A 57,671-nucleotide genomic window follows, 5' to 3' on the forward strand; every position below is an offset into this window, starting at 1 on the left:
ACTGCTGGCTCCTACGGCAATTGTATCCATGGTCCTTAAGGAGATTGGCAAGTTCACGCTCACCACGTTTCCCTTTCTCACGTTGCGGTTTTCCCATCTACATCACCCCTGCCCCAAACATGCTTATTTGTCCCGGAACATCCTTACTTTTCTTTTTGTTTAAAAACCGCCTTACCCCTCTTGTGGCATCCTTCATGCTCTGTATCCTTCTATCCTGCCTGGATAGCCACAGAGCGGCTTCCTGGCGGCCTTGAGGGGTCATATCCGGTATGTAATATCCGTCACCATCATCAAGATTCAGAATAGGCCTGATATGACGCAGTGCCTCTATTGCTTCCCGGATACGCCTATCTGTATAGCCTGTTGCCAATATAAGTTCATCCCTACTCATTGCATTTTCCTTTCCAATTTTCAGGGCGTTATATACGGCACATTGTATGATCGTGAAATTCTTCGTGCGTTTTCTCAAATCAATCCCTCCTTTCGGGCCGGGTAAAGGAGGTTTGATAGGTCCCGGCCCAGGGTCAGAAAGTATATCGTGACATATCGCAATCTGACCAAGTGTTGTTCTATGTATCATCCCTAAGGGGATTTGATACCTTGCTATAAGTAACTCTTTCCAAATTCCTGCCTAAAATCTTCGCGGCTGCCGTAATGCTCCTCATAGTATTCCTGGGCCATCCGCTTAAGCTTATTGTCTATCTGCTTATTCTCAGCCGTTGCCTGGAATTTGGCACCGTTTGGATGCAGGTCATACCGGAGCGGGATTATGAAACCTCTATTTTCCGATTTCGGCCCATACCCCTGCCTTCCCTCAAATATGTGATGGCGCTCCACATATGGACTACCCGTAAAATAGCAATGGTCCATGTCATCGGTAAAAACGCTCCACAACTTTTTAGCCATCCTGCCCCCTCTTCCTAGAGTTCTGATCATATATCTGCATCATCCTCTCTATCTCACGAGGAGGAAGCGTCTCAATATCCATGTCCTTGCATTCAGATACCAATCCGTTTATGAGATGACTCATTTCGGTAGTATCATAAGTACTTGATCCGCGCAGCATGATGTACGTCCGAAATGGGGTCCCGTCACCAGCTACTTTAACCTCAGTCGTAGGCTTGATATGGTATGTCTCTGCCTCCAAGGCCTTGCATTCTCCCTCATCATCATCTGGCACAACAACATATATCAGATGATCATCTACCTCTTCCAGCTGACCATACCGGCGGAGCATCAAATTATGCGCTCTACTCTTAGATATCCCAGATGCCACGGCCAATTTGGTTAATAGTTGCCAATAATACGAATTGGCATCCAAGCTGCGCTTCCTCCGATACACCTTAGCAGTAATCGCTAAAAGCTTATCAGACAACGGGGTGATTTCACTGCTTACATCATTATCAACTTCAAATGTGAGCAAGAACTTTCCTGTGATCCAATCTTTTGTAACATTCTTCAAAATCCCTTTACAGTCCATAGGCTATTCCTTTTAATTCCACGGAAGCCCAGCCTCTAGTTCATCTGGAGGGATTGTTTCCGGGTCTGGTTCGATAGGCTTATTCGGTTTCTTCTTCAATACATTCATTGCGTCTCGGAATTGATCTATCTTCATATCACGGATATCACTCAGTTTATAATTCTGTAGGATCCTGGGTTTCCCTACTCCCGTCCGCTGTAATTCCAACAGCAATGTATTGATGTGGGCCTCACTCACTAGATCTGGTCCATTTTGCTCCTGCTGGCTCTCGGACTGGCCCAGTTTGTACACAACCTTTTTGCTCTTACAGCGCTTGATTTCAAGAGAATTTATGTTCCGGTTGTCATCGTATCCGATGCGTGACACATAAAAACGGTCGTAACAGCTATATTTCACCTTCCCGTTTCGGTCCATACCATTCTCACAGATTTCACAGTCCCTACTACTAATCCAGATGAATGGCGCCGTGTAAAGTTCCCGTCCAATACCCCAGTTAAAACAGGCCCTCTTAAAGCTGTCAGAAGCAAGCCCTTTCTCCTTCTCTGTATTGCTTTCTGTCCCTGTGTCCTCTTTCTCGATCCACTGATTCTTATCATCATCCCAGATGGATACAATACAGTTGGCATTGTCCCGGCAGTGTCTCCGTTGCCATCCCATGGGTCCTACGGTCTCATCAAGGATGTTCTGATCCACTCTGGCATCCTTATACAGCAGCAGGGATAATCCATTCTGGGATACCATTGCAATCCGGCAGTCTATTTCATCCTTCTTAAGTAGCCTAAATTCAATCTTCGCTTTCCCCATCTGTCCCACACTCCTTTTCAGTCACCCGGCTGGCCCACATATCAGCCATATGTAACAGCAAGTACAAGGGTGTCTCCTTTCCCTGTATCTGGTATTTAAAGTTGCCGTACATACCATTGTGCATCAGGATTGCCCAATTCTCATCCTCCGTAAGTTCAATGTGGCGGCCTGCAATCTGAACAGAACGTACTTCGTGATCAATATATAAAAGATCAGGATTTCCAATATACGGCTTCGTAGTGGACTGGTATGGCTCTGCATTCTTGCCACGGCCCTTAAGCATGTTGATAATATAGTTCGGCTTCCCAAACTGTCCAGCCTTACCAAGGTCATGAAGCAATGCACATATGATGACACTGCTCTTATCTACTTCTGGATACAGGATGCCGGAAAGCTTGTCCATCAGTTCATATACATTCAGGCTGTGTTCAGCCAATCCCCCAGGATAGGCCAGATGATACTGTGTGCTGCATGGCGCTGTATAAAATCCCATCCCATCCATTTCCACCAGAAGGTCAGCAATTCCCTGCCTATCAGTTGATAATAATAATTCCTCTATTCTATTCTTAATGTTCTCCATATAAGTATCCTCCATCTAAAGTTAGCTCATATTGCCACCCCTCTGTCAATTGGATGGTATCCTGCACAGATTGATTCAGTTTCCTATAATCTGATTCCTTTTTCTGACATTCGTCACATGTATGACCCTCTCCCGGATCCATATAACAGCCACAGGAATCACAATGGTATGGATGCATCATTACCGGCCTCCTGCTGTGCTTTCTTTTTTATCCCCAGGATGCTGAATACAACATCATTATCTGCATACTTAACCGAATTGACGTATTCCTGCACAGCATTGATCCTTTCAACTGCCATCTGTCCTTGGAGAAACAGATCCACAGGCACGTTATTCATTCTGATTTCAGTTACATTTGCCATCTTTACAACCCCCTTCTATCTGTGCTATATTATCTGTAGAGTTAATTTTCATCTGGCCGACCGGAGTTCGCAGCTCCCTCGGCCTTTTTCTTGCCTTTCCGTTACCCCAGCCGAAGGGATTAATCCCCAGGGCTGCCGCCGCACGGTTTGTTCCGTTCTTTCGTCTGCTCACCATAATCACCTCCTTTCATATTGTTATGTATCCCGTCCACGTCAGTATCAGCAGTACTGTGCTTACCGTTGAGGTGATTGAAAGGGCTATCTTCCATGCCTGTGCATCCAGGTAGTTTCTGTGGGATTCCCTCAAACGTCCTTTAAGCCAGGCACATTTTTGCTGCAGTTCTTCGTAAGTTTGTTCATTTGGCGGTGGTATCACCTGTATCATTGGCTTGTTCCTCCTTTCAGGGGTCTTCCGGCCAACTGTTCAATCAGCCAGATATGGTGCATCCTAAAATCTCCCGGATGGCATTTCAGCTTCCCCAGAGTACTAAAGGGTATCCCGATTTTTCTTGCCAGGCCTTCGTCCGTCAGGTTATTTCTTATCTTAGCCTCACAGATGAGGAGTTTTACTTCATCCTCTTGTCGTTGGTAATCGCTCTTTTTCATGCCGGGCATCCTCCTTTCTTGTGTTTTCTCCCCCTCCTTGGTATAACTATACCTGTTATGTTCCAAGCAATTTGCTACATACTAAAATACATAACGTAATTGAATTTAGTAGCACTGATACCGATAGCATTAGATAGCTGGTCTTTGGACTCATCCCTCTCTCACCTCCTTTTCCCACTGATACACGCATGCGATAGTGGTATAGTTTCTCTTTCTTATTTTCCGGTATTTGTTATTTCTTTTAGGTCAAGACTCAACTGTCCCTCAACCTCCATACGCCGCTTTGATGCCTTAGCACTTGACGCTTTCAAGCCTTCAAATTTTGTCCGGAGCTGGGCATCAACGCCACGCAAGTTGTCAAGATCCTTACTCTTATCAATGTTGACATACTTCGACACACCGTCCACATTGCATGCAAACACAGTCCTTATCCCCTTGTCGTCCCGCATGCTTGACATCATCTGCTGTGCGGTTCGCCGTAGTTCCCTTTCCTTTGCTGTTATTGCATTAAATAGAAAATGTGGTCTAATCATCTCCATCACTACTTCCGTTTCTACCTCTCCCATCTCATACAGCTTCTGTTTAATGACTTCCCTTGCTTTAGATTCCAGCTTTCTTGTTCTGGTCATGTTCTATCACTCCTTTCAAAAAATTTCTTACTCTTGACAACTTAGCAATTGAATCCTCGACCTCACGCAGATGCCCTGAGGCGGTATCCGCATGGATTATCTCGCTTAGCATGCTCAGTTCCTTTTCATCTGCCTGAATCCACATAAAGGCATTGATCGCTTTGTGGTACTTCTTGGTCATCTTCCAGCACTCGTCTATATAGGCACTGTATTCGTCCGCTGTCTGAGCCTTAGCTGTCTGTGCTCTCCTCTGGGCGAAATCGATAATCTTTCCCTGATCCTCTGGTGAAGCCTTGCGGAGCTCCTTAGCGGTCTCCATGGCCTGGTACTTCGGCAGGTCAGCAAGCGGAGGAAATTCTTCTACAGCCTTAACGTGCTGCTTGGCATCTTTTAATGTTTGTACTGGAACTCCAATTTCTTTTGAGATGTTTTGCATAGAAACCGGATTTACAGGTCTGTGTGCATCCCTCCTGTACTTATCAACGGAATCCGTTGATAACTGTTTCTTTAACTCCTGCTCCTTAATCTCTGCCAGTTCCACAAGATTTTTAGACTTCTCCAGCTCCGTCAGGTCTTTGCGCCGGATGTTCTCTTCCAGTTCCAGAACCCGCAGTTCCTTTTCGGAGATGTCCTCTAATACTTTTGCTTCAATTTCAGTCAGCCCAATCCGTTCACATGCCAACAACCTCCGGCAGCCAGCAATTAGGTTATAATCTGAATCAACCACGATGGGGTGAAGTAAGCCGTGTTCTTTAATACTATCTGCCAGGGCTTCCATGTCACCGTATTCGTCCCGAACACGCTGGCCGATTTTTACGTCACTGATCTTCAGAATCATACTTCCCCCTTATCAAATTCAAAACTTTGAACTTTTGTTTTAAAAAAAAATGATGGAATATCTTTGTCAGATAATTTAAGAAGATCGACTGCCTTGCAAATATCTGGCTGTTTCCATGCTCTAAGGCCATTCATTTTCAGAGAAAGTGTTCTTTCTGACCAACCCATTGCAACCGCAAAACAGGCTTGAGTTCCAAAAATTTCCACAATTCTGCCCCGCAGTCTACTATAATCAAATGCCACGTGGATTACCTCCTTTCAAGTTAAATATTTTGAACTACCCATATGATAGCACCTCGCTTTTAAGTTGTCAATACATAAGTTCGATATTTTTAACTTTCTAGGTTTTTTGTCTTGAACTTTTGTTCAATATATGTTATAGTGGAAAACAGAAAGGCGGTATTATATATGGAAAAGGAAAACACTGCAATTCGATTAAAAAAAATAATGGACGCAAGGGGTATCCGTCAAGTTGACATCCTGAAATTAGCTGCTCCTTATTGTGAAAAGTATAATGTTAAAATGAATAAGTCAGATATAAGCCAATATTGTTCTGGAAAAACAGAACCCAATCAGGATAAATTATTTGTTTTAGGAGCTGCCCTTAATGTTAATGAGGCATGGCTTATGGGCTATGATGTTCCAATGGAACGCCGCTCTTTAAAGTTTCCCACTACGCCCGATGACTGTCCCTTCAACTCTGCATTGGAAAAATTATTGAACAAAGATTACGATCTAACCAAAGAAGAGCATGAGGCTATCAAAAAAGAATTACCCACAGTGACGGAAAGAGCCGCCAAAGCTTTTAATATCCCTCATCGTGAAATATCTGATTTATATGAAGGTGAAAGAGCAAGACAGCTGCTTGTAAGTTTCAGCTTATTAAACAATGCTGGCCAGGACAAGGCTCTTGAGCAGATAGTCCTATTAACTAAGATACCAGAGTATCAAGATCCATATGCCAATGATATTAGCAGCACAACCATCATAGATTTTCAGCCTCGCCGCAACAATAACTTGTTTGTCATTCCTTACTACCGTGGCGGCGTATCAGCCGGAACCGGTATCTTTATATTAGGAAATGAGGCTGAAGATGATATAGAACTGCCCGACATTCCAAAATATCACAATGCTGACTTTGCACTGGATGTAAATGGAGACAGTATGGAGCCCAGCTTTAATGACGGTGATATAGCTTTGGTTAGTCAGAATATGGAAATGCAAACAGGGGATATTGGAGTGTTCGTTATAAATGGAAATGCGTTTATCAAAGAGCTTGGAAAGAATGAGCTTATCTCCCACAATAAGGAATATCCCAGCATACCTATTCATGAGGAAGATAATGTTGTATGTATGGGAAAAGTAATAGGAAAATTCGATGATTAATCAGCCTATGGCTCTTTAATAAAATGGTGCAGACAAAACTAAGGAGGATTTGTTTATGAGAAAAACAAAATTGCTACTCACAACGCTTGCGATGTCCATAGTACTGAGCAGCACTGCCCTGGCTGGAACCTGGACACATACCCATGAAACCGAATGGAGTATCAATACTTACGAGAACCTGTGGTTTTACGTCAAAGACAATGGGGAGTATGCAGAAAACGAGTGGATTCAGGACGAGGACGGCACATGGTATTGGATTGACGATAGTGGCACATTGCCTTCGTGGGCTGGTGTGGCGACCGATGGATGTCTTTATGATTCATCCGGAAAATATATTGATATGACTATAGACGGCAGGAAATATGCATCTGAAGAATTATATAACCAACTTCAAGAAGGCATGACTTATGACCAGGTTATCTCCATACTTGGCAAAGAACATGAGGTTACTAATACTGAACGCCGCCAGATTGGAAGTCAAACCTACGACTATTTGCAGGTCAGATGGTACTCTCAGGATGCAGAATCAAAAATTAGGATAACCTTTAAAAACGGCCTCCTTCATGCGCGGCACGGGGATTGGCAATATTAATAGCATAGTAAGCAAAAAGCCCCAGGAGCTGCGAACTCCCAAGGCTTTTCACATAGATTCTCTTACCGGGTACGCCCAGAAGATATTCTTTTATCCAAAGAAATTATATCATTCCTGGAGCGTCCTGGCAAGGGGCGTATTTCTTTTACCTATTTTTAAGGAGGAATGATATATGGCACAGGATAAGAAAAAGAAAAACAAATTGCCATCCGGCAATGTCCGCATCCAGGTATATGATTATACTGATGTGGATGGAAAAAAGCATTATAAATCCTTCACAGCCCCATCAAAAAAAGAAGCTAAGTTTATGGCAATGCAATGGATTACCGGGAAAGCAAATGCCGCATCCGAAAACCTTACCGTATATGACGCTGTAACGCGGTATATAGACGCCAAAAGAGGCGTGCTGTCTCCTAGTACCATAAGAGGTTACGAAGCCGTACAGCGCAATTATATCAAGCCCTATGAACTGGGACGTATCAAACTTAACGATCTCAGTAACACGTCCCTTCAGGTATGGGTAAGCAATATATCTTCCAAGGTAAGTGCTAAAAGTGTCAGAAATGCCCATGGCCTTGTATCCGGGGCCCTGGAAATGTTCCATCCAGATTTCCGGATCAAAACCACACTCCCTGCCAAGGAGCGCCCTGATCTATACACACCTTCCGATCAGGATATAAAAACCCTGCTCCAGCATGTGGAAGGCAAAGAACTGGAGATAGCAATTCTCCTGGCTGCTTTCGGCCCCCTGCGCCGTGGTGAGATCTGCGCTTTGGACAGCAGTGACATACATGGAAATATGGTAGACGTAAACAAGAGCATGGTCATGGGGCCGGACAAGATGTGGCATATAAAGCCTCCGAAGACCTTCGGGAGTTACCGGCGAGTGGAATTTCCCGACTTCGTGATAGAGAAAATGAGAGGCATAGACGGGCGGATCATTAAAGCCACCCCGGATCAAGTCACCCACAGGTTTGAACGGGCCATCAGATCAACAGGGCTTCCTAAATTCCGATTTCATGATTTACGGCATTATGCAGCCAGCATCATGCATGCCATCGGTGTACCTGATCAATATATCCTCCAGCGCGGCGGATGGGCTACTGACAACGTGATGAAGACTGTGTATAGGGATGTCATTGATCTGGAGACCGTCCGCCAAACGAAAAAGATAAACAAACACTTTATCAAGGTATCTGGGCTGTCCAAATAAAGTATCACACGAAGTATCACACGGAGCCCTGAAAGCCTTGTAAAATAAGGGTTTTACCGTGGGTTCGAGCCCCATTACTTCCACTAAAAACCGCCCGAGTGCACGGATGTACTCAGGCGGTTTTTTCTTCATACTTTCTTTCGCAAAAGCCCAACTTTTTTGTAAGAAATATTACGCTTCATTACGATTATCTGACTACTATTGAGTTTCATCCCAAACTGTGATATATTGATTTCAGTCAGAGATGACGCGGCCCGGTACTGGCGCCTGAAAGGGCGTACCAGACCGGGCCATCCCCCTTTATAAGGGGTTCTTAACTTCTATCCCATTCAGGCAGTGGTAAGTTTGTGGAACAGATCTCCCAGTATGCAGTCGCGAAAGACGAAGCTGCAGTTATATAGCAATTATTTTCCATAAGTACGGTATGATTGTTATCCTGAAAATGCTATCGACATTTCTCACCACTCGGATTATAATGAATTTAGCTAAAGTATGTGGTTATGGTCCATCGGACAAAGTGAATCCCCCAGAGCGGCAACTCTGGGGGATTCTTTTGTGCTGCGCCGTTTATTCGTCTCTATCCAGCCATCTTTTGGCGGCTGGCCGCGTTAACATTAATCTGCGTACGCCAAAGTGCGCCTCCATCCGTTGCCTTGCAGGACACCCAAATACGGTGATAGGGGGCCAAAGGAGTTTTGTGTCTCAGATATGTGATTCTGCAAGGCACTCTCGCCATCTAGGACCGGCCGTTATTTTCTCGTATATTTGAATTAAGAAATTCTTAATAATCTATTCAAGGAACATTCAAACATTTTGGAGGATTGCATGCTATACTAAGTACATAAGAAATGCACGAATATTTAACAACTATCCTTCAACCCTTTTTGAAAATCCGAAATCCTAAAGAAAATGGCTCCGTACCAATTGGTACGGAGCTTTTTCTATGTATTTCCATCATAAGAATTGCCATACTTACCACAAACATCCGTCACTTACCATTGATTGCCATACTTCCCACTACTTCTCATTAAAATGCGGCTGCTGGCGGTTTAAGGAACCCAGGACTTCCTTCAGTTTCCCTACATCCCCGTCCTCAAAACAGTATCCGTCCATCCCACACCTGCGTGCCCCCTCTATGTTCAGACTCAGGTCATCGATAAAAAAACACTCCTCCGGTTTCAGGCGGAAACGGTCAAACAGATGCTGGTACATCTCCTTCTGCGGCTTTAAGCACTGGACATCCGCGGAAAACAAAACCCCGTCAAAACAGTCAATGGCAGGTATCACCTCTTTATAGCAAGTCAGGAGGCGCACCGATGCATTGGAGCAGAGATAGATCCCATACCCCATGGATTTAAGCCATCTTACCACTTGCTCCATTCCTTCCTTAGGTCTCATGTTGTATTCGTGCCAATGCCAAAAGCACCAGGCAGCCATATCCCGCTTGTGCTCCGTGTCCAGGCGGTCCTGCATTTTCTTAAGGGCCTCCTCCTCCGGCATGACACCCATGTCCAGAAGGATCCACTCCGGGGACACAAATACGGATGTGCTCACTTCCTTCCTCTCCTGTTCATCCTCTATGCACTTCTGGCAGACCAGATCTCCCACGTAACTTACCAGAACCTGTCCCATATCAAAGACTATATGTTTAATCATCCAATTTACCTCCTGGAAGACTGCTAAATTTTATAGACTGCAAAACTTTATAGACTGTAAGATCTTATAGACTGTGTAATCTTATATACAGAAAACCCGGGACAATGCCCCGGGTTTCATGTCATGTTAGGCTTCCGCTTTCTCAACTTGAGCAATGGCAGCCTTCTGCATAGGAATACGGCAGTTCTTGTTGTTGCCGAATTCAACGATTACAGTATCATCTGTCATATCGATGATTACACCGTAAAATCCGCTGCTGGTCAGTATGGTATCTCCTACTGCAACGCTGTTTAACAGCTCCTGCTGTCTCTGCTTCTCCTTCTTCTGAGGACGGATTGCCATAAAATATAACATACCACCCAGAAGAACAATATAGAGAATCCAGAATATCGGACTACTTGTATTCATTCTCACTTCCTCCTTCACATCTACTGCCGCCTCGCCACAGTAGTTAATTATTCATTAGCCTTTAGAGAGCTCTCCATGCCTGCAAGCTTGGCCGCTTTGTACTCACTGTAGCGGTGCTCCTCGATGGCGTCGCGAATCTCTTTCATCATTGTATTATAAAAATACAAATTATGCAAGGTGCATAATCTCATTCCCAGCATTTCTTTCGCCTTCAGCAGATGGCGGATATAAGCCCTGCTGTAGGATCTGCACGCCGGGCACCCGCAGCCTTCTTCAATGGGCCTGCTGTCCAGCTCATATTTCTGGTTAAACAGGTTCAGTTTACCATGGTTGGTGTACACGTGGCCATGGCGTCCGTTTCTGGACGGATACACGCAGTCGAAAAAATCCACTCCGCGGTCCACTGCTTCCAGGATATTGGCCGGGGTTCCAACTCCCATAAGGTAAACGGGCTTGTCCTCGGGCAGATGGGGAACGGTCACATCCAGGATGTGGTACATTTCCTCATGGCTTTCCCCCACAGCAAGTCCACCCACCGCATAGCCGTCCAGGTCCATCTCCCGTATGGTCTTGGCATGCTGGATCCGGATCTCATCCACCACACCGCCCTGGTTGATTCCAAACAGCAGCTGTTCCCTGTTCACGGTGTCCGGCAGTCCGTTTAAACGGGCCATCTCTTCCTTACAGCGGGCCAGCCATCTGGTGGTGCGGTCAACGGACCGGCGGATATACTCATCACTGGCATGACTGGGAGGACATTCATCAAATGCCATGGCAATGGTGGAACCCAGATTTGACTGGATCTGCATGCTCTCCTCCGGTCCCATGAATATCTTATGCCCGTCTATATGCGAGTTAAAATAAACGCCTTCTTCTTTAATCTTGCGCAGCTTGGTCAGGGAAAACACCTGAAATCCGCCGGAATCCGTGAGAATAGGTCTGTCCCAGCTCATGAATTTGTGAAGTCCGCCAAATTCTTTGATCAGCTTATCCCCTGTGCGCACATGGAGATGGTAGGTGTTGGACAGTTCCACCTGAGTGCCGATCTCCCTAAGGTCATCGGTTGAAACCGCGCCCTTAATGGCGCCCACGGTTCCCACATTCATGAATACCGGAGTTTCTATAACGCCGTGTACGGTCTCCATTCTGGCCCGCTTTGCTTTTTGGTCCTTTGTTATAACCTGATATTTCATATTATTAAGCCTCTTCATCTGCAAGAGCAGCTTTGATCATGATGGCGCACTCAATACGCTTTTTCTGCATCTCGCAGCCGATCTCGTAAGCGCCGTTAATGGATCCGCTGGAATTGTATGCATTGGCTGAACATCCGCCGCTGCAGTAGAATCTTGCAAAACAGTCCTTGCAGCCTTCCTTGGCATACACGTTGCAGGTCTTAAATTCATCCCTTATATCCGTGTTCACAATACCAGTGTCCACATTTCCCATGAGAAATTCTTCATTGCCCACAAACTGATGGCAGGGATAGAAGTCCCCCCATGGGGTAACCGCCAGGTACTCGGTGCCTGAACCGCAGCCCGCCATACGTTTTGCTACACAGGGGCCTGCTTTCAGATCCAGCATAAAATGGAAGAAGTTAAATCCCCTTCCCTCTTTTTTGCGCTTGATATATTCCAGGGCCAGCTTGTCATACTCCTTAAGGATGGCCGGAAGATCCTCTCTGCGGATGGAATAATCCTCAGCCGGATCAGATACCACGGGTTCCATGGACATCTGCTCAAATCCCAGATCCGCATAGTGGAGCACATCCTCTGCAAAATCCAGATTGTTCCTTGTAAATGTCCCCCGCACATAATAGTCCTTCTGGCCGCGGCTTTTGGCGAATTTCTGGAATTTGGGAACAGTCAGGTCATAGCTGCCGCTGCCATTGCGGAAGGGGCGCATCTTATCATTGATATCCTTGCGTCCGTCCAGGCTCATGACCACGTTGCTCATCTCCCTGTTGCAGAAATCCATGATCTCGTCATTTAAAAGCACGCCGTTGGTGGTGATGGTAAAACGGAATTTCTTATGGTGCTCCGCCTCCTGGGAACGGCCGTATTCCACCAGGCGCTTCACCACGTCCCAGTTCATCAGCGGCTCACCGCCAAAAAAGTCCACTTCCAGATGCTCCCTGTTCCCCGAATTGGCAATGAGGAAATCCAGGGCCTTTTTGCCAACCTCATAGCTCATCAGGGCACGGCGGCCGTGGTATTCCCCTTCCTCTGCAAAACAATATCTGCAGGCCAGGTTGCAGTCATGGGCAATGTGAAGGCAAAGGGCCTTGACCACTGTCTTGCGCTGCTTAAAATCCACAACAAAATCACGGTAAATATCCTTTGTAAGAAGCTGCTCCATGGCGATCAGCTCCTCGATGTCCTCAAGGGCCTCTCCCAGCTCCTCGGGTGTGTATTTGCCCCACAGGCGGTCAAATACATCAGACTTGACCTTGGAAGACAAGGGTTCAGGCTTTTCCATCTCCGGAACCAGCTCTGACACCACCGCCACTGCGTCATATACGACAGGGTCTACCACATGGACGGAACCGCTGTTCACATCCAGTATAATATGGTAACCATTATTAATAAATTGATGAATCACGAATCTACTCTCTCTTTCTAAGGGGCCTTTTGCGGTGCGGCAGGGGGTATTGATCGATCACACTCCCCATTGTCATAGTACCGGCCCATCCCTTTGCGTGGCAAAGCCCCTATAATCCCAGCGACCATAGGGGCTTTATACCAAATTTCCTTACGTATCTTTGATCTGTCTGAGCAATGCTAACGTGTGTTTATAAAATACACTCTAGCGGTTAGCGTTCTCGCAGCTCTGGTTTCCAACGGTGCAGGATGTCTTACATGCTGACTGGCAGGAAGTCTGGCACTCGCCGCATCCGCCCTTTTTCATGGTATCCTTCAAGGTATTCGTATTCAATGTCTTAACGTGCTTCATATTACGGCACCTCCTCTTATCCAAAATATAATTCCTTGAAATTATAACACAGGTTAAAGCCCCTTGCAACGGTAAATTACAAAGGTTTGTCATATTCACGGCGCCTCCGGGAATATACTGCAACATAGATTCTTATGAAGGAGAATAATCCTATGGAAAATGGTATCGTTAAGCCCATGGTCCGCTCCCTGCTCATTTCCTACGTGCTGTCCGGAATCCTCCTGGCCGCCCTGGCATTTGCCCTGTATAAACTGCATTTGAAAGAGGGACAGGTAAACCTCATGGTGTATGCAGTTTACTTTATCACCTGTCTGGCAGGCGGTTTTGTTGCCGGAAAAGGGATCAGGCAGCGCCGGTTCTTCTGGGGGCTTCTGGCCGGTCTGTTCTATTTTGTGGTCCTGTTCGCTGTATCCTGGGCCATGAACATGGGTTCACCAATTGATATGGAACGTTCCGTGACAGTCATGGGCGTATGCGCCCTGGGCGGAACCATTGGGGGAATGATCAGTTAAGGGGGGACTTGGGGGGTAGGTGGGGGGAGAGATAGGTGCATCCATTCCTCTCACCCACTGCTGTACCGCTCCCCCTTCACCACTTAAATCGCCGGTTAGAAAAAGGCCGCGGTCTTGGGGAGACTGCGGTCTTCTTTCGTTTGTGTTTCTTTACTTATTTTTCCTTGTACTTTTTATCTATTTTTCTTACCTATTTCTTTTTCCTGACCTCGGCCAGGCTTTTTGCTGTCTGCTCCAGCATAATGATCGTGCTTCCCAGAAATACGAACATGTCTCCCAGATTGAATACCACTTTCTTGATCGGCTCCCATTCGATGGAAAAATAATCCACCACATAGCCCCGGACCACTCTGTCGTAGAGATTGCTGAGAGCTCCGCCTATGATAATGGCAATCCCCGCTTTCTGGGCTGTCTTTCCTTTGTCCTGGAGCAGGGCGCACAGGGCGCCGGCCATGGCTGAGATGACCATGAGCGGAATCCCTTTGACCAGTTCCGGCCGCTCCTTCATAAATCCAAAGGGAAAACCTGCGTTGTGATTCTTGTGAACCTTGATCAGGCCCTTGGCTGAGGGCAGATCTCTTGGAAATGTATCATCCTCCTCGCTTTCGATCACACTTTTTATGCCAAGATCCAGCGCCGCCAGACCGCCTATTATCCAACCATAAATCATATGTCCGCCTTCCTTTCCACGCTTTTCTTTCATTCTACTATGGTTTCACACTGCCGTCCAGTGAAAGGTTTCTAAAATTCAGCATATAATAATAGCAAATACCCTGTACGAGGTATGTCATGGCAGACTGCCCTTTTAACTCAGCCTCAGAAACCATTGCTGACTTTATCTACCGTTACGGAAGCCAGCAGCAAATTATCGGTAACCCGGAAGACATTCCCTGTATGGACTTTGTAAGCACTGACTTCAGTATTATATATACTCCCTTGGACACTGTGGAACCCATATCATTAAGGCGGACTTCCTACTACAGTATCCCCGGACTGTACACGCTTTTAGACAGTTCCAGCATGGAAGCTTCCGGTATCCTTTCCACCCATTCATCCCCTGCCCTGGGCAACCGGGGGCGCGGTGTACTCATTGGCATCATTGACACGGGAATCGACTATACCAATCCCCTGTTCCGGAATCCGGACGGAACCACCAGGATCAACAGCATCTGGGATCAGAGCCTGCCGGAGGATAAAACCCTGATTCCGCCGGGCGTACCCAACCGGTATAATGCCAGCGGAGCGACCTATGGCACAGAGTATACCAGGGAACAGATCAACCAGGCCCTGGAATCCGATGATCCACTTGCCCTGGTCCCATCTACGGACACCAATGGACACGGAACCTTTCTGGCCGGTATTGCAGCCGGCGGCTTCCTGCCTGAGGAAGATTTTACCGGAGCCGCCCCGGAATGCGAACTGCTGATCGTCAAGCTAAAACCTGCCAAACAGTATCTGCGCGATTTCTACCTTGTCAGCAGCGATGCTGACGCTTACCAGGAAAATGATATCATGATGGGAATCAAGTATCTGCGCGTGGAGGCATTCAGCCGCGGAAAACCGTTGGTCATCCTTCTCGGCATTGGCTCCAATCTGGGCAGCCACGAGGGAACATCCCCTCTCAGCGTAATGCTCCAGGACATCAGCCGATATCTGGGCACGGCAACTGTTATTGCAGCCGGCAATGAGACAGGGCGGGGTCATCACTACATGGGCACCATACCCACAGGAGAGTCTTCTGTTGATGTGGAGATCCGCGTGGGGCAGCCGGAATCCCAGCGGGGATTCGTGGTTGAGCTGTGGGCCTCCACCATTGACACATATTCCGTTGGATTTCTTTCCCCCAGCGGGGAAACCATAAGCCGTATTCCTATTATAGCCGGAAATGAAACCTCTATCCCTTTCCTTTTGGAACCCACGGTCATTACCGTGAATTACCAGCTGATTGAAGCGGGGTCGGGAAGGCAGCTTATTTTTATGCGTTTTGAAGCCCCCACGACCGGAATCTGGAAAATACGCGTATACAATACCCAGTTTCTTACAGGCCAATTTAACATGTGGCTTCCCACCCACAACCTGATCTCGGAGGAAACCGTGTTCCTGACTCCCAGTCCTTACACCACCATCACGCTTCCGGGAAATGCCCCTTCTCCCATCACAGTGGGCGCCTACAACCATCTGAACAACAGCATCTACATTCACTCCAGCCGCGGATACACGGTGGGAGGACTGATCAAGCCGGATCTGGCAGCCCCGGGCGTTGATGTAAGCGGACCTGCCATCGGGCGCAGGATTGGAACCTCCGTTCCCATGACCACCAGGACCGGAACCTCGGTTGCCGCCGCACACGTTGCCGGCGCTGCTGCCAATCTTTTAGGATGGGGAATTGTGGAAGGAAATAATATTACCATGAGTGAGGCCTCCATCAAAGCTTACCTGATCCGGGGGGCAAGAAGAAATCCAGCGCTGTCGTATCCCAACAGGGAGTGGGGATACGGAGCCCTGGATCTATATGAAACATTTTTACGGTTACGGGAGTAAATTCCCCTTAGACTGCCGGTTTGCCGCACCGGGCCGTCCTGGGGACCGTCCTCCCATCCTCAACTTCATTCTCATCCTCTCATCTGGATCAGCGGTCCGCCGTTCTTCTCCAGGTAAGGACGTGTCACCACAACAGAACCAATGTTGGGGTCCTTGGGTATCTCATACATGATATCCAGCATAAACTCTTCCAGAATTGCCCGAAGAGCCCTTGCGCCGGTTCCCCTTTTCAGTGCTTCTTCGGCAATCCACATAAGGGCGTCATCCTCAAACACAAGCCTGACCTCGTCCATGGACAGCAGCTTTTCATATTGCTTGGTAATGGCATTCCTGGGTTCCTTTAAAATACGGACCATCATATCCTCTGTAAGCCCCTGAAGGGTCACTGTCACCGGCAGCCTTCCCAGGAACTCGGGAATCATACCGAAGGTGCGCAGGTCTTCATTGGTTACATGGCTCAGTATATTGGGATCACTGTCATATGTATCCTTGAGGACAGAGCCAAATCCCATGGAGGACTTTTTCTTAAGCCTTTCCTTAATGATCTCCTCCAGATCCGGAAATGCTCCTCCGCAGATAAACAGGATATTATCCGTGTTCACGGTTGCCATGGGAGTCATGGCATTCTTCTGGTTGGAGCCCACAGGCACTTCCACCGTGCTTCCCTCCAGAAGCTTAAGAAGCTCCTGCTGCACGGACTCACCGCTGACGTCCCTGGTGTTTGTCTGCTTTTTCTTGGCAATCTTGTCGATCTCATCAATGAAGATGATCCCCCTCTGGGCTCTCTCCACATCGTTATCAGCAGCGGCCAAAAGCTTGGAGACCACGCTTTCAATGTCATCACCGATATATCCGGCCTCGGTTAGGGAGGTGGCGTCTGCAATGGCAAGAGGCACGTCCAAAAGGCGGGCCAATGTCTTTACCAGATAGGTCTTCCCGCTTCCCGTGGGTCCTATCATCAGGATATTGGATTTCTCAATCACCACATCATCCGGCTCGGCATTTTCCGCATTTCCCTCTCCCTGCCCTGCCTTACCGTCCAAAAAAGCACGCTTGTAGTGGTTGTAAACGGCCACTGAAACCACCTTTTTTGCCTTTTCCTGTCCGACCACATACTCATCCAGTTTTCCCTTGATCACATGGGGCGTGGGTATGTCCTTCATGGTAAGGACCGGCTGTTCCTGGGACTTTTTCTTGATCTTTTGTTTCTTTGGGATCTCCACCGCGGGAGGGGTTACGTTCAGGTCATTAAGGTTCATATTCATATACGGCATGTTGGAAAACTTGGAAAAATCCATGCCTCCCTTTGTCACCGAATCAAAAGCTTTCTGCATGCAATCATGACACAGGTTCATTCCCCCGGGCATGGATATCATGGAACCGGCCTTGCTCTCAGGCCTGCGGCACATATAGCAGACCTTCTCATATTTGTCATCTTCCTTATTATCTTCTTTATCTTGACCGGATGGTTTCACATCTTCGGTATAGTCTTTGTCGTCCAAGTCAGTTCTCCTCTCTGTAACAAGCATCCCTGCGTGGTTCCAGGGCCTCTCTGGCCGTCTTCTGCCATTGGGATAAGTATATAACAAAATGCTTCCCCAAACAAGAGGAAGCATTTTCATTTCATATTGTTTTTAAAAATTTAACTTACTGTGCAGGATTGCTTTGTTCTTCCTGAGGCATGGACTTCAGGGTCACCTGCACAATACGCTCCTGGTATTGTCCGTTTTCCTGGGTCTGGACCGTAAGCTCCAGCTCTTCCCCCAGTTCATAACAGGCTAACAGCTCCTGAAGTTCTGTCATGGTCTTGACAGACTGTCCATCCACCTTTGTTATGATGTCCTTATCCCTTAAATCCGATTCAGCCGCCGCCCCGTCTCCCAGGACCTTGTATACATAGACTCCCCTGGGCATGCCGAACAGGCTGGCCGTCTCCTCATCTACCGTAGTACCCTGGATTCCCAGATATCCCCGCTTTGCCTCCTCCACGGGATTCATGGTCTTCCTGTTCATGAGCTGGCTCATGATATCCTGGGCCTTGGAAATGGGGATCGCATATCCAATCCCCTCCACCTCTGTGGACGAATACTTGGCTGCATTGATTCCCACCACTTCCCCCTTCATATTCAAAAGGGCGCCTCCGCTGTTGCCCGGGTTAATGGCAGCATCAGTCTGCAGCAGGGTTCTGGTGGCATTGTTGGATACCCGCACCTCACGGTCCAGGGCGCTCACATATCCCACGGTCACGGACTGGCCGTATCCCAGCGCGTTGCCGATGGCGATCACGCCCTGCCCCACCTTTAGGTCATCTGAACTTCCCAGTTTGGCTACGGATATCTTACTCTTTGTATCTGCTTTGATCTGGTCCAGAGGAACAGAGATCACTGCAAGATCCGTCTCCGCATCCGTTCCCTTGATCACTGCATCCACTACCTCGTTATCTATAAATGCCACTTTCATGGAGGAGGCACTCTCCACCACATGGTTATTAGTCACAATGAGCAGTTCCTGGTCATTTTCCCCTATGATGATCCCCGATCCTGAGCTGGGAACTTCATAGGTCTGGGGACCGCCGAAAAACCATCCATAGCCGTAATTATTGCTCTGGTAAACAGTGGTGCTGGTAATGGCTACCACCGTAGGCATGGCCGCTTCCACAATATCAGACACATCCGCCACTCCTCCCCCTCCTGAGTTGGGAACTTTCTCGTGGGACCCTGATCCGCCCTGGCCGCTTTGCCCATTCTGCCCTTTTCCGTCCATCTGGCCGTTATCCGGGCCTGGAACCGGCTGATCTCCGTTTTCTTTGCCGGAAGGATCTGCTGAAGCATAAATGTTCAGGTATCTTGAAGCAGCCACATGGACGCCCACCATGACGCCTCCTGAAACACCTCCGAACAGGACCGCTCCTGCTGTGATCAAAGCTGCTTTTTTTAACAGTCCGCCCCTTTTCTTTGGAGGACGCCGGTCTCCGGACGGTCCCTGGTCTCCCAATGGTCCCCGGCCTCCCAATGGTCCTTGGCCTCCCAATGGTCCTTGGCCTCCCAATGGTCCTTGGCCTCCCAATGGTCCCTGGCCCCCTGACGGCCCCTGATTAAAATTGGGTCCCTGGTCAAACTGCGGTTCATTATATGGACGGCCTTCATATCCCTGATTATCGTATGATTTCCAACCGTATTCCTGATCATTATCGTACATTCATATATCCCCTTTCCTGATTTGCACGCATATCTTCCGATTCTGAATAGAGTGTATCAATGATTTGTGATAAATATGTGACCATTTTCTTATATAATACTAAAAAGGGACCAGCCGGCACTGTCATAAATTACAGTGAACCTGCTGGCCCCCTTATTTTACATTGGATAAAGGTATCCGGTAAAGGTTAATTTCCCGGTCCGATGATCACAGAGCCCGGTCCTTCGGGAACATATCCCTCTGTAGTAGTGGTGCTGCCCGGATACGCGGCTGAGGTTCCGGTGGTGCTGCCCGGATAGGATGCCGAGGTCCCGGTGGTACTGCCCGGATACGCGGCCGTGGTAGAACCTGGCCCGGTCACTTCACCGCCGGGTGACGTGGTGGAGCCTGGATACACACCGGATGAACTGCTCTCATCAGCCGGAGAGGTGGTATAACCCGGATAGGGAATAGTGGCTGAGCTGCTTCCGCTTGGACGGGTCGTACCTGACGGCCGCGTTGTCCCCGGATGGGAACCAGGACTTTCATCCTCCGGCGGGTCAATGATATCCCCGAACTCATCGGTCTCAAGATCCCACTCGTTCTCACCGTCAATGATTCCCTCATCGATCTCGGAGGTACTAACATCCGTACCTTCCTCTTCGCTCTTAGTGGTAGTCTCCGCGGCCTGGGTCGTACTCTGTGTGGGCTTTGGTATATATCCGCCGTCAGTACCTACCTTGTCTATATATTTTCCTTCATTGTACATACCTGAATCAGCCGATATCTTGGAACTGATCTTCTTTACCATGTCACTGGGCTGGTAATCATCATCATCAAACAGGAACTGATGCAGTGCGATCACATTGCTCTCCAGGGTCTGGGGAATGACGCAGTCGCCCTTTTTGCCCATATTGGCATCACTTCTCTGCATTGGAAATCCTACCGTATCCGCAATGGTATATTTTGTCAGGCTCTTGGCTGCCGGGATGATATCATCCAGGGTAACACTGGTAAGGATCTGTTTGAATACAACCTCCATAACGTTGTTGATCACTGCGAAATCCGCTGTCTTCAGCTTGTCAAAACACTTCTGTATGATCTCCCGCTGGCGCTCCGTACGGGCAAAGTCCGTATCCATCTTGCGCAGACGCGCGTAGGCAACTGCCTGGACCCCGTCCAAATGGTTTACTCCCGCAGACTTCAGGTGCTGGGATGCAACCCCCGTGGCCTCCACGGTTTCCGTAATGTAAGCGTTAATGTAATAAAATTCCGCCTTGCTCAATTCCACATCCACGCCGCCCAGAATATTGATGGCATCCGCCACCGCCTTCCAGTTAAAGGTGGCGTAATCGTCAATCTGTATATCCAGGTTCTTGTTCAGGGCCTTGATCGCCTGCTCCGGCCCTCCCCTGAAATAAGCCTGGTTGATCTTGTTATAGGAACCTTCATCATCCAGATTCAGATAGCTGTCCCTGAAAATACTGACCAGCTTGATTTCGCTGGTTTCCTGGTTAACATTTGCAATGATGATAACATCCGCGTTATTGCCTTTTCCAACGGAATTGTTCCGGCTGTCCACGCCAAAAAGCGCAACCGTCCAGTATCCCTTCATATTGGCAACCTTATCCACATTCAGGTTAGGGTTGGTTTCCTGCTCAATATTAAACTTGGGATCTCTCTGGAGCATATTATATTTTTTAAGAAACTGTCTGGTCACGAAAATCCCGGGCAGGATGATCAGAAACTCCAGAACGATCATGGTGATCAGCATGATCCTGTAAAACTTCTTCGTCTCGCCTGCTGCCTTATCTGTTGCAGCAGTCTCCTTGGCGGCGCTGCGGTCCGATATATCCTTGCCGTTCCTGCGAAGGGATGCCCCTCTGGCGCCGGATGCCCTGTCATCTGCCAGGTTGACCTCCGGTGTATAAATGCGGCTTTCCCGTCTGGTCCCCGCCGGTCTGGCCCCGGTTTCCGCCCCGGCTCTGGCTCCCGCCGGCCTGGTTCCGGTTTCCGCCCCGGCTCTGCTTCCCGCCGGTCTGCCCCCGCTGCCTGGCGCTGTTGCGCCTGATAGCCTGGCCCCGCTGCCTGGCGCTGTTGCGCCTGACGACCTGGTTCCGCTTCCCGGCATTCCTGCGCCTTCCGGTCTCCTGGACCGGGCTGTCCCGGGCCGGCTTTCCAAACCGTTTCCGGATACCGGACGGGCCCCTGCCGCCCTGCTTCTGACATTCCCCTCCGGGCGTGCCCCCGCTATCCTTCTCCCCTCTGTCTCCGCCTGTTCCGGCCGTACCCGTGATGTCCCGGACACAGGTCTGCGCGGTTTCGCGGCAGGCCGGTCCATACCGGCATCATCCGGGCCGGATCTGGGGCGTCTGGCAGAAGCTGTATCTGAATCAGCCCCAGAACCAGCACCTGAATCCCGGCGCCGGCTGCGGCTTCTCAATCTCTCATCTTCCTGTCCAAATTCATTCTCAAAATCACGATTCATTCGTCTATCCTCATTCTATCATGTAGCCCAGTCCAAGCCCGGCTGTCGCTGCCAGAAAAAAATTTCCAGACACGCTCCAGATCTTGCCCGGTTCATGCTCAGCCAAGATGCTGGGAGTATTTTAAATGTATACGGAATGCATATCAATATGCATTTTTATTAATAAACCCTTTAAAAACAGTTAAAAACATAATCTTAAAATCAAAACCCAGGCTCCAGTTCTCAATATAATACAGATCATGTTCGATTCGTTTGGTAATGGAAGTGTCTCCCCGGTATCCATTGACCTGGGCCCAGCCGGTCAGTCCGGGGCGTACCTGGTGCTTGATCATGTAACGCGGAATCTCTTCCTTGAATTTTTCAACAAAAAGGGGCCTCTCCGGCCTTGGTCCCACCAGGCTCATGTCCCCAACCAGGACATTAAAAAACTGCGGCGTCTCGTCAATGCTTGTCTTACGTATGAAACGGCCCACGGAAGTCACCCTGGGGTCGTGGGGCGTAGTCCACTGTCCCCGCTCCTTTCCCGGGTCCTGGACCTCCATGGAACGGAACTTGTACATCCTAAAGGGATGATTGTGAAGACCAATGCGCTCCTGGCTGAAGATCACAGGACCGGGGGATGTGATCTTAATAAGCACAGCTGTCAGCACCATGACAGGCGAAAATACAATCAGACCAAACAGGGCGCCGATAATATCCACGATCCGCTTCATCGTTGCATTAAACACGCCCGTAAGAGGCACATGGCGGATATGGATAACCGGAAGTCCCTGAAGGTCCTCCATATAAGGTATGGTTGGTATTATATTATTATAATCGGGAATAAACTTTGTATGCACGCCTGATTTCTCACAGGCAGCCACGATGGGCTCCAAATTAGCGTATTCCTTGATGCTCAGAGTGATGGCGATCTCATCCAGGGTATTGGAGGCAAGAAATGTCTCCAGATGATCCATGGGACCCAGGATCTGAACATTCCTGTATCTGTAACCCGGCTTTTGATTGTCATCCAGGATCCCCTGTACATGGTATCCCCACTCCGGGTTCATACTGACCCTGTCAATAAACCCCTCGGCCGCGCGGCTGTATCCAATGAGCAGAACATGCTTCTGGTTATATCCGTTGGTCCGAAGGGAATGAAGAAACAGACGTATGCAGATCCGCTCTGTCTCCATCAGGATGATGTTGATCACAAAGAATGCCAGCAGCATCTTGGTAGAGAAAAATTCGTTGTGCTGGATGAATTTCCTCGCGCCGAAAAGCACGAAGGTGAAAATCATCAAACCGATAATGTTGGCTTTACAGATATTTGCAAACTCTGAACGCCGTCCCTGTATCCGCTTGGGCACATACAGGTGAAAGCTGGCGTACAATATGAGATAAATGGGCACAATGAAAATAAGTGCCATAAAATATACCTGAGGCTTTAACACGCCAACATTTACATCCAGCGGTATCACCTTACCGCTGATAACAATAAACCATGCCAAAGCGTAGGCCGCAGCCGTGACCACTATGTCCAGCAGGACATGGAGGCGGTTCAGCCTTTTCTGGTTATCTTTTATCATTGTATATCACCTTGGTTTCTCAGGAAATCCCTATATACCGTAAATATCGTTGTTATTATACATGATAAACCGGCATTATTCTATAACATTTCTCTTAATTTCTAAAAACTTCATAATTTCGCAATCTGTCTCGCAGTGAACTCATAGAGGTAGATCAGAGTACCTGTTAACAATTCCCATTCAATGGCAAAGTAATTGCGCAGGTGCCTGGGGTCATAGGGGACCTTCCTGCACGTTCCCGCAGTGGCAATACCCTCCTTTAGTCCCTCCACATAATCCTTTGCAAAACCGATCTTTCTGAAAAACATGTATTTGACCGCGATCCCCGCCATGATAGGGAGCAGATTTACAGCCAGCTGCAAAGCGGGCATGTTCTTGTAGTTCAGATATACATTGTTGCGTGCAGCCAGCTTTACCTTAAAGGAATTATACTTGGAGCCGCTGGTGCCGCTGCCCACATGATACACCACTGCCGATGGGCAGTAGATGTTGTCATAGCCTGCGATCCTGGCCCTGTAGCCCACATCCGTGTCCTCCAGGTAGGCAAAATGCATCTCATCAAAATATCCGATCTCATCAAATATCTTCCTGCGGTAAATAGCAGCCCCCGCACAGGCCGAGAAAACGCGGCAGGCCTTGTTATAGCCCGCGGAAGAGCGGCCCACCCCGCGCTGGAAAGCCCAGCCCAGGAGACTGTACATATCTCCCGCATCATCCATCAGCTCCTTGTGGTACATCTGGATCATCTTACTGCTGACGGAAAAAATCCTGGGTGAACGCTCAATGGCCTTGATCATCTCACCCACATAGTGGCAGTCCGGCTCCGTGTCATTGTTAAGCAGGATGACATAGGGCGTGGAAGCAGCCCTGATCCCCCTGTTCACCGCCCCTGAAAAACCGGTGTTGCTGTCCAGGAAAATGGAGGTCACTCCCTGGTCCTTCAGCCACTCCACGCTTCCGTCCGTGGAGCCGTTGTCCACCACCAGCACCTCGAAATCCCTGCATATCTGAAGCTCCAGGGCCTTAAAACACGGTTCCATAAAGGAGAGGCCATTATAATTGGGTATGACAACAGTGGCCTTCTTCCCCTCCCTGCCGCAGCGTCTGTGTGGATGATTGTGCTGACGGCTGTTTTGATGACTGCCTTGATGGTTGATTTGATGGTTGTTTTGATCACTGTTTTGACGGTTGTTTTGATCACTCATGGGAATTCTGTTTATCCTCCGGCGCATACTGCTGGTAAACCCTTAAATCATATGGTTCCCCGATTTTTTCTTTTAACAGGTCCCGAAGCGCAAAATTGGATTTGCGCAGGGTCAGGTTGGGATTATAATAAGGGTCGCCATTTTTTATGATATCCGGCCATTTTTTAATGAAAATGGCCACCTCTCGGTTGAACCGTTCCACCTTTTCCGGGGTATCCTCCAGCCCTCTGGACTTGGATTCATAATGGTAGAAGCATGCATAGGGAGCATATACTACCAGTTTCCCCAAGGCCCTTACTTTCATGCAATAATCAATATCATTAAAAGCAACTGCCAGTTCGGTGCTCAGACCGCCCACTGCATCGAATACGTCTTTTTTGGTCATAAGGCAGGCGGCTGTGACCGCGCTGTAGTCCTGGGCGCACATGGCCCTGTGGAAATAACTGTTCTCCGCCTTGTGAAGTCCGATAAAGGTATGCCCTGCAATGCCGCCAAATCCTATGACAACCCCTGCATGCTGGATGGTATCATCCCCATACAGCAGTCTGGCTCCGGCAATGCCCACATCCTCCCGCTGGCAGAAACCAAGCATTTCCCTTATGGAATCCGGATCGATCAGCTCCGTGTCATTATTTAAAAGAAGCAGATACTGACCCTTAGCAAAACCGGCCCCATAATTGTTGATGGCTGAATAATTAAATTCCTTTTCCCAGGTGACCACATGGAAATTACTGTGCAATGCCTGCATTTTCTCATAATAGGCAAATGTCTCTTTTTCCCTGCTGTTATTTTCCACCACAATAAACTCCAGGTTCCGGTAAGTGGATTTTTCAATAAGGGATTTCACGCACACATCCAGATCTTCGCTGTGATCCTTATTGGGAATAATCACTGATATAAGCGGCTCGCCCTGAATCTTAAACCGGGTATGGTAGATGCCGTGATCCACCCCCTTTTCCACACGCTCGGCCTCTATGCCCAGGCGCTCATAATGGGCCATGATGGCTCTGGATCCAGCCTCAAAGGCGTACATCTTACTCTCCGGATTGCTGGCCGTGGAATCCTGGTGGCAGCGCCAGTGATAGAGCACCTTTGGAATATGATGCACATGTTCCGCGGCCTCAGTGCAGCGGAACATAAAATCATAGTCCTGGGCTCCGTCAAACTCCTGGCGGAAACCGCCCACCTGCTTCAGCAGATCCTGCCTTACCACAAAGAGGTGGCAGATATAGTTTACGCTGGTCAAAAGATCCGGGTTAAAATCAGGCTTGAAATGCGGGTCAAACAGGGCCTTTCCATCCATGTCCAGCTTGTCCTCATCCGAGTAGAGCACATCGCATCCCGGATGTTCACTGATGGCCTTCACCACCTCATAAAACGCATGGGGAGGCAGGGTATCGTCATGATCAGCCAGGATCACAAAATCTCCCCTGGCCATATCCAGGGCAGCATTGGTATTGCCCGCAATTCCCCGGTTGCTGCCCAGCATCTCATATCGGATGCGCCCGTCCCTGTCCGCATACTTCTTAAGGACCCGCTCCAGCCCCTGTCCTCTGGGGCTTCCGTCCGCAATGCACACCTCCCAGTTGGTATAGGTCTGTTCCAGAATGGAATCCAGCATTTCCCTGAGATAGCGCTCCGGCGTCTTATAGGCAGGGATCACAACGGATAAAAGCGGCTCAAAATCAAAGTTCTCCTGCCGCTGGGCAGCCAGTTCCTCATCTGTTGGTTTTGTGAGCTCATACCATTCGCCGTAATCATAGTCATTATCAATGCCCTGAAGCTTATGTCTGGATTTGACCACCAGGGCCTTTAACCCATGCTCCTTCCAGAAATCCAAAGCCACATGGACGGTCTCCATGTTCATGAGATCCTTTATCTTTTCCATCCGTTTGTGGGCAACGCTGGCCCGGCGCGTGATCAGGTCCTCATTGTACTTGATCTTGGCCTGACGTCCCTCACAGCGGATGAGCAGGTAATAGCTTTTTCCGCGCTCATAGGGAAACTGGATGTCAAATCCAAATTCCTTGTTATGCACTTTCTTAAAATAAATCTGGCTCACGTCATCCCTGCGCGTGGATACATGCTTGAATTTCACCGGATTATGCTTTTCATCCTCGATCCGGAAGGTGGCCCGGCTCTCAGGGGATTTTCCAATCGCCCATCCATTTAACGTGATGGAATTCTCCCGGATGCGCACAACATCTATTTTATATTTCATGCCTCTGCACCGCCCTTTTCATCCTTGTCCGCTTCCTCGTCAAAGTTAAGCCGCTCTTCCTCGATCACCAGCGGGCGCTTCATCACCCTCTGGTTAATGCTCATGATATATTCACCCAGGAATCCGATAAAGAACATCTGTACCGACCCCAGAAACAGCATTCCGATCAGCAGGGGGGCCATACCTGCCGGAAAACGGTCCCACCAGATCAGTTTCATCACCAGGTACACCAGGGCCACCAGTATGCTGATCACAGCGCACACGCTTCCGAATATGGTGGCCAGCCTGAGTCCAGCCTTTGTGTAGGAGGTGACGCTGAGCATGGCCGCATCATAAAGGCGGTAAAAATTGTTGTGGGTCTTGCCAGCCCGCCGCTTGGGCTGCTCATAGGGGATTTCCTTGCGCTTGTACCCCAGCTCGGCTACAATTCCCCTCAGAAACGGCGTGGGATCGTCCAGTTTTCTGAGAACCTCAATAAATTCCCTGTCATAAAGCCCTGAACCAGTAAAATGTTCAATCTGCTCCACATCGGACAGCTTTTTGATGGTCTTATAATAACAGCTTCTCAGCCAGTACATCACCTTATTTTCCTTGCTGCTGGTCTTGATGCCGATTACGATCTTGTAGCCCTTTTCCCACTCACGGACATATTTTGGTATCATCTCCACAGGATCCTGGAAATCCGCCACCATCTCAATGACACAGTCTCCCGTCACCTGAAGCATACCGTAATAGGGGGAATTAAACTGACCGAAATTGCGTGCATTTAGAATCGCCTTAATCCTGGGATTGGACGCGCAAAGCCCGCGCAGGATATCCCTTGTGCCGTCAGTGGAGTCATTGTCAATAAACACAAGCTCATAGTCATACTGGGGCAGTTCCCTTTCCAGTATGTCCGTCACCGCCTTGCTGATGGGACCTGCATTTTCCGCTTCATTATAACAGGGAATCAATACGCTGATCTTCTTCATGTCTTTTATTCGCTTCTTCTTTCTCTATAGTTTCTTCAATGCCGCGGCAAAAAGTATATTCCTCTTTCCAGTCACCGCCTGTGAGTCCAAGCAGCCTGCCGATATCCGGCCGTATGGAAAGGGCGCCCTCTTTTGCCTGGACAAATGTGCCGTATTCAAGTTCACCCCGAAAGCCTGCGATCTTATGGATCTCCTCCACAAAGGAACGGAGGGGCCTTGTATCAGAACTGGCAATATTCACAATGCAGCTTCTCAGACCCACAGGCGGAACACCGTGCCTGTATAATTCATATACTGCCTGTACCGCATCCTCAATATACATAAAATTCCACTGATGTCTGCATGCACTTAGGGATACCCGCTTATTCTGCCTTAGATCCCTTACCAGGGTGGAAATAATAGACCACGGGTGATCCCCGTATCCATAAACGCTGAAAAACCTCAGATGATAATAATTCATGTTAAGCTCCCCGCAAAGGGGGGCTGCTTTTTGATAAAATTCCAGCTTGGCCTTTCCATACTGGTTCACGGGATGACATTCCACATCCTCCTGCATCATGCCCTCCACGGCGCCATATTCCACACGGGAGCCTGCATCCATAAACACGGTGCAGCCTAAGCGGGCCGCTGTCCTGACACAATCCAGGGAACCGGACACATTGCGCGCCTGCACCTTGGGTGAGTCGATCTCCTCACGGTTCACTCCGCCCCAAGCCAGATGCAGGAATGCATCCGCCCGTCCGATGGCCGGTATGCAGTCAGGCACATGGTCCAGATCACATTCCACGGTTGTAAGATTGTCGTGGACCGGCAGCGCATCCCTGTGCCTGGACCCCGGTCTCACCAGTGCAAATACATGATCCCCGTGTTCCAGGAATACCCTGGCAAGATTGCTTCCAATAAAGCCGGTGGCTCCGGTTATCACAATACGCGCTCCCAAGCCGCCTTGGGTCACATCCTTCATTTTCCTTCCAGTTCCTTTCCCATCATCCGTGTACACGGACGGTATTATCCCACCAGTTCCAGATGATTAAAGCGCATGGCTCTCACTTCCACATCCTTGCCGAACCGTTCCCTGATACTGGCCGCGATCTCCTCCGTGTAACCGGGCGCGGTGATGATAATGGCATCCACCGGGTGGTCCAGGAAATACTCCGGAGGCACAATGGGAAGATGGGAGGAGGGAGCAAACTTCCCGTGCTTAAACGGTGCGGAGTCTATGATATACTGCGCCTTATCCCCCAGCTTTGTGGTGGCTGCCAGGGTAAACCCCTGATGGCTGGCCCCCCACATGGCGATCTTCTTGTCCCATGCGTCCAGGTACTTCATGTAACTTTCCATCTCCTTCCGGAGATTCACATAGCAGTCCAACAGATTCTCCGTGTCCATCTGCGGGCGTTTTTTCACTATCACGGACAAGGTATCCCTGTTAATGACCTCGCATTCCTCCACCTGGAATCCGTTGCGCTCCAGAAGAGGCGTAAGGGTCTCAAATGTATAATAGGCAATGTGGTCCCGGATCAGCTCAAAATAACTGTTGTGGTCCATGATATATTCAAAGCTGGGAACCGTGATCAGTCCCACCGCATCATCCTCAAGATTGCGGTAAATGGCCTGGAGCATGGTGCCCGGATCAGGCTGGTGCTCAAGGAAGTTAAAGGAGAGGAAAACATCATAAAGACCTCCAGGGAACCTGGTGTCCTCCGTTTCAGTAAACCCTTCCATCACATCCAGTCCCTGCGCCCTGGCCAGCTCCACCAGATGGGGATCGTGCTCGATTCCATGGGCCTCCACGGGAAATTCAGTCAGCACCTTAAGAAACTCGCCCTGGCCGCAGCCCACCTCAATGAACCTCTTTCCCTCCAGATGATAATTTTGGATCAGATTCTTATACTGATACCGGCGCAGTTCCATCATGGTTTTGGAAAAACCTCCTGCCCGTATCACATCCCTGTAATAGTCCACCGGATCGCAGTCAAACTGGACCAGGCCGCAGCCCATGCACTGACACAGATCCAGGGTCAGCCCCTGGTCCTTTAAAAGCCCTGCGGCATCCGGCATATGCTGGGCGGAAGCCGGCATGTTATCCAATGTAAGTAAAGGCGTCTCCCATAACGGAGCACCGCAGGCGATGCATCGTTTCATGTATCTGTCTCCTTTCAAACGTTTACACAATTTATTTTAATCCCAGACTTTTCTGATATGGAATATTTCCCTTATGAAGCATTTCCTTTATCCCCTGCTCAAAGGAGATCTCCTGCCTAAAGCCGACCGCTTCATGCAGCTTTCCCGTGTCCGGGATCAGGGAGACCACTCCCTCCGCATTAGGAGGACGCTTTCCGTATTCATAGGTTCCACCGCCTCCGCAGAGTCTGTGCAGTTCTTCCAGATAATGTTTCAGGGGGCGGGTATCTTCCCCTGCCACATTATACACGCCGGCAGGTGCTTTGGCAAGCAAAAGGCCTGTAAGAGCCCTTGCGGCATCCGTTATATACAGGAAATTCCACATCTGGGTACAGGCTCCAAGCTCCATATGCCCGCCTTTCAGGAATGTGTCCATACAGGTGGCTATCAGGGACCAGGGATGATCCCCGGGGCCGTACACGCTGAAAATCCGGGCGTGGATATAGGTGATCCCCAGACGGCGCGCCTCCTCCGAAGCCATGGAGCACACTTTCAGCTTATCCTTGCCGTACTCCGACACGGGATGGCATTCCCCGTCTTCCCTCATTACCGTATGACAGATACCGTATTCCGCCTGGGATCCGCTGAACAGAAAGCGGCTGCATCCCAGGGCGTAAGCGGTTCTCAGGGCTTCCAGGGCATAGGCAATGTTGCGGGCCTGTATCTCAGGATCGCGGCGGTTATCGCTTCCCGCCCCCTCCCATCCCAGATGAAGCCATGCATCCGCTCCCCCTGCCAGTTCCCTCCGTCCCACCAGGGTGTGGATCTCCCGCAGAGTGCAGGACATAATGAAACAGCCCTCTTTTCCTTCCAGCCGCCTTCTGCCGGGGGAATCCGGCCGCACCACGGCAAACACCTCATGCCCCTTATCCAGCAGTTCCTTTGTAACAGCCAGTCCGATAAAGCTGGTAGCTCCTGTTACCACTATCCGCATAACACGTACTCCTTATTCCTTTATTCTCGCAATGATCATATTCTCATCCATCTCCTGCTCAGGCAGGAAGGGTGACAGGTCTTCCAGAGGCGGCGATACCATGGTGCCGTCCGAAAGCCTCTTGGCAGATGATTTGGGCTCAAAATTTTGATCCGTGGACACAAATACCTCACAGATAACAGGCCCTTCCATTCCAAGGGTATCCTCCACTGCCCGGGCCAGCTCACTGTTGTGTGCTGCGGACCGGTAGGGATAGCCGTAAGCAGCGGCCAGCTTTTCAAGGGATGGAAAACTCAGATCCCCGCTGTCCACACCCACGCCCACCAAAGGCTCACCGAAGAAATTCTTCTGGGTCTGGCGGATGGAATGATAACCTCCGTTGTTGATCACAAATATCTTTATATTCATCCTGTGATGGATAATGGTCTGCAGCTCCTGCAGGTTCATCTGAAGGCTTCCGTCTCCGGTGACCAGAATCAGGTCATCCCCGCTGGGATCTCCGCCATTGCTGTAGAACTGGTTTGTCCTGGAAGCAGCCCAGGCGCCGATGGCCGCGGGCAGATCATATCCCATGGCCGCGATGGCTGAATTGGTGATAAAGCGCTGCCCCTTCTTAATTACATAAGCATGGCCCCCCACCACACAGGCGGAGCCGTTGCCCACCACTGTAACCTGGTCCTCCCTGAGACGGCTGCTCACTTCCCAAATAAACGCATATACATTGGCCGGTTCCTGGTCCCCATGTTCAAAATGCTTTGGCAGGACCACCGGATAGCGCTCCTTCCACATGGCGCAGGTTTGGCTCCAGTTCATGGATCGAAGCCCTTCCCCGCCGTCAAACACCTGCTTTTTGCCCGGACGGCTCAGGCTATGGGGCAGTGCACTGCCCTCCTCTGCCAGCAGGGCATCCAAAACCCGGTTCAGCTGTTCCAGCAGATCCCCGGCATCCGCGTGGACCGGCATGTCCACATGGACCGATGGCTTTTTCAGTTCCTCCTGGTCGATATCATTGGCGATCACATAGGCCTCCCTGGCCCAGGTCTTATAATTATATCCTACCTGCCGTATGCTCAGACGGCTGCCGATGGAAAGTACCAGATCACTGTTTTGTATGGCAAAGTTGCCAGGCCTGTCCCCCATGTTGCCCGCACGGCCCACATAAAGAGGATGGGCGTCATACATGCAGTCCTCGCTGTCCCATCCCGTTATCACCGGCACCCCAAGCTTTTCAGCCACTTCCATAAATACCTCATGGGCGCCTGCAATGCGGATCCCGTTGCCCGCGTTGATCACAGGGCGTCTGGCATTTCTCACCTTTTTAATGATCTCCTGGGCCGTGGACAGCTCCACCCTGGCCGGAAGTACCTGGCGCAGTTCGCCCTGGCCGGCGATATCCTGGCTGATCCTGTGGCTCTTGTCACCGCCTGCCCAGCCGTCTCCTCCTGCATTATAGTCCTCCTGGTCAAAACCAATCAGATCCTCCGTATCCACAAAGGCCCCCTGGACGTTCAGCGGAATATCCAGCCAGCAAGGGCCGGGGCGGCCGGACCGGGCAAGATACAATGCTTTCTCCAGGCAATAACGGATACGCAGGGGGTCCAATACCATCTCCGAATACTTGGTCATGCATTCAATGGATCTGCAGATATCAAACTCCTGGTCTCCCATGGCCCTGATCCCCACCCCTGAAAAACGGGCCGTGGTATCATAGCGGACCTGCCCTGACAGTACCAGCATGGGAATGGAATCCAGCCACCCGCCTACCACTCCGGTAATGGCATTGGTGCCGCCAGGCCCTGTGGTAACGCACAGCGCAGCGATCCTGTTATGGATCCTTGCATATGCCTCTGCAGCCATGGCGCTGGCTTGCTCGTGGTGGTTATAGATACAGTGCAGCCCCTCCTGATGCCCCAGCCCATCGTTCAGATGCATTGCACCTCCTCCGGTCACCATGAATGCCTGGCAGATCCCTGCCTCCACCAGCCTGGCTGCTATATAATTGGAAATCTTGATCTTCATCTGCGGTCTCCCTCCCTGTTCTTATGCTCGTTACCGAAAATGTTAATATATCGAGAGTATAGCATAAAACACCATAAAATAATACTAAATTTCTCTTACAATAAAGGGGGGATACAGGCCAAACAGGCCATTCAAGGGGCCGCCCCCCTGCCTCCAGCGTATTCCAGAACTTCCAGTAACCATCACTATCATTCCGCGGATTTGTCCGCTATAATGAACCTCGTAATGCAAGGACGGATTTTCGGCCACAGACAAAACCACATATCAAAAAGGAGAGATTCAATATTATGAAAAAACAGACAAAAGTTCTGGCTGTATTATCCACTGCAATGCTGATGGCAGCAGTAACCCCTAACTTCTTCCCAACTACTTCTACCGCTTACGCTAAAAGCGCGGGATGGTCAGAGGAAAACGGAAACTGGTATTACTACGATTCTTACGGCGATGCCGTAACCGATACCTGGAAGAAGTCCGGAGATGACTGGTATTACCTGGATTCAGACGGTATACGCGCCACCAACATGCAGATTGATGAGTATTACGTAGGAGAAGACGGAAAACGTGTCAGCATGAAATGGGTTTCCGTAGAAAACGAAGATTTCTGGAATGAAGAAGACGCTCAGGAGTATCTGTATTATTATTACGGAAGGGACGGCAAGGCCCTGACCTCCAAATGGGCATCCATTAACAATCAGTGGTACTATTTCAATGAGGACGGCATCATGCAGACCGGTTCCATCACAGTTGACGGCTACAACTACTATTTAGGCGAAGACGGCAGCAGGAAGACCGGCTGGGTTCTTCTGGAAGATGAAACCGATGATCCTGAGATCCTTGAATCCTGGTACTATTTTGACAACACAGGAAAACGTATTGAAAATGAAGTGGACAAAAAGATAGAAGGCGACTACTACACATTTGTTGACGGCCGCATGCAGACAGGCTGGTTCAAGCTCCCTGCATCTGCGGAAACCGCAGATGAGGCACAGGCAACCCCTTCCGAGGCAACTCCTGCACAGACAGAGGCAACCGTAGCCGGATATCAGTACTATGATGAGGACGGCAAGCGCGCCGATGGCTGGAGAACCATTGAAGGTGTTGAAGGCATCAGCGAGGAAGCAGAACTTTACCGCTTCTACTTTAAGAAGGGAAAACCTTACCACGCAACCAAGGGTCTTGAGCTGTTCAGCGTTGACTCTAAAAAGTATGCGTTCAATACAAAGGGTGAAATGCAGACCGGCAAGCAGGTTGTAAATATTGAAAATGATGCCATTGCCAACTTCTACTTTGATGAAGAAGGCGTGATGAAGACCGGTAAGCAGGTAATCTACGATGAGGATTTAGGCGAGACACAGAACTGGTATTTCCACACAGACGGCTCCAGAAAGGGCCAGGGATACCACGGCATCAAGGACAACGTGCTGTATGTATACGGCCTGCGTCAGGAAGCTGACAAAGATCTGCGCTTTGCACCTGTTACCTTAGACGATAAGCAGTACCTTGTAAATGCAAACGGTACCGTACAGAAGGCAGGATCCTCCTCCAAGTCCAATGCAAAACCGGAACTTGGCAATGGATTCAAAGACTTCAAAGATGAAAATGAAAAGATCTGGACAGTAAACACCGAAGGTGTGATCCAGTAATAAACCATTCTGCCATCATCCGTTCAGATTATCAGGCAGAGTGATATACACGGCAGACTAGCCAAATAGTCTGCCGTTTTTTTGTGCATTGTGCCGAAATTACAAGAAAGTTACAAAAAATAGACATATTTTCGCTTCTGAAACGTTATTTATATTATGAGTACTTATCAGGAGAGGACATTATGAGAGAGTTAGCTGTTTTTTATTGCCCCAAATGCGGACACTACGCATATTACCAGACCTCCCGACATCCCCAGTGCCCCAAGTGCGGGTGCGCGGAGGCCATGAACATGGTGCGGATGCACTATACGGAATTTATGAGAATGTCCTGTGATGAACGGGACGAATACCTTTCAAAGGAGATACTGAGGACCAACCCATCCCTGGTGGAACGGTTGACCGAGCCCCACAAGCGCTACAACAGCAGGGAGATCATTGCCGAGATGAACAATGTGATCATGAACCTGGACACAGAGAACAAAATACTCAATGACACAGTGAAATGGATGCACGATACCATATGGGATCTGATCCATGAGCGCAGGCATCTTCTCAGAGATGAGGCCGCGGCCACTGACATTTCCCCTGAACAGGAGGAAGCCGAAGGGCAGGAACATGTCTGTATACGGGAGATCATGCAGGATAAAGCCTGAAAATATAATTTTCTATATCTTTTGTGCAAATAGTGCGGTATAATAACATATATAGCAACTAATTTGTGCACTTTATATGTTTCAGGTTGGAAAGGAGTGGAACTATGAGCCATAAGATCATTACCATAGCCCGTCAGTTCGGAAGCGGAGGACATGAGGTAGCCCAAAGGCTGTCAGACCTTCTGGGGATTCCCCTCTATGACAGGAACCTGGTGGAGATGGCCGCTGAAAAGATGGGACATTCCCCTGTCAGCGTGGAAAAGGTTGACGAATCCGCCCTCTCCACCTTTCTGGCTAATTATCAGATACCCAAGGAGCCCAATTCCGTTACCGGGTACGGGCTGTCCCTGAACGACAGCACCTATGTAACACAGACCATTATCATTGAGGCCCTGGCCAGAAAGGGCCCGTGCGTGATCGTGGGACGGTGCGGTGATTATGTGCTGCGCAATTACCCGGATCTGGTCGATGTCTTTATCTGCGCCTCCATGGACGACAGGGTCCGCCGCATTATGGAGCGCTATAACTTTACGGAAAAGGACGCTGTCAACGCCATCAAATCCACGGACCGGCGCAGGAAAAACTATTATGAAAACTATACCAAGCACAAATGGGGCAGCATCGATTCCCACCAGATGCTTCTCAACATAAGCAAGCTGGGAATGGACAAGACCATACGGATCATAAAAGGAATTTATGAGTCAGACTAAGAATTCTTTCCATATGGCAAAAGAGCAGGACATGCTGACCACATGCCCTGCTCTTTTCCGGATTCTGTAACCCGCCTGTTACCCGGGCCGCTTACCCGGACCGCTTACCGGGGCCGAAACCTACATTCCTGCGAACTGGTTCTTAACCTTCTGGATCTTCTGCTGTTCAGCCTGTTCTGTCTGATACCATCCGCGTGCGGACATCTGCTTGTAGATATCATCCTGCAGACACAGACTGTCATTTAACGCCTGATTAAATGTCTGATGCACATTGGTTGTGGAAGACTCAATTGTGCCGTGAACATACAGGTCACATACGCCTTTCTCTGTAAGGAGAAGGTTCTCCATGATACACTTGTCATCCATTGCTTTCTCCTCCTTATACGAGATTGTAGAAATTATCAAAAATCTGCTGGTGCTTCTGTTCCATCTGCTGTACCTGATTCTTAAGGGCAGGATCCTGCAGGTTCTGGATCGCTTCCTGGCACTGTGTCTTCAAAAATTTTTCATGGCCTAAAGCGTCTTCAATATAGTCTAATTCCTTGGGACTCATAGATTATCACCTCCAAAGTTAGTATGCATCCGATTTAACCCGGATATGCACGGTTCCCGGAAATGAATTATAAATAGCGATGGTAACGATGCTTTGTGCCTGAATCAATTTTTGCTCATAGTTTGTTCACCCGGACCAATCATCTCTGCCTGCCTATTTTCTCACTGTATGCCTCATACTGCCTCTGGGCGTTCTCTTTAAAGGGCGCGCTGACCGTAAACTCCTCGCCGTCAAACAGCGTCACCATCCTGACGCTGAATTTTGCCACAAAACGGAGATTGACGGCGTACGACTTATGCAGCCGAATAAATCCCGCCTGCTCCATGTTAATTTTGGAAAAAAGATTTTCAATGGTGGAATAACAATGATATGTATGTGTGGCTGTTACGATTTTAACCCGCCGGTTATCGCCCTCAAAGTAATGGATATCCTTCAAAGGAACCCTGTACACGGTCCTGCTGGACTTAAATTCAAAAATACCTGAATCCCCCTGTATCCTGTCACATGCCTTAAAAAACACCTGCTGGAATTCCTCTGGTTTAAATGGTTTTTTGAGAAAATGAAAGGGCTGGAACTGAAACAGCTCCAGTGCGTATTCATCCCCATATCCGGACATATATACGATCATGCTGGTGTCATTGCCAAGCTCTTCCCTTATAAACCGGCTCAGCTCAATGCCGCTGCAGTCTTTCATAACAATATCCAAAAATATAAGGTCAAAATACCGTTCCCTGAGAGCTTTCTCAAATTCCCTCCCCGTGTTAAAGACCTCTACTTCCAGTTTTCTTTTTTCTTTCCATTTTTTTATATAATCTTCCAGTTGGCTGCACAACTGGATATCATCATCACAAACCGCTATATGTATCATATATCTGTCCCCGTACTGCAATTTTTTTCTATGATATTTTACACCCCCCTGTCTAAATTTGTCTATAAATGTTGAAAACAGTCTGTTTAATGTAGAAATTTATATTGGCGCCCGGGAAATATGAAGCCTGGCCCGGATCTGACTTTTTAAGCCAGCCCAGCCCAGGGCATATTACGCGGACGCCAATTTAGTTTCTGGTCCATTCCTTATTATGATATATTGTAACAGTTCAGGACAGCGGGAAAATGGGCGCAAAAGCGGGTAACCTGGTGGTTCCCATCATCCGCCCAAGGTGACATCCTGGGCCGAGTACCACTTAATTGCGTCCTCCACATGCTGACGCCTGAAATCCGGCCAGTAATCATCCACCACATATATGTCGGAATAAACCGACTGCACCGGGAGAAAGCCTGACAGCCTCCTTCTGCCGCCCCAGCGGATGATCAGGTCAATACGCGACACATCTGCGGTCTTAAGCCCCGGCCCGATGGAAGCCGGCCGGCTGATTGCCGGTTCACCGGATGTCCTTGGCCCTGGTTTGAAACCCAGGTCCCACTCCCAGCTGTAATTTACCAGGAAATTGATCTTCATTCCCCCCGCCCCAAAGTCCTGTCTGGTGGTATAGGGAAGAAGCTCCGGCGGGAACATATCCGATTGGGTATTGCCCAATACCAGCAGGCTTGCATCCTCCTTTGACAATTCCCCGACAGCTGCAACACATGCCTTTGTAAACGCCTGGCGCTGAGTTGTGGGGCGTTTCGTGTTATCCACTGTAAAACCGTAAAAGGACATTTCCTCAATGCCCAGTTCACGGCACATATAATACAGGGTCATTCCCGGGGAAATGCCGTGACTGTATCCATCCGCCTTTTCCATCCCCCGGTTCTGTGCCCATCTTCTGTTTCCGTCCGGTATGATTCCAATATGTTTCGGTATTCTCATTATCTCTCCTCCAGGCTCCGGCCTGCATCTGATGCCGGTAATATATGGAAAGTATGGGCTTTTCCGGAAAACCTATACCTGGTCTATGCCTGTTTGCAGATGAAAATGCCACGTAACCGCTGTAAACAGCTGCCAATGACCACAAAAAACACATTACTCCGGTAGAATATCATCCGGCCTGTCTGTTATGATATTGTCTGCCCTGGCTTTTTTGCACTTATCTACAGAGTACTGGTCATTAATGGTCCAGGCGATCACTTCCTTGCCTAGTCCATGGATCCGGTTCACGGTGTCCGGCTCGATCAGTTCAATACTCAGGACAAAGTTGTCAGCGCTGGTGTAGATCTCAGGCTGAGGTATGGGCTGGGATGAGATAAGGCCGGTCTCCAGGGACGGCTCAAATATCTTAACCATCTGCAGGCAGCCATAATTAAAGGATGTTATCATGCACTCCTGAAGCATTTCCCTCTGGCGTATCATTTCTACCATCTGCGGGATCAATTCCAGGGATTGTCCCTCTCTATATTTAATCTCTATATTGAGTTTGATCTTTCCGCGGCAATAATCCAGCACTTCAGACAGGGTTGGAATGGATGTCCCCTGAAAATCGGGCCCCAGACGGCTGCCCACATCCAGGCTGCGGATCTCATCATACGTAAGATCCCTGACCTTGTGGGGAACTCCAGCCACGCGCATCAGGTTCTCATCATGAAGGACCACCAGGACCCCGTCCTTTGTCTGATTGATATCCAGCTCGATCCAGTCCGCTCCGCTCTCGATCGCGGCTTTAAATGCCGGGATCGTATTCTCCGGAGCCTGGGAAACATCTCCCCTGTGGGCCGTGATCTCCACATCCTGGTCCCAGTTCTCCTCCGCAAAAGCAAAGCCGGGGCTGGCCAGCACTAACATCAGGCCGCACAGGAGCGCGGCCGGCAGCGGTGCCATTTTCATGATGAAGGGCGCTGGAAAATGGGTGCGCCCGGCGTTGGCTGATAGGTGACGGCGGTTTTTACTTACTCTCTCTTGATTCATTCTGTCTTGCCTCATTCTGTCTTGTTTTATTCTGTCTTGTTTTATTCTGTCCTACTGCAGGAACGGGTGTCTTTTATCCTTCACTTACCACTGAAGCTCCATCTGTCCGTCATCGCTGTGTCTAAAAACGGATTTCATTACCCGCTGTGTTATCTTCTCTTCTCCGTTCAACCTGCCAATCAAAAAAGGCGAGTCCGGATCATGCTGTCTTCTGTTCTCCTGTACCTGAGGCGGATTCAGATTGGCATAGCAGTATCTGCAAAAATGGGCGCAGGTATGGTAAGTGCCAATGTCCACGCTTTTAACACACCCGCATATTTCCCTCTGTGTATCATCCTTTTTTACATCCAGCTCCCGTCCTGTTATCCGTGAGATCAGGCGGTCGTCAATACATTTTCCCTTTTGTATGCCATATTCCGAAAGATCCATTGCCTCTGAACATGTCTGCAGCCCTATTTTGTACTGTTTTGCTATGGGGCCAAGCAGGGATGCCAGCAAACGTATATCCCCGGCTCCCATATCATAGACTCCCATGTGCTCCATACTCTTTTTAATCCTGGCATACATGTCAATAAAGCTGATCACACAGGTCTGCGTGTACCCGCTTAAGCTTTTACACAGCTGCTCAAACCACCGGCAATGGTACTCCACATTATAAATCCCTCCCAGCAAAATGGGATCATATCTCCAGATTACCCGCTCAGCCCCAATGCGCCGTGAAAGTGTTCTGAAAGTCTCCACCAGCTCCCGCTTATCAGGAAGTCCCGGTTCCATGTCCTGGCCGTAGGCAGTCAGGGTAAATTGGAAATAATAGGGATACCCCATGGTATCCAGGATTGAAAGCCTGTCCATCATGGGGCCGGGGTTCTTGGTCCAGAACACGAAGCAGTCCACAGTATCCCTGCTCAGCTTCAGTTCACTGACCTGCTTTGGGTTCATGGGATTCCTTACATACAGGTAATTCTCTACCAGGCGATTATAAAACCACTCCGCATAAAATGCCGGAATATCTGTTCTTCTGCTTGCACTGACTATCATTTTATCATCTCATTCCGTATTCTGCTCATATCCTTTGTTCCCGGATATTCTTTTCATTCTATCACAGGAACCACATAAAGTCATCTCTGTATACATCAGGTAAATTTTTCCTTTTTTCGTTTACTCTGCATTGATAAAAGGCGATCCAAATAAACCGACTTAAACTGCTTGCTGGCCATGGCCTGCTTGATAGGCGGAAGGTCCAAGATGGCGCTGAACAGGGCGGCCATTGCCCTGTGGTTGGCAAATGCCTGGTTATCAAAAACAAGATTCTGCAGCGTCCCCTTCTCAATGGCCTGGAGAACAAACCGGTGGGTGCTGTTCACAGGCGTAATAATCTGCTCCGGGCGCCTCTTAAGCTCAATGGCTTTTATATTGCAGTTTCTGGCACATACACCGCACCCCAGACAGATGTCCCTGTCCAGAACCGCTTTCTTGCGTCCATCCCCATTCTCCTTCATGGAAATAGCCAGAACAGGACAGACCTTGGCGCACTTGCCGCAGCCCACACACTTCTCATCTGAAATCTCAGGGATATAGTTGGTGGTTGCCACAGGCTGCATGGGGCTAAAATGCCTGGCTGCCTGAAGGGCCTCACAGCAGCATCCGCAGCAATTACAGATAAAAGCAGGGTGTTCACGGACATTTTCCCCAATCTGCACCAGATTGCTGTCATAGGAGCGCTCAAGGGCATCCAGCGCCTCCTCCTTGGAGATAAGCCTTGCATAATCTCCATGCTCCGCCAGTGAACGGGCCACATTGTCAAAGGTCAGGCATACGTCCCATGGCGCGTCAATCTCGCAGGGATGGCCCGCGTGATACATCTTATGGCGGCAATAGCACAGGCCAATGCCTATATATTCAGCCTCCTCCACAATATGGGTCGCCCTCTCATAGTCCAGGATATGATTCATCTTATCATTGGTCAGCACCGGTTCCTGGACAAAAACACGGCCCAGCTTTGTCTCCGTGGCATAAAACAGATCCTTAATAAAATCCTCTTCCACGTTCATATACTGGTAATACAGCTCGCTAAGATATTTCTGGTCAATGTCTCCCCTGGTACGCATCAAAGCAAACTCTATGAATCCGGCCATTGGCGGCGGCATAACAAACTGTCTGACACCGTTGTGCCAGGAGTCAACCAGCAGAGCCTTGTCACAGAGATGATCCAGCAGGCGTTCCGCTTTATACTCTGATGTCTGCCATATCTTTGCCGCCTTCTTAACTGTAAATGGACGGACGGGAAGCAAAGCAACCCACTTGGCTTCCTTTTCCGAGTAAAGCACCTGCAGGATCTTATATAGTGTCTCTGACACCGGAGCGCCCTGGGTGAACCAGTTGATGCGGTCACCGAGGGATTTGTAGGCGTCACGGGTGGTTAGGTGTCCCATAAATTATCCTCCTCTTAATTGATGTGTGCGATCGGAATCTTCCGGTACTCCGATTTGCGAGATGATTTTTTTGTCAGTTGCGCATAAATTCATGTGGCGTACACGGTGTGTATGTTGAATCAATTTGTGTGCGACTGGCGGGAAATCAGACGCAAAAATTAGTGCCGGGGAGACTCCGAGAGTACATGATTTCTGCTCTCCATCTGTTTAATAGGGCGGCTCCATTAAATAACAGAGCCACCTTTGCTTTTATGTTCCATTAAATTATCGCCCGGCTTTTGGGTAGTATTCATTCGACCTCTGTTCTTATACGATACCATACCAGGTATCAACCTACTTATTACCATTATAGTATACATTTGCTGGGATGTAATCTTAATTTTTCAATAGAATATCGGACTATTTTCTTTCATATTAATTTAATATTTTTGCACAATGGGTCAAATGATTCTGATGATGCGGTACTGGCATCGAGGATGCATGCTTTTGAAACAGCTTAGGGTGTATGGTTGTATGGCGGGCTGCAACAGACAATTTTCAGGAGACAATTTTCTTTCCCGCAAGAAATGGACATTTCCTCAGAAATACTGTAAAATAAAAACAGCAACCAATGATTCACCAAGCAACGTATCATTTATGAAAAGGAGGATTTCAGTGAACAAAAAAATAATTGCAATCATGGCTTTAGCTGCATGTCTCACATTGGGAGGCATCTTCTCCGCCTATGGCCAGGAGAACACCATTACCTCGGTCTCCTTAAGCTTTTCCTGGGACAAGGCCCCTAAGGGAGGCGATATTGTAGGCAGCATTACAGCAAGCTCCAGCAGCAGCCAATTCAAAGTAGAAGGCACGGAATATGTAAAAGATGACGACACCTGGATTTTCGGGGAACGGCCCGTGGCTGAGGTGGAACTCTCTGCCAGGGAAGGTTATAAATTCTCCAATATTGAGAGAGGTGACTTCAGTCTGTCCGGATGCAGCGCTCAGTACAAGGAGTCTCACATAGAATCAGATGGCGTTACCCTGATCCTTCAGGTTTATCTTCCCGAGATCTCCGGCAATCTGCCCGGCACCACTGCAACCAGCTGGAACGGCGACACGGCCCTGTGGGATTCAGTGGATGGCTCAGAACAGTATGAGGTAAAACTGTACAGGGACAAGCGTCTCCTGGCAACTGTGACCACCAAAGAAAATTCATATGATTTCAGTTCCTATATTAATACTGAAGGCAGCTATACCTTCAATGTCCGCGCCCTTGGCACCTACAGCACCGAAGCCAGCGGATGGTCCTCTGATTCTGATGCCAAAGTTCTCAACCGCGAGAATGCCTGGACCAGGGACAATGGAGAATGGCAGAAAACATCTGCCGGATGGCGCTTCGCTTATAAGGATGGAACCTTTGCAACTGACTGTTGGAGGGTGATCAATGATACGTGGTACTATTTTAATTATAGGGGATACATGGAATCAGACTGCTATGTGAAATCAGATGCCCTTGAAATGTATTACTGGCTTGGAAGCGATGGGGCCTGGATGCCGGAGTGGGATACGGGGACGCCGGATCGGGGGAGTTATCGGGTGGTGCAGTAGGGGGGGATACTGTACATTGAGCGTGATATCTCTCAGTTTTTATAAAACTATAACAAAGCTTGTGTAAAGTGAAAATGTGCTATATATCCTCTTGGATTAATGTTAAAATGTTAATCCAAGAGGATATGCATTTGCATATGTGTTCTTGAGAGAACCAGCGGCAATCCGATTCCCTTATATTATCTGGTCATTAAAAACCACTTAGAGAATTTGATATATAGATATTTTCAAATAAAGCGAGGTCTCATATGATAAGTATCATAATGCCTGCGTACAATGCAGCACTTTATATTAAAGAAGCCATAACCTCTGTATTAAATCAGACATACCAGGACTGGGAACTAATTATTATTGACGATCACTCTACAGATGAGACAACTCAGCTTATTGAGCATTTTTCTGAAATGGACAGCCGTATACTCTATATTATAAATAAGACGAATCTGGGCGTTGCTGCGGCTCGTAATAAAGGCATTTCCATCGCTACTGGGGAATGGATTGCATTTCTTGACAGTGATGACTGCTGGCATCCGGAAAAACTAAAAAAACAGATAGATTTCGCCGAATCACATCAGGGGGGATTCATTTTCTCAGGTTCTAGCTTTATGGACGAAAGCAGCACCCCTCTTGATTACTATCTTACTGTACCTGAAGCAATAACCTACAAAGAACTTTTAAAGCAGAATATTATATCTTGTTCCTCAGTCTTGATCAGAAAGACTTTGCTTAAAAATTATCCCATGGAACACGCTTCCAAAATGCATGAGGATTTTGCTGTGTGGCTTCAAATTTTACGATATGAAACGGATTTTGCTTATGGTATTAATGAGCCCTTACTCATATATAGAATCTCCTCCACTTCCAAATCTGGTAATAAAATAAAAGCCGGCTTGATGACATTCCGAGTATACCGTTATCTGGGTATACATTTTGTTCCAGCCTTTTATTACTGGATATGCTATTTCATACGAAGTGTAAAAAAATACAGCCGCCTGTTGTAATGTATTGATCATCATCCAAGCATAAAAGAAAACATCCGCCAAAAGACGGATGCTCATCAGAAAAAAGATTGGCTGCCCTTACAGGCATCACCCACTCCTACGCGGCAGACAGGGCGTTTTTTATGCTTGTTTTTTTAATACCAAATAGAGTCCTTCATATATTCTATTATTAATTGTGTCCTTATTTATCTTCCTTCTGCACTGCCCCAATCCCTTCCATATAAGCTTCACAGACTTCATTAACTTCTCCCATCTGAATCAATTTCCCTTTATTCAGCCATAAAGCATGATCACAAAGCCGTTTTACCTCGTCTATAGAATGGGACACAAACAGAAGCGTAGTTCCTCCCTTTAGCATATCTTCCATGAGTTTCTCGCATTTCATTCGGAATTTATAGTCTCCAACTGCCAAAACTTCATCTACAATAAAAATATCCGGTTTTACCATCGTTGCAATGGCAAAGCCTAGACGAGCTCTCATGCCTGAGGAGTAATTTTTTATAGGAGAATCAAGAAAATCCCATAGTTCTGCAAAATCAACTATTTCGTTAAAATGTTCCTCCATATACTTTTGGCTATGTCCGAGAAGACATCCATTAAGAAAAATATTCTCACGGGCGGTGAGATTTCCATCAAAGCCAGCTCCCAATTCAATCAAAGGGGCAATACTCCCCTTAATTGAAATATTCCCCTCATAAGGCTTAATAATCCCGCTAATTGCTTTTAAGATAGTAGATTTTCCGGAACCATTTGTTCCAATCAGCCCCCATGCCTCTCCCTTATGAACCTGAAAGCTTACATCTTTAATAGCCAAAAATTCCTGGAACATCAGTTCATGTTTTACAAGCTTTATAAAATATTCCTTCAGATTATCGATTTTTTGATTGGCCTTATTAAAGCGAATTGTAACATGGTTTACATCAACAACAATTTCTCTCTGATCCTTCATAAATGCTCCCCGCTTAAATATACAAAATAAACTGATCCTGATTTTTCAAAAACGACCATGTTCCTATTATCAGCATCAGAACGGATGCCGTACATCCTGCAAGTATGATAACATGCCCCGGAAAACGGTTATAGCAGATAATGTCCCTGAACTGTCCGATATAAAAGTACATAGGATTTAAATGCTTAACAATCCATATCAACCTTGGCGGCAGCGATTCAATAGGATAAAAAATGGGTGTTAAATAAAGCCAGGCCGTGGTCACTGCATTATAGATATACTGTATGTCTCTGAAAAATACATTAGCCTGTGCCAAAAACATACCAAGTCCAAGGCAAAATACATATAGCTGTAAAAGAACAAAAGGAAACAGGAAAAAATGCCAACTAAACCGAGCCCGGGTAGCAAGCATAACAATCACAAGCGCACCCATGGAAAAAACCAGATCGATCAATCCGCTGGTAATCTTTGAAAAGGTAAAAATATATTTTGGTACATATGTTTTCTTCAGCAATGCGGCGTTGCCATTAATTGAACCTAATGCCTGATGGGTTGACTGATTCATAAAATTAAACAGAATCTGACCGCAAAACAGATATACCGGAAAGTTTTCTATATTACGGCTGAACATAGTGGAAAAGACAACAGCCATTACGATCATAACCAGCAAGGGGTTCAGTACACTCCATATATAGCCGAGAAAGCTTCGGCGGTATTTAAGCTTTAGGTCTTTAAAGACAAGCTGTTTCAATAAATCTTTGTAATTTAGAAATATGCTCAAACGTTTTAACATTATACTCATTAATTTTGTACCCCTTAACTAAATACTCAATAGGTAATCTGATTTCTATTTATTCTGGAAGACTTAGATGCTGTATAAGGAGGTATTCCCTATTCTTCCTTCTCTGTATATGTGCTCATTTCCCAGACCTCAGGTCACTATATATATTTGTAAACATATATAAATCCGCTAGAACTCTAAAAACGTTAATACTAATTACCATATAGTTATCTAAGATTTCTATTTAGCTTTCTTTATTAAATTCATAATTTCCATTGTATGTTTAATCCCTTCCCGTGGCCCAAATTGATTTCTCCAGCCTAGCAACTCCGCCTTATGAGAATCAAGAACTGCCCTTGAAATTGGCGTCTCTTCACTCTGGTGTTGCGAATTAGGAATCATAAATTTTACACTCTTACCTGCAAATTCTGCAACTATATGCGCAAAATCCGAAATCGTAATTCGTGAATCTGGATTTGCAATATTATAAGCCTGTCCGCATTCCCCACTTGTCATAATAGATAAAATGCCAGATGCACAATCCGCAATATAGCTATAAGAACGCAGCTGAAGTCCCTTACTTTTTAATATAATATCATGGCCCACTAACACATCATAAATAAACTGGGCAGTCGCACGATTGTCTGAGCCTGTAACATTCGGACCATAAGTATGACATAGCCGCGCTATTACAACATCAACTCCAAACTGTTTCCCATATGATACACATAAAGTTTCAGCAGCTCTTTTTGATGATGGATAACAGGAACGTGGGGAAGTTATATCTATATATCCACTATGCGATTCTAAAAAGGCTACAACATCTTTATTCATTTCTCCATAAACTTCACCAGTGGAAATAAACACAAACCGTTTTACTTTTTTAGCATTGGCATATTGAAGAAGTTCATTTGTTCCAATTATATTCGTTAACATAGTTCCAACAGGATCACGATTAAAGGCCGCAGGATAGGCATTGCTAGCCGCATGAATAATAAAATCCACCTGCTCATCAAAATGTAGTTGCTCATTAAAATCCTGTTCAATAAAATGCAGACAACTAGCTTCCCAACATCCTTTAAAACGCTTTTCCAGATTTTTCGCACTTCTGCTACATACATATATCTGTATTTTACTCAAAACAGAAGACTGCTCCAAATTCCACAAGCTGAACATATCTGCTAAATAGGAGCCAACTAAACCTGTAGCTCCAGTAATCATTATTCTCTTCCCTGCTAGTAACCGAAAATCTACTGTATTTTTAATAGATATTCTTAAATCATCTTGGTATTGAGTTACTTCATATAATGTTTTGTACATTTTTCCTTTAATCCTTTATCCACTCTGAACGTTGCGCCTTAAGAAGAGCCTTAAAAATATCAATATCTTCTACTGTAGTCAATTTTATATTTTTTTCTGAACCAGCTGAAAAAAACACTTTTTCCCCCATCTCAATCATCAATGTACAAGACGCTACTGAATTGGTAATTCCCTTTTTCAATGCTTCCCGATGAATGTTGCATATTTTTCCAATAGGAAATGCCTGGGGAGTCTGCGTTCTCCTCAAATTACTTCTAGGATAACTGGCATTGGAGGAAATCTGATTCTCTGTTTCTAACATTGCTTCTGCACATGGGATTGTTACAATAGCAGATCCAAATTGTTGTGCTTTGATAATGCAATCCGAAATGATCTCCTGAGAAATCATTGGACGAATCGCATCATGGATTAAAACAATATCTTCACTAGAATAATATTTTTCTAGTTCAAATAAACCATTTCGTATAGATGATTGTCCATTATCTCCTCCGGGGACAACATGTTTCAACTTATCTATACCAAATTGCTTTGCATAAGCATCTAATACATTCTCCCATCCTTCAATACAAACAACTGCAATCACATCAATATCTGGATGTTTCTGAAATGCTTCTAAAGTATAAATAATAACTGGTTTGTCATACACATTCAAAAATTGTTTTGGGATGTCCTGATTCATACGCTGGCCCGATCCGCCGGCTATTATGAGTGCTATATTCATCTTTAATTTTCCTCCTAACTTTCAGTTACTTTCACGCGCTTTTTAGCGCGATTAGAAAATACACCTTTTAACAAAAAAGTTAATAGTGTTAAAAGAGTCAATAGGGTTCCCAGTCCTAGTGCCAATCCTTTAATCGTAAATGTAATGACACTTAATGGCTCTAACAAACAGCAGTTAATATATATTAAGAAAAATAATAAAATGGTATATAATACATTCCAATTTCTCATTTTATAGCCCACTTTTTTCCAGTATTGCCAGAACTGAAATTCTAAAATCCATAGAAAGTTTTGCGGCGATGAAAACATTAATTTGAATTTTTTCCATTTTCCTCCACATTCAGAATATATACAATCAAAAAAATATGTTCGATCTAACAATTCCTTTATATAGTATTTATACTTTTTTAGATCTTCTGGAGACATTTCATTTATATAAGGGTTTACTTCCTCTTCAAAAAGGTGATATTTATCTTGTAGGAATCTCTTTCTTTTAAGGCTCCCTGCAGCAGTAAAATTGCGTGAAATTCCGCCTATTCTTCTTTTTGCAACAATCTTATCAATATATCCGGGGGCATATCCATTTCGTAATAGTTTTAAAAAAACAGGCCAGTCTTCAACATATGCATAAGAAGCATCAAAACCTCCCACAATTTCTAGAACCTGTTTTCTATAACATATCGAACATGTACACAAAACCCCTCTTCTTGCCCATAAATTCCAATGTTTTTTGGCATCACGTTCCTCAAAAACAGAAATATCATATTCAGTTGGATAAACTTGATAGGAGTTTTCTAAATTTTCAGATACATTTTCTAGTTTTCCACAAACCCAAACATCCTCAGGTTCTTTCTGAAATTTCTGAATAAATCTTGTAACCACAGAATTATCTGCCAAAAGATCATCTGCACCACTAGTAATATAAAAGTCTCCTTTTACATAAGTAAATGCATTTATAATATTTTTTACGGTACCAACATTTGTTTTGTTAGCAATTATCTTGAAATCGGCAAGATTATCATGCTTATTTTCTTCTATAAACATTTCCAACGCTTTTTCGTCAAAAAAGTCTGATGCATCATCTGAAACAATCAATTGTATCGGGCTGTAATCCTGATTTAATATACTTAAAATACACTCATTTAAATATTCCAAATTTTGATAAGATAAAACCACTATAGATACTAAATTCTCAGTCAGCTTCATTAAAAATACCTTCCTGCTTCCAGTTCTTCTTTTACCAATTCTTTTTTTATATATTGAACAATATTTTCCCCTACAGTTATTCCATCAGCAGGGGTAAAAAATAGCTTATTTGAAAACTCTATGCGCTTATCTTTTTTAGGGTCTTGACCACAAGCAACCATATCCAAAAATTGTTCTATTTTAGACTCACAATCTCCAATATACAGAGCCTCCATTACATCCTCATAACAATACATACTATCAATATTGCGAGGCGTAATCATTTCCGGTTGACCCGTATAAAGATATTCAAAAGAGAAGCTTGTTCCATCTGTTATAAGAGCATCAGATGTATAAAATGCAATTCTATAGTCACTTGTATTATCATATATGACATTATCTTCACAGTCCAAATCTTTAATAAATCTATTTTTTTCTTCCTCTGTCATGTAATTCTGATTAATTAAAGCACCAAACATCAGCAGATGCGGTCTGAACAATAAAACTAATTCTTTATGTCTCTTAAAATATGAAAATATTGTTTTATTCCATAAAAGCCAGGTGCTTGTACACTCCTTATTATTTAAATCAATAAGATGGTGCGGTGTCCAAAGAATAACCTTCCTTCCATTGATTTTTTGTCTCCAAATTTCAGGTATTAATGTACGTTTTTCCGATAAATTAATATAGCTGTCAGCTTTTGGATGACCTAATACGGCAATATTCTCCCCATTTCGGTATCCATATTTTTGAGCATATTGTTTTACTATTTCACCATACACAATATGTCTCCATGCCTTATAATGTAAAAAATATTGAAATCCAAATTTACGTAAACTCGTAGTTAATTCTAATCCATATGGTATATAAACAATCCGCTCTGCAATCTGGCTAATTACCAACGGAGTATAGTTTTCCGGGACCGTGTTATAAGGCTTTTGCATAAAAACAACATCCGGACTATCTTGCGAAAGATCATAATTAGTATGACGCAATATAGGCAATCTCATATCATAGCGATAAATATCATAATAATCGATATTTGTCGTTAAATTATTATGTAAGAATGGTGTGTATACTAATTTTACTTCAATATCTGGATCTCCTTCGCATGCCGTAAATACACTTTCCAGAGATGGCCATACCGAAACCTCTTGTGTAAGAATTAATACTTTAATTTTCGTAGAGGTGCGGTTGGTAATTTGATTATAAATATCTTTTATTTCACCCAATGGAATAGCATTTTCTTTATTCAGCATAGCATTTAATGATTCTAGAAAGCTTAAATACTCTTTATCACTAGAACACATTCCCCATTGTTTACATGTGCGCTTATTTGTTTTAAATATTTCACGCTCTATTTTTTGCTTTATCTCGGATATATCTACGCTTTTCTTTTCTATTTGAAAAATGATACTCTTGCAAAATTCGCTCAAATAAACTGTTTTTGAAAAATTCATTCTGTTCCCCCTTTTCACCTATTCATCCGCTATTTCCTATATTTAAAAATAAGATAAAGAATAAACATACTCAGTGTAATAAAAAATATCAAGAGCAAACTTATTCCTAATAACACATGTACATAAGAAAGAGGTAACTTATAAACAGCAATGTTGATCATTAAAATATAAACGAAACAAGATAATGCGCATACAATATATTTTTTTCTGGAATATTGGTATAATGTATCCTTATGCCTTTTTAAGAGATTAATCCAGCGTTCTTTTGGAGATACTGTGTTTCTCTTAAACATTTTTATTTTATTTAAAACAATATTTTCCTTTGATACATCATCATCATGTTGTTGTATGATTTTAGAAAATTCTTCATTTATTTCTAGATTTTCCGATTTTAAAAATGTTTTTATACAGGAAATTTGTTCTTGCCTTACGAATAAATGATACTTATACTCTGACTGTGTTAACATTTTTCGGAATTCTTCGTCTTGATGCTTTATACTTATAATATTAGAGTATTTAATATGCATTCCCTCTTTTAATAAGGCAAGTTGTAGCGCAAGAGAAGCACATTCTTTGTATGATTTTAAACCTTCAATATTTAGTTCCAGCCAGTCTTTTTTTATAATCATAGATGCTAGGGGTAACCTTATTAAGACAGGACTGTTATGTACTAAATTGTAAGCTTTATTATCCTGGACTGCATGAATAGCTTCCTGTGTTAAAGAATCTCTTTTAAAATGCAGCATCCACTCATCATATAATTTAACTTGGGATAAAACTGCATCTATATTATCACTGTCTTTTTGAAATACTCTAATCAATTCTTCAAGAGTTGTTTTACTATAAAATACATCCCCTGCGTCCATAAACATTACATATTTCCCATTACAATATCTATGAAACACTTCACTTAATTGTTGTATTTTTCCCCTTGAATATTCTGTCTCATGTACAATAATCTGTTCCAAATTTGAGGTTCTTTTAACTGTTAATCGATTTATCAATGCTTCTGCCGGAAAAGAAGCAGAGTTGTCATCAGAAATGATTAATTGAATATTGTTATATGTCTGTTCTAAAATACTTTCTATTGACTCTAGTAAATATCTAAAGCTATTATGAGTAAGAATAATAACCGAAATTTGGGGGTAATTCATTTTATCTCCTGTCTGTTGCCATTTATTATCCAATCCTTAAGCCGCTCTATATCTAAAGAAAATAGTCTTCCCAATCTCTCCCAAAGTTGTACATAGCAATAAACACATTAGCCATTATGTCATCTACTCCTCCACCAACTCGATCAAAAACATATTAGATAACATTAAAAAACAAATCCGCTTTCCAAAATATACCGACTCTTTTAACGGTGACATCATTTTCGCCCGGCACTTTACTAAATATTCACATGCTTTCTCAATTTGATCTACAGAATAGGCAAAGTGATATAGCTTTACCCCTTTTTCCAGATAAGGCGTAAGAGTGGTGCTGCCTTCTAAATTCTGCAGCAACTCAATACGCGGCTGATTATTAGCAACCATAAACTGTCCCATAATTCCCTGAGATGAATCTGTAAAGCAAGGGGATTCTGCCTGATACCCCAGAAACTGAAAGGCTTTTCTGTCACGTTCTAAGCTACTGCAGGCCACTCCAATGTGATGGAACTGGAATTTCCCCACAGCTGTACGCAGATTCCTCTGAAAGATTGCAAACGCTTTTTTTTCTAAAACCGGCGAAAGTTCTTCAATATAATATTCTTTATCCACATAATGCTCGACTGCATTATATAACTCACCGCGCAGTTCAAAAAAATCTTTTAATATTCCCCTTCTCTTTTGCGGAAGAGAATCATGGAAGGATACTACAGAACTGTTTTTTTCTATTGTTCTACAATACAATTCTCTTAAATTGAGTTTTTGGAAAGCCACCTTATAAATCAGGTCCACACTTTCAGCTGCGGCAAGGGATCCCTTTTGGACGACCCAACGTCCCCACTCAGCTCGTCCATCCTCCATATCATAAATAGCAATTGTTCCTTCCGGCTGTCCGGTGATTTTATTCTCAATAATAAAGAAAAAATCCCCATTTCGCTGAAAATATTTTCTGATCCAATTTTCTTCTAACTCTATATCATCAGGAATTTCATGGATATACTGTGTACGGCCCATATCTTCTAAGCGAATTTTCAAAATAAACCGGGCATCTGTAAGCTGGACAGGACGTAAAGAGTATCCCAGTCCCTCAATAGATAGACGGTGCTGCATAATCACTGAACCTTCCTTTCTGTTTCCTCTATCACAAGATCAACGGAAGTCATGTTTGCAATTTCTTCCGGCTCAAAAAATATTTGAAATTTATCTTCCAAAGCAATGACCAGTTCTACGTGAGTTAAAGAATTCCACGGTCTCTCACAAGCAGAATCATTAGATAATTGTTCTATGGATAAACCAGTTACAGCTGATATTACAGTAATTATTTCTTCTCTCATAATCAATACCTCTCCACTCGAACGGATAACAACTCATTGGGAACACTGTATGAAAAACCAGATGGCTGTTCCAAATAAGCGCATAAATATTTAGTGACAAATTTTTCAGCCGGTAAATTTCGCTCGCCTTTTTGAAATTGAACCTTAATATTTGCGACATTTAAAGTTTCCTGCATATAGGAAATCATTCCAAGGACAATCGCTTCATCAATACCACGCCCCAATGCCCGGCAACTGACAAAACACTCCTGGACTTCTAAATAGTCATCTATTTTTTTGCCAGTGCAAACTGCAATTAATCCACTTTCTGAGAGTTTATCTGAAAGCTGCACTGCAATGACTACTGAATCATTTAGCCTCATCAGATATTCAATATCTGATGGGGAGTATCTTTTATAATTAAAAATAAACTGATTCGTCTTATTTGACAGTTCAGAAATACGATCTATCTGTGCCGGATCATCAATATGAAACACCAGTTTCATATCCAAGGACTTTATATAGTCTTCAGAAGACAATGTGGCCTTTATTTGATTCCTCAATTCATTAGCCTGTACATCCTCCGAACGAATCGCATCTTCGGCAGAATAGTTCAGTTTCAATATACCCGGATAATTTTCCAGCATATATCTGGTTTTTAAAGCATCCGGTGAAGCTAATAAACCATGGATATTTGTATGAATATTTGCAACTGAATACAATTCGCCAGGATTATCATCAATAAATAGAATACTGTCAATTCCAATATTAAGATATTGAGAAATCTGACTGATTGATTCAGACTTAGGATTCCAGGAACAGCATATCTTAGTGAAATCATCTAATTGCAACGGGAAATCAACTCTTTCACGAAACATTTCCAGTACATCTGATTTTTCATTTTTAGAAGCAATACAAAGGAAAAATCCTTGTTCAGCAAGTACCTTTAGCTTTTCTTGTAATAAACGATGCCCTTCTGTAAGCGTAATATTTTGAATTCCATCCTCTCCAAGAACACCTGAATATAAGGTATTATCTAAATCAACTACAATCGCTTTAAGGCAAGGACGTATCAAGGCCGGAATATAATTTAACCCCAGATCCCGTGATACTTGTAAAGAGAGAGCCGAACTCATAACTGTGCCTGAAAATTTTTCCAACCGATAATCATAAAACCGAGATCCTAAATCGTTTCTAAACTTTTCCAAAGAGTATACTATTATCTGGTTATCCTGTATCTCCAATTCACCATCAAGCAGAACCACTAAAACGGGTTTGTGATATTGTTCTTTTAGTGCCTTCAACCGTCCATTTAAAAATGCTGTAAAATCAATATTTTTATATCGATTAGCGTCTAACCAGAGAATCAATAGATCCGCAGACATATCCATATCAAAAAAAGATAACGTATCATCATAATCGCTATAAATAAAATCAGCACATAACCCAGCATAATCCAAGAATGGTCTGATAGAATGTTCTACTAATTCAAATGAATGATTTCTATAAACATTGATTTTTATAGCAGGAATAGAAGTTTTAGGTTGATAATTAATCAACTCCAACCGGCCGGGATTATCAAAAACAAAATTTTGAAGCTCTATATTCATTGATTACTCCCATCATAATTATTAATCATATCAATTACATATTGAATTTTTTGATCAGACATCCCATAATAAATGGGAATACTGATGATTTCTTTTGACAACTTTTCACAAACCGGTAAAGCCCCTTCTGATATCTTTAAATTTTTATATGCATTTTGGCAGTGCATTGGAATTGGATAATGTATATTCGTCCCTATTCCGCATTCTGTAAGATACCGCTGAAAATGATCACGGGTGCTGCATTGCAGTACAAACAAATGCCAGACATTATAATAGTCTTCTGACGTAGGAACCGGCAATTTAATACATGGATTTATAAGCCCGCTCAAATACCTTTCGGCAATTCTGTTTCGTTCCTTATTCCATTTATCTAAATAGGGTAATTTAGCTCTTAAAAATCCAGCCTGCAGTTCATCTAAGCGTGAATTATTTCCTTGGTATTCATGGTGATATTTGATTTTGGAACCATAATTGCCAAGCATCCTTATTTTTTCTGCTAACGGTTTATTGTTGGTAACAACCATCCCACCATCCCCTAAGGCCCCAAGATTTTTACCAGGGTAAAAACTAAAGCCTGCAGCAATTCCCATACTGCCACTTTTTCTTCCTTTATATGATGCTCCATGAGCCTGGGCAGCATCTTCAATTACATACAGATCGTATTTTGAGGCTATTTCTAAAATAGGATCCATATCGGCACATCTGCCATATAAATGAACTGGAATAATTGCTTTTGTGTTTTCAGTTATTTTTTCTTCAATCCGGTCAGGTCGAATCGTATACGTATTTTCATCTGGTTCTACAAAAATCGGACAGGCACCTACATATGAAACAGCTAAGGCTGTGGCTATAAAGGTATTGGATGGAATAATCACTTCATCTCCGCATCCAATTTCTAGGGCCTTCAAAATAAGATATAATGCATCCAAACCGGTTCCGCATCCAACGGCATATCTGCATCCGCAGAACTCAGCAAATTCATCTTCAAATGCAGCCAGCTGCTCTCCCATAATAAAGATATTGTTTCTATACATACTAAGGAAGCTCTCAGTTATATCTGATTCAATTTCTTTATGCATCTTTTCAAACGATACAAACGGTATGTTCATTTCTTCTAAGCCTCCTTGACCGAGTTTAAAAATTGATCATAATCACGTATATAATCGCTCTCATCATAATACTCTGATGCAAGCACCATCAAAACGGCATCCGGAGAGAAATCGTACATTTCCCGCCACATATTATGAGATATGTATAGTCCCTCATAAGGCTTTTCTAAACTGACAATCTTTTTTTCTTGTCCATTATCCAGCAGTACCTTACAAGAACCATGGATGCAGATTAAAATTTGTTTTAATGTCTTATGAGCGTGAAAACCACGATGGATCCCTTCACCCGTATCATACATGTAGTAAACACGTTTAATCTCAAAAGGAATGTCCTTAAACTCCTCCAATGCTACCAATTGGCCTCGTTCATCGCCATGCTGCTGAAATACATATTTTAATATCTGCATAACTACCTCCCTGTTGTCTTATATTTCCCGGACAGCTTTCGTTTTAATATACGGAGTGTCGGAATTGGATAGCGGAACAACAGAAATATCACCTTTACATTCTGCTTTTCTCCACATATTTGGCTGTATTCATAAGCGAATCGGCTGTCCTGCGACCGCTTCAGCTTCCAAAAGTAATATCGAAGCTTTATATAAAATTTCAGATTCACATAAGGCAAAATCTCACGTCTTAATATTTTATCCGAGTCTCTCTCATAATCAGGATTAAAACGCCAAGGCGAACTCACGCCCCCTTGCCGGTATTTCACCACGGGCTGTTCCCAGTAATCAATCACTATGCCCTGGCGGCTCAGGCTCAAAGCTGCCGGATAATCCTCAATTAATCTATAATTTTCATCATACAATCCATAATTTTCAATCAACAACCGGCTGCGGGCAGTGCAGCACCCGTATATAAAATTAGCATTTATCAGTTTTCTAAATATCTTCTTTGGGGATTTGCTTTCCAGGATCCAGACTTCCTCGTCAGAAGGTCCCAATCCCTTACACTCCGTCATTTTTTCATCATAGACCGCATATCGCCCTGTCATGATCATGGAGTTCCTGCGGATCATCTCCTGTGTCCATTTGATCAAAACATCCGGATCAAAAAACACATCATCTGCAGCCAGATTAAATATATACGCTCCATGTGAATGAGTAAGTCCTGTATTAGAAGCCTTTACTGTTCCTAAATTTTGTGGGTGCACTATAACTTGGTAATCTTCAAGATTACTGCCTTTATGCTCTTTAATATAAGCACAGATCTCATCCCGACAAAAAGCCCCCGAACCATCATCCACAATGATATATTCAATATGGGGATAGGATTGTTCCAATACAGATTGGATACTTTCATATATATAAGTGCTATTGTATGAGAG

60 protein-coding genes (1 of these 60 running past the window's edge) are annotated in these 57,671 nt (G+C 45.7%); 10 read left to right on the forward strand and 50 right to left on the reverse strand.

The window, feature by feature from the left end; translation table 11 throughout:
• Positions 1-97 precede the first annotated feature (97 nt).
• From CLFS41_RS26385 to CLFS41_RS26440, 12 genes are all read right to left on the reverse strand, one after another.
• Positions 98-469, reverse strand: a complete 372-nt coding sequence (locus CLFS41_RS26385) for a hypothetical protein (RefSeq protein ID WP_045094049.1) — start codon at positions 467-469, stop codon at positions 98-100.
• 134 nt (positions 470-603) lie between these two features.
• Positions 604-906 carry a hypothetical protein gene (locus tag CLFS41_RS26390; RefSeq protein ID WP_045094050.1) on the reverse strand — a complete coding sequence of 101 codons (303 nt, stop codon included), beginning with the start codon at positions 904-906 and terminating at the stop codon, positions 604-606.
• A complete protein-coding gene (locus CLFS41_RS26395; RefSeq protein WP_052665888.1) occupies positions 899-1,480 on the reverse strand; it encodes a hypothetical protein in 582 nt (193 codons plus the stop codon). The genes CLFS41_RS26390 and CLFS41_RS26395 overlap by 8 nt, the downstream gene beginning before the upstream one ends.
• 12 nt (positions 1,481-1,492) lie before the next feature.
• Positions 1,493-2,284 carry a hypothetical protein gene (locus CLFS41_RS26400; RefSeq protein WP_045094051.1) on the reverse strand — a complete coding sequence of 264 codons (792 nt, stop codon included), beginning with the start codon at positions 2,282-2,284 and terminating at the stop codon, positions 1,493-1,495.
• Positions 2,265-2,864 carry an HD domain-containing protein gene (locus CLFS41_RS26405; protein ID WP_045094052.1) on the reverse strand — a complete coding sequence of 200 codons (600 nt, stop codon included), beginning with the start codon at positions 2,862-2,864 and terminating at the stop codon, positions 2,265-2,267. Before CLFS41_RS26405 ends, CLFS41_RS26400 begins: the two co-directional genes overlap by 20 nt.
• A 158-nt stretch (positions 2,865-3,022) precedes the next feature.
• Entirely contained in the window at positions 3,023-3,226 is a 204-nt protein-coding gene (locus CLFS41_RS26410) for a hypothetical protein (protein ID WP_045094053.1), read from the reverse strand.
• Positions 3,210-3,401, reverse strand: coding sequence for a hypothetical protein (locus CLFS41_RS30300; RefSeq protein ID WP_152649088.1), 192 nt, complete (start codon positions 3,399-3,401; stop codon positions 3,210-3,212). The genes CLFS41_RS26410 and CLFS41_RS30300 overlap by 17 nt, the downstream gene beginning before the upstream one ends.
• Positions 3,402-3,413: 12 nt before the next feature.
• On the reverse strand, positions 3,414-3,611 hold the full coding sequence (locus tag CLFS41_RS26420) for a hypothetical protein (RefSeq protein ID WP_045094054.1): 198 nt from the start codon (positions 3,609-3,611) through the stop codon (positions 3,414-3,416).
• On the reverse strand, positions 3,608-3,832 hold the full coding sequence (locus CLFS41_RS26425; protein ID WP_045094055.1) for a hypothetical protein: 225 nt from the start codon (positions 3,830-3,832) through the stop codon (positions 3,608-3,610). Before CLFS41_RS26425 ends, CLFS41_RS26420 begins: the two co-directional genes overlap by 4 nt.
• Before the next feature lie 215 nt (positions 3,833-4,047).
• A complete protein-coding gene (locus CLFS41_RS26430; protein WP_045094056.1) occupies positions 4,048-4,461 on the reverse strand; it encodes a hypothetical protein in 414 nt (137 codons plus the stop codon).
• A complete protein-coding gene (locus CLFS41_RS29200; RefSeq protein WP_052665890.1) occupies positions 4,433-5,299 on the reverse strand; it encodes a ParB N-terminal domain-containing protein in 867 nt (288 codons plus the stop codon). Before CLFS41_RS29200 ends, CLFS41_RS26430 begins: the two co-directional genes overlap by 29 nt.
• The gene (locus CLFS41_RS26440) at positions 5,296-5,541 is read right to left on the reverse strand and encodes a DUF739 family protein (RefSeq protein ID WP_045094057.1); all 246 of its coding nucleotides are present in this window, start codon (positions 5,539-5,541) and stop codon (positions 5,296-5,298) included. Before CLFS41_RS26440 ends, CLFS41_RS29200 begins: the two co-directional genes overlap by 4 nt.
• Before the next feature lie 165 nt (positions 5,542-5,706).
• On the opposite strand from CLFS41_RS26440, the gene CLFS41_RS30905 reads away from it, so the two are divergent.
• The 3 genes from CLFS41_RS30905 to CLFS41_RS26460 all read left to right on the forward strand — a co-directional run bounded on the left by CLFS41_RS30905 (position 5,707) and on the right by CLFS41_RS26460 (position 8,489).
• Complete coding sequence (locus CLFS41_RS30905) at positions 5,707-6,684, forward strand: S24 family peptidase (RefSeq protein WP_242856927.1); 978 nt, start codon at positions 5,707-5,709, stop codon at positions 6,682-6,684.
• A 55-nt stretch (positions 6,685-6,739) separates the two neighbouring features.
• Positions 6,740-7,276 carry a hypothetical protein gene (locus CLFS41_RS26455; RefSeq protein ID WP_045094058.1) on the forward strand — a complete coding sequence of 179 codons (537 nt, stop codon included), beginning with the start codon at positions 6,740-6,742 and terminating at the stop codon, positions 7,274-7,276.
• 172 nt (positions 7,277-7,448) lie between these two features.
• The gene (locus tag CLFS41_RS26460) at positions 7,449-8,489 is read left to right on the forward strand and encodes a site-specific integrase (RefSeq protein WP_045094059.1); all 1,041 of its coding nucleotides are present in this window, start codon (positions 7,449-7,451) and stop codon (positions 8,487-8,489) included.
• Between the two features lie 1,017 nt (positions 8,490-9,506).
• Here the strand turns inward: CLFS41_RS26460 and CLFS41_RS26465 are convergent.
• The 5 genes from CLFS41_RS26465 to scfA form a co-directional block, all read right to left on the reverse strand.
• The gene (locus tag CLFS41_RS26465) at positions 9,507-10,145 is read right to left on the reverse strand and encodes an HAD family phosphatase (RefSeq protein ID WP_045094060.1); all 639 of its coding nucleotides are present in this window, start codon (positions 10,143-10,145) and stop codon (positions 9,507-9,509) included.
• 126 nt (positions 10,146-10,271) lie between these two features.
• Positions 10,272-10,553: a preprotein translocase subunit YajC gene (gene yajC, locus CLFS41_RS26470; protein ID WP_007869364.1), complete on the reverse strand. Its 282-nt coding sequence runs from the start codon at positions 10,551-10,553 to the stop codon at positions 10,272-10,274.
• Positions 10,554-10,600: 47 nt separating this feature from the next.
• Positions 10,601-11,746 (reverse strand): tRNA guanosine(34) transglycosylase Tgt, encoded by a 1,146-nt coding sequence (tgt, locus tag CLFS41_RS26475; protein ID WP_045094061.1) that lies wholly within the window; start codon positions 11,744-11,746, stop codon positions 10,601-10,603.
• A 4-nt stretch (positions 11,747-11,750) separates the two neighbouring features.
• Entirely contained in the window at positions 11,751-13,151 is a 1,401-nt protein-coding gene (gene scfB, locus CLFS41_RS26480) for a thioether cross-link-forming SCIFF peptide maturase (protein ID WP_045094062.1), read from the reverse strand.
• 204 nt (positions 13,152-13,355) lie between these two features.
• Positions 13,356-13,502, reverse strand: coding sequence for a six-cysteine ranthipeptide SCIFF (scfA, locus tag CLFS41_RS26485; protein WP_002566540.1), 147 nt, complete (start codon positions 13,500-13,502; stop codon positions 13,356-13,358).
• A 152-nt stretch (positions 13,503-13,654) separates the two neighbouring features.
• On the opposite strand from scfA, the gene CLFS41_RS26490 reads away from it, so the two are divergent.
• Positions 13,655-14,014 (forward strand): TIGR04086 family membrane protein, encoded by a 360-nt coding sequence (locus CLFS41_RS26490; protein WP_007869370.1) that lies wholly within the window; start codon positions 13,655-13,657, stop codon positions 14,012-14,014.
• Between the two features lie 190 nt (positions 14,015-14,204).
• Here CLFS41_RS26490 and CLFS41_RS26495 read toward each other — a convergent pair whose 3' ends face one another.
• On the reverse strand, positions 14,205-14,684 hold the full coding sequence (locus CLFS41_RS26495) for a signal peptidase II (RefSeq protein ID WP_007869371.1): 480 nt from the start codon (positions 14,682-14,684) through the stop codon (positions 14,205-14,207).
• 119 nt (positions 14,685-14,803) lie between these two features.
• On the opposite strand from CLFS41_RS26495, the gene CLFS41_RS26500 reads away from it, so the two are divergent.
• Positions 14,804-16,555, forward strand: a complete 1,752-nt coding sequence (locus tag CLFS41_RS26500) for a S8 family peptidase (protein ID WP_007869373.1) — start codon at positions 14,804-14,806, stop codon at positions 16,553-16,555.
• A gap of 71 nt (positions 16,556-16,626) precedes the next feature.
• Here the strand turns inward: CLFS41_RS26500 and clpX are convergent, their stop codons facing one another.
• The 12 genes from clpX to CLFS41_RS26555 all read right to left on the reverse strand — a co-directional run bounded on the left by clpX (position 16,627) and on the right by CLFS41_RS26555 (position 33,322).
• On the reverse strand, positions 16,627-18,030 hold the full coding sequence (clpX, locus tag CLFS41_RS26505; protein ID WP_347469069.1) for an ATP-dependent Clp protease ATP-binding subunit ClpX: 1,404 nt from the start codon (positions 18,028-18,030) through the stop codon (positions 16,627-16,629).
• A 172-nt stretch (positions 18,031-18,202) separates the two neighbouring features.
• On the reverse strand, positions 18,203-19,549 hold the full coding sequence (locus CLFS41_RS26510) for a trypsin-like peptidase domain-containing protein (protein WP_242856928.1): 1,347 nt from the start codon (positions 19,547-19,549) through the stop codon (positions 18,203-18,205).
• A complete protein-coding gene (locus CLFS41_RS30910; RefSeq protein WP_242856929.1) occupies positions 19,489-19,683 on the reverse strand; it encodes a hypothetical protein in 195 nt (64 codons plus the stop codon). The genes CLFS41_RS26510 and CLFS41_RS30910 overlap by 61 nt, the downstream gene beginning before the upstream one ends.
• A gap of 257 nt (positions 19,684-19,940) precedes the next feature.
• A complete protein-coding gene (locus tag CLFS41_RS26515) occupies positions 19,941-22,220 on the reverse strand; it encodes an LCP family protein (protein WP_045094064.1) in 2,280 nt (759 codons plus the stop codon).
• A gap of 143 nt (positions 22,221-22,363) precedes the next feature.
• On the reverse strand, positions 22,364-23,788 hold the full coding sequence (locus CLFS41_RS26520; RefSeq protein WP_007869385.1) for an undecaprenyl-phosphate glucose phosphotransferase: 1,425 nt from the start codon (positions 23,786-23,788) through the stop codon (positions 22,364-22,366).
• Between the two features lie 110 nt (positions 23,789-23,898).
• Complete coding sequence (locus tag CLFS41_RS26525) at positions 23,899-24,993, reverse strand: glycosyltransferase family 2 protein (protein ID WP_007869389.1); 1,095 nt, start codon at positions 24,991-24,993, stop codon at positions 23,899-23,901.
• Positions 24,986-27,214: a glycosyltransferase gene (locus CLFS41_RS26530; RefSeq protein WP_045094065.1), complete on the reverse strand. Its 2,229-nt coding sequence runs from the start codon at positions 27,212-27,214 to the stop codon at positions 24,986-24,988. The genes CLFS41_RS26525 and CLFS41_RS26530 overlap by 8 nt, the downstream gene beginning before the upstream one ends.
• The gene (locus tag CLFS41_RS26535) at positions 27,211-28,185 is read right to left on the reverse strand and encodes a glycosyltransferase family 2 protein (RefSeq protein WP_007869393.1); all 975 of its coding nucleotides are present in this window, start codon (positions 28,183-28,185) and stop codon (positions 27,211-27,213) included. The genes CLFS41_RS26530 and CLFS41_RS26535 overlap by 4 nt, the downstream gene beginning before the upstream one ends.
• Positions 28,151-29,149, reverse strand: coding sequence for an NAD-dependent epimerase/dehydratase family protein (locus CLFS41_RS26540; protein ID WP_045094066.1), 999 nt, complete (start codon positions 29,147-29,149; stop codon positions 28,151-28,153). The genes CLFS41_RS26535 and CLFS41_RS26540 overlap by 35 nt, the downstream gene beginning before the upstream one ends.
• A 44-nt stretch (positions 29,150-29,193) precedes the next feature.
• Positions 29,194-30,330 (reverse strand): class I SAM-dependent methyltransferase, encoded by a 1,137-nt coding sequence (locus CLFS41_RS26545; RefSeq protein ID WP_045094067.1) that lies wholly within the window; start codon positions 30,328-30,330, stop codon positions 29,194-29,196.
• 31 nt (positions 30,331-30,361) lie between these two features.
• A complete protein-coding gene (locus CLFS41_RS26550; RefSeq protein WP_007869398.1) occupies positions 30,362-31,303 on the reverse strand; it encodes an NAD(P)-dependent oxidoreductase in 942 nt (313 codons plus the stop codon).
• A gap of 12 nt (positions 31,304-31,315) precedes the next feature.
• Entirely contained in the window at positions 31,316-33,322 is a 2,007-nt protein-coding gene (locus tag CLFS41_RS26555; RefSeq protein WP_045094068.1) for a thiamine pyrophosphate-binding protein, read from the reverse strand.
• A 287-nt stretch (positions 33,323-33,609) separates the two neighbouring features.
• Between CLFS41_RS26555 and CLFS41_RS26560 the strand changes: the two genes are divergently transcribed.
• The 3 genes from CLFS41_RS26560 (at position 33,610) to CLFS41_RS26570 (ending at position 36,328) form a co-directional block, all read left to right on the forward strand.
• Positions 33,610-34,965: a cell wall-binding protein gene (locus CLFS41_RS26560; protein ID WP_007869408.1), complete on the forward strand. Its 1,356-nt coding sequence runs from the start codon at positions 33,610-33,612 to the stop codon at positions 34,963-34,965.
• 182 nt (positions 34,966-35,147) lie between these two features.
• Complete coding sequence (locus CLFS41_RS26565) at positions 35,148-35,618, forward strand: hypothetical protein (RefSeq protein WP_007869410.1); 471 nt, start codon at positions 35,148-35,150, stop codon at positions 35,616-35,618.
• 104 nt (positions 35,619-35,722) lie between these two features.
• Positions 35,723-36,328: a cytidylate kinase-like family protein gene (locus CLFS41_RS26570; RefSeq protein WP_045094069.1), complete on the forward strand. Its 606-nt coding sequence runs from the start codon at positions 35,723-35,725 to the stop codon at positions 36,326-36,328.
• Between the two features lie 120 nt (positions 36,329-36,448).
• On the opposite strand, the gene CLFS41_RS26575 is transcribed toward CLFS41_RS26570, so the two are convergent.
• The 7 genes from CLFS41_RS26575 to CLFS41_RS26600 all read right to left on the reverse strand — a co-directional run bounded on the left by CLFS41_RS26575 (position 36,449) and on the right by CLFS41_RS26600 (position 42,155).
• Complete coding sequence (locus CLFS41_RS26575; protein WP_007869412.1) at positions 36,449-36,694, reverse strand: spore coat protein; 246 nt, start codon at positions 36,692-36,694, stop codon at positions 36,449-36,451.
• A gap of 13 nt (positions 36,695-36,707) precedes the next feature.
• Positions 36,708-36,881, reverse strand: a complete 174-nt coding sequence (locus tag CLFS41_RS30515) for a hypothetical protein (RefSeq protein ID WP_007869413.1) — start codon at positions 36,879-36,881, stop codon at positions 36,708-36,710.
• 139 nt (positions 36,882-37,020) lie between these two features.
• Positions 37,021-37,749: a LytTR family DNA-binding domain-containing protein gene (locus CLFS41_RS26580; protein ID WP_007869414.1), complete on the reverse strand. Its 729-nt coding sequence runs from the start codon at positions 37,747-37,749 to the stop codon at positions 37,021-37,023.
• A gap of 279 nt (positions 37,750-38,028) precedes the next feature.
• On the reverse strand, positions 38,029-38,691 hold the full coding sequence (locus CLFS41_RS26585) for an undecaprenyl diphosphate synthase family protein (protein WP_007869415.1): 663 nt from the start codon (positions 38,689-38,691) through the stop codon (positions 38,029-38,031).
• 153 nt (positions 38,692-38,844) lie between these two features.
• The gene (locus tag CLFS41_RS26590; protein WP_045094070.1) at positions 38,845-39,723 is read right to left on the reverse strand and encodes a glycerophosphodiester phosphodiesterase family protein; all 879 of its coding nucleotides are present in this window, start codon (positions 39,721-39,723) and stop codon (positions 38,845-38,847) included.
• Between the two features lie 84 nt (positions 39,724-39,807).
• Positions 39,808-40,761 carry a DUF1848 domain-containing protein gene (locus CLFS41_RS26595; protein WP_045094071.1) on the reverse strand — a complete coding sequence of 318 codons (954 nt, stop codon included), beginning with the start codon at positions 40,759-40,761 and terminating at the stop codon, positions 39,808-39,810.
• Between the two features lie 95 nt (positions 40,762-40,856).
• The gene (locus CLFS41_RS26600) at positions 40,857-42,155 is read right to left on the reverse strand and encodes a 4Fe-4S dicluster domain-containing protein (RefSeq protein WP_045094072.1); all 1,299 of its coding nucleotides are present in this window, start codon (positions 42,153-42,155) and stop codon (positions 40,857-40,859) included.
• 654 nt (positions 42,156-42,809) lie between these two features.
• Here CLFS41_RS26600 and CLFS41_RS26605 point away from each other — a divergent pair.
• Positions 42,810-43,745 (forward strand): hypothetical protein, encoded by a 936-nt coding sequence (locus tag CLFS41_RS26605; RefSeq protein WP_045094092.1) that lies wholly within the window; start codon positions 42,810-42,812, stop codon positions 43,743-43,745.
• A gap of 248 nt (positions 43,746-43,993) precedes the next feature.
• A complete protein-coding gene (locus CLFS41_RS26610) occupies positions 43,994-44,746 on the forward strand; it encodes a glycosyltransferase family 2 protein (RefSeq protein ID WP_045094073.1) in 753 nt (250 codons plus the stop codon).
• Between the two features lie 181 nt (positions 44,747-44,927).
• On the opposite strand, the gene CLFS41_RS26615 is transcribed toward CLFS41_RS26610, so the two are convergent.
• The 13 genes from CLFS41_RS26615 to CLFS41_RS26680 all read right to left on the reverse strand — a co-directional run.
• A complete protein-coding gene (locus CLFS41_RS26615; RefSeq protein WP_045094074.1) occupies positions 44,928-45,695 on the reverse strand; it encodes an ABC transporter ATP-binding protein in 768 nt (255 codons plus the stop codon).
• Positions 45,696-45,708: 13 nt separating this feature from the next.
• Positions 45,709-46,497, reverse strand: a complete 789-nt coding sequence (locus CLFS41_RS26620) for an ABC transporter permease (RefSeq protein ID WP_045094075.1) — start codon at positions 46,495-46,497, stop codon at positions 45,709-45,711.
• A gap of 219 nt (positions 46,498-46,716) precedes the next feature.
• Entirely contained in the window at positions 46,717-47,796 is a 1,080-nt protein-coding gene (locus CLFS41_RS26625) for an NAD-dependent epimerase/dehydratase family protein (RefSeq protein WP_082082704.1), read from the reverse strand.
• 7 nt (positions 47,797-47,803) lie between these two features.
• Positions 47,804-48,517: an IspD/TarI family cytidylyltransferase gene (locus tag CLFS41_RS26630; RefSeq protein ID WP_045094076.1), complete on the reverse strand. Its 714-nt coding sequence runs from the start codon at positions 48,515-48,517 to the stop codon at positions 47,804-47,806.
• Positions 48,518-48,531: 14 nt separating this feature from the next.
• Positions 48,532-49,722 carry a glycosyltransferase gene (locus CLFS41_RS26635; RefSeq protein ID WP_045094077.1) on the reverse strand — a complete coding sequence of 397 codons (1,191 nt, stop codon included), beginning with the start codon at positions 49,720-49,722 and terminating at the stop codon, positions 48,532-48,534.
• Positions 49,722-51,161, reverse strand: coding sequence for a CDP-glycerol glycerophosphotransferase family protein (locus tag CLFS41_RS26640; RefSeq protein WP_045094078.1), 1,440 nt, complete (start codon positions 51,159-51,161; stop codon positions 49,722-49,724). The genes CLFS41_RS26635 and CLFS41_RS26640 overlap by 1 nt, the downstream gene beginning before the upstream one ends.
• Positions 51,162-51,190: 29 nt before the next feature.
• The gene (locus tag CLFS41_RS26645) at positions 51,191-52,315 is read right to left on the reverse strand and encodes a glycosyltransferase family 2 protein (RefSeq protein WP_045094079.1); all 1,125 of its coding nucleotides are present in this window, start codon (positions 52,313-52,315) and stop codon (positions 51,191-51,193) included.
• Positions 52,316-52,438: 123 nt separating this feature from the next.
• On the reverse strand, positions 52,439-53,419 hold the full coding sequence (locus CLFS41_RS29205) for a GNAT family N-acetyltransferase (RefSeq protein ID WP_052665893.1): 981 nt from the start codon (positions 53,417-53,419) through the stop codon (positions 52,439-52,441).
• Positions 53,420-53,421: 2 nt separating this feature from the next.
• A complete protein-coding gene (locus CLFS41_RS26660; protein ID WP_052665894.1) occupies positions 53,422-53,643 on the reverse strand; it encodes an acyl carrier protein in 222 nt (73 codons plus the stop codon).
• Positions 53,644-53,645: 2 nt separating this feature from the next.
• Positions 53,646-55,232 carry an HAD-IIIC family phosphatase gene (locus CLFS41_RS26665; RefSeq protein ID WP_052665896.1) on the reverse strand — a complete coding sequence of 529 codons (1,587 nt, stop codon included), beginning with the start codon at positions 55,230-55,232 and terminating at the stop codon, positions 53,646-53,648.
• Entirely contained in the window at positions 55,229-56,341 is a 1,113-nt protein-coding gene (locus CLFS41_RS26670) for a DegT/DnrJ/EryC1/StrS family aminotransferase (protein ID WP_045094081.1), read from the reverse strand. Before CLFS41_RS26670 ends, CLFS41_RS26665 begins: the two co-directional genes overlap by 4 nt.
• A gap of 5 nt (positions 56,342-56,346) precedes the next feature.
• Complete coding sequence (locus tag CLFS41_RS26675) at positions 56,347-56,748, reverse strand: FdtA/QdtA family cupin domain-containing protein (protein ID WP_045094082.1); 402 nt, start codon at positions 56,746-56,748, stop codon at positions 56,347-56,349.
• Positions 56,749-56,750: 2 nt separating this feature from the next.
• Positions 56,751-57,671, reverse strand: partial view of a glycosyltransferase gene (locus CLFS41_RS26680; RefSeq protein ID WP_045094083.1) — the 3' portion only. The gene runs 33 nt beyond the window's last position; the window shows 921 of its 954 coding nt (coding positions 34-954); its start codon lies beyond the right edge, outside the window; it ends in the stop codon at positions 56,751-56,753.

It is taken from the genome of Clostridium sp. FS41 (genome assembly GCF_000954015.1).
Classification (GTDB): Bacteria; Bacillota; Clostridia; order Lachnospirales; family Lachnospiraceae; genus Enterocloster; species Enterocloster citroniae.

Excerpts from the sequence above, each read along its gene's own strand:
- CLFS41_RS26390 (WP_045094050.1), bottom strand. The coding sequence starts at position 906 with ATGGCTAAAAAGTTGTGGAGCGTTTTTACCGATGACATGGACCATTGC.
- CLFS41_RS26515 (WP_045094064.1), bottom strand. The coding sequence starts at position 22,220 with ATGAATCGTGATTTTGAGAATGAATTTGGACAGGAAGATGAGAGATTG.
- CLFS41_RS26540 (WP_045094066.1), bottom strand. The coding sequence starts at position 29,149 with ATGAAGGATGTGACCCAAGGCGGCTTGGGAGCGCGTATTGTGATAACC.
- CLFS41_RS26550 (WP_007869398.1), bottom strand. The coding sequence starts at position 31,303 with ATGCGGATAGTGGTAACAGGAGCTACCAGCTTTATCGGACTGGCTGTT.
- CLFS41_RS26645 (WP_045094079.1), bottom strand. The coding sequence starts at position 52,315 with ATGAATTACCCCCAAATTTCGGTTATTATTCTTACTCATAATAGCTTT.
- CLFS41_RS26400 (WP_045094051.1), bottom strand. The coding sequence starts at position 2,284 with ATGGGGAAAGCGAAGATTGAATTTAGGCTACTTAAGAAGGATGAAATA.
- CLFS41_RS26460 (WP_045094059.1), top strand. The coding sequence starts at position 7,449 with ATGGCACAGGATAAGAAAAAGAAAAACAAATTGCCATCCGGCAATGTC.
- scfA (WP_002566540.1), bottom strand. The coding sequence starts at position 13,502 with ATGAAGCACGTTAAGACATTGAATACGAATACCTTGAAGGATACCATG.
- CLFS41_RS29205 (WP_052665893.1), bottom strand. The coding sequence starts at position 53,419 with ATGCAGCACCGTCTATCTATTGAGGGACTGGGATACTCTTTACGTCCT.
- CLFS41_RS26420 (WP_045094054.1), bottom strand. The coding sequence starts at position 3,611 with ATGATACAGGTGATACCACCGCCAAATGAACAAACTTACGAAGAACTG.
- CLFS41_RS26560 (WP_007869408.1), top strand. The coding sequence starts at position 33,610 with ATGAAAAAACAGACAAAAGTTCTGGCTGTATTATCCACTGCAATGCTG.
- CLFS41_RS26410 (WP_045094053.1), bottom strand. The coding sequence starts at position 3,226 with ATGGCAAATGTAACTGAAATCAGAATGAATAACGTGCCTGTGGATCTG.
- CLFS41_RS26635 (WP_045094077.1), bottom strand. The coding sequence starts at position 49,722 with ATGAAGCTGACTGAGAATTTAGTATCTATAGTGGTTTTATCTTATCAA.
- CLFS41_RS26670 (WP_045094081.1), bottom strand. The coding sequence starts at position 56,341 with ATGAACATACCGTTTGTATCGTTTGAAAAGATGCATAAAGAAATTGAA.
- CLFS41_RS26600 (WP_045094072.1), bottom strand. The coding sequence starts at position 42,155 with ATGGGACACCTAACCACCCGTGACGCCTACAAATCCCTCGGTGACCGC.
- CLFS41_RS30910 (WP_242856929.1), bottom strand. The coding sequence starts at position 19,683 with ATGAACCGCAGTTTGACCAGGGACCCAATTTTAATCAGGGGCCGTCAG.
- CLFS41_RS26640 (WP_045094078.1), bottom strand. The coding sequence starts at position 51,161 with ATGAATTTTTCAAAAACAGTTTATTTGAGCGAATTTTGCAAGAGTATC.
- CLFS41_RS26595 (WP_045094071.1), bottom strand. The coding sequence starts at position 40,761 with ATGATAGTCAGTGCAAGCAGAAGAACAGATATTCCGGCATTTTATGCG.
- CLFS41_RS26490 (WP_007869370.1), top strand. The coding sequence starts at position 13,655 with ATGGAAAATGGTATCGTTAAGCCCATGGTCCGCTCCCTGCTCATTTCC.
- CLFS41_RS26535 (WP_007869393.1), bottom strand. The coding sequence starts at position 28,185 with ATGAAGAAGATCAGCGTATTGATTCCCTGTTATAATGAAGCGGAAAAT.
- CLFS41_RS26615 (WP_045094074.1), bottom strand. The coding sequence starts at position 45,695 with ATGAAGGATCAGAGAGAAATTGTTGTTGATGTAAACCATGTTACAATT.
- CLFS41_RS26675 (WP_045094082.1), bottom strand. The coding sequence starts at position 56,748 with ATGCAGATATTAAAATATGTATTTCAGCAGCATGGCGATGAACGAGGC.
- CLFS41_RS26395 (WP_052665888.1), bottom strand. The coding sequence starts at position 1,480 with ATGGACTGTAAAGGGATTTTGAAGAATGTTACAAAAGATTGGATCACA.
- CLFS41_RS26585 (WP_007869415.1), bottom strand. The coding sequence starts at position 38,691 with ATGAGAATACCGAAACATATTGGAATCATACCGGACGGAAACAGAAGA.
- CLFS41_RS29200 (WP_052665890.1), bottom strand. The coding sequence starts at position 5,299 with ATGATTCTGAAGATCAGTGACGTAAAAATCGGCCAGCGTGTTCGGGAC.
- CLFS41_RS26530 (WP_045094065.1), bottom strand. The coding sequence starts at position 27,214 with ATGAAATATAAAATAGATGTTGTGCGCATCCGGGAGAATTCCATCACG.
- CLFS41_RS26430 (WP_045094056.1), bottom strand. The coding sequence starts at position 4,461 with ATGACCAGAACAAGAAAGCTGGAATCTAAAGCAAGGGAAGTCATTAAA.
- CLFS41_RS30300 (WP_152649088.1), bottom strand. The coding sequence starts at position 3,401 with ATGGTGAGCAGACGAAAGAACGGAACAAACCGTGCGGCGGCAGCCCTG.
- CLFS41_RS26610 (WP_045094073.1), top strand. The coding sequence starts at position 43,994 with ATGATAAGTATCATAATGCCTGCGTACAATGCAGCACTTTATATTAAA.
- CLFS41_RS26630 (WP_045094076.1), bottom strand. The coding sequence starts at position 48,517 with ATGAATATAGCACTCATAATAGCCGGCGGATCGGGCCAGCGTATGAAT.
- CLFS41_RS30905 (WP_242856927.1), top strand. The coding sequence starts at position 5,707 with ATGGAAAAGGAAAACACTGCAATTCGATTAAAAAAAATAATGGACGCA.
- CLFS41_RS26620 (WP_045094075.1), bottom strand. The coding sequence starts at position 46,497 with ATGAGTATAATGTTAAAACGTTTGAGCATATTTCTAAATTACAAAGAT.
- CLFS41_RS26660 (WP_052665894.1), bottom strand. The coding sequence starts at position 53,643 with ATGAGAGAAGAAATAATTACTGTAATATCAGCTGTAACTGGTTTATCC.
- CLFS41_RS30515 (WP_007869413.1), bottom strand. The coding sequence starts at position 36,881 with ATGAGTCCCAAGGAATTAGACTATATTGAAGACGCTTTAGGCCATGAA.
- CLFS41_RS26455 (WP_045094058.1), top strand. The coding sequence starts at position 6,740 with ATGAGAAAAACAAAATTGCTACTCACAACGCTTGCGATGTCCATAGTA.
- CLFS41_RS26525 (WP_007869389.1), bottom strand. The coding sequence starts at position 24,993 with ATGAGTGATCAAAACAACCGTCAAAACAGTGATCAAAACAACCATCAA.
- yajC (WP_007869364.1), bottom strand. The coding sequence starts at position 10,553 with ATGAATACAAGTAGTCCGATATTCTGGATTCTCTATATTGTTCTTCTG.
- CLFS41_RS26570 (WP_045094069.1), top strand. The coding sequence starts at position 35,723 with ATGAGCCATAAGATCATTACCATAGCCCGTCAGTTCGGAAGCGGAGGA.
- CLFS41_RS26425 (WP_045094055.1), bottom strand. The coding sequence starts at position 3,832 with ATGAAAAAGAGCGATTACCAACGACAAGAGGATGAAGTAAAACTCCTC.
- CLFS41_RS26580 (WP_007869414.1), bottom strand. The coding sequence starts at position 37,749 with ATGATACATATAGCGGTTTGTGATGATGATATCCAGTTGTGCAGCCAA.
- CLFS41_RS26565 (WP_007869410.1), top strand. The coding sequence starts at position 35,148 with ATGAGAGAGTTAGCTGTTTTTTATTGCCCCAAATGCGGACACTACGCA.
- CLFS41_RS26545 (WP_045094067.1), bottom strand. The coding sequence starts at position 30,330 with ATGAAACGATGCATCGCCTGCGGTGCTCCGTTATGGGAGACGCCTTTA.
- CLFS41_RS26555 (WP_045094068.1), bottom strand. The coding sequence starts at position 33,322 with ATGAAGATCAAGATTTCCAATTATATAGCAGCCAGGCTGGTGGAGGCA.
- CLFS41_RS26495 (WP_007869371.1), bottom strand. The coding sequence starts at position 14,684 with ATGATTTATGGTTGGATAATAGGCGGTCTGGCGGCGCTGGATCTTGGC.
- CLFS41_RS26520 (WP_007869385.1), bottom strand. The coding sequence starts at position 23,788 with ATGATAAAAGATAACCAGAAAAGGCTGAACCGCCTCCATGTCCTGCTG.
- CLFS41_RS26500 (WP_007869373.1), top strand. The coding sequence starts at position 14,804 with ATGGCAGACTGCCCTTTTAACTCAGCCTCAGAAACCATTGCTGACTTT.
- CLFS41_RS26465 (WP_045094060.1), bottom strand. The coding sequence starts at position 10,145 with ATGATTAAACATATAGTCTTTGATATGGGACAGGTTCTGGTAAGTTAC.
- CLFS41_RS26575 (WP_007869412.1), bottom strand. The coding sequence starts at position 36,694 with ATGGATGACAAGTGTATCATGGAGAACCTTCTCCTTACAGAGAAAGGC.
- CLFS41_RS26405 (WP_045094052.1), bottom strand. The coding sequence starts at position 2,864 with ATGGAGAACATTAAGAATAGAATAGAGGAATTATTATTATCAACTGAT.
- CLFS41_RS26625 (WP_082082704.1), bottom strand. The coding sequence starts at position 47,796 with ATGTACAAAACATTATATGAAGTAACTCAATACCAAGATGATTTAAGA.
- tgt (WP_045094061.1), bottom strand. The coding sequence starts at position 11,746 with ATGAAATATCAGGTTATAACAAAGGACCAAAAAGCAAAGCGGGCCAGA.
- CLFS41_RS26665 (WP_052665896.1), bottom strand. The coding sequence starts at position 55,232 with ATGAATATAGAGCTTCAAAATTTTGTTTTTGATAATCCCGGCCGGTTG.
- CLFS41_RS26590 (WP_045094070.1), bottom strand. The coding sequence starts at position 39,723 with ATGAATCAAGAGAGAGTAAGTAAAAACCGCCGTCACCTATCAGCCAAC.